Genomic DNA, 57671 nt, shown 5'->3' with positions numbered 1-57671 from the left:
GCTTTGTACGGTACTACATCCGCCATAACGTACATAGAAACGGACAAAATCACCTGTTTTTAGATTAAGTTCGCGTTTGTACCATGCTGCAGCTTCACTGCTGATTTGGATATTCATCTGTTTCTCCTTTCAAAATACCTATGATGATATTATATATGATAGGCGGAACAAATATCGATGATGTTGCCTGACATTCTTTAGATAGGTAGTTGAATGAAGCCATTTAAAAAAAAGAAAATTAACACTAGTGCATGTGCAATAATAGATGGCAGGATGCTTTTATATTTGGTTGTTAATACGCCGAATGCGCAGCCAAGTGAGAGATTTAACAGAAAAACTGCTGGAGAGAATCCAAATATAGTTGTGTTTAACGAAAAGGCAACACTTGTAAACAGTATGGCAGCCGTTTCACTGGTAATCATCATGAACTGTGCTAATAGAATCCCCCGCCACATCACTTCCTGAAGGAAGGCATGAATAAACGCAAATAAGAAAAGTGAGAGAACAAGGTGGAAATCCATTTTAACATCGCGGGTAATAATTACTGTAACAATGCTTACAGAAATGAGTAAAACCATGATATAAAAATACGTTTTATTTATTTGAATCTTTCTGTTGAGTTGTGGTTTTTTAAAAAACAAACTTATTTTTTTATTGAACTGTTTGATTACATAGCAGATTGAAAGAATAGGAATAATGAACAAAAGCTGATTTATGATGACTCTTAGAAATGGATTTATGTCAAAACCTTCTATAAATTTATCAAAATAAAAGAGAATCAAATTTCCGCCAAAGAAAGAAATGATCACCCATGCAAAGAGACGATTCTCTTCCTTTAGGAAAGCAAGGTACAATAATAAGGCAAGCAGAATCAAAAAGAATGGACTATAATAACTTCTCGTAAAAAGATAGATTAAGACGATAAACAAAAATGATAAAAACAAACCTTGATTATTATTTTGTCTCATATTGAAACATCCTTCCTGCATAACCGATAAAAAGGCTCCGAATTAACGGAGCCACTGGGTCATATGTTCTTGAATTTCCTGATATTTAGCTGGTGCATTTTGAAGTCCAAAGGAACCAGCATTTTGTAGTGGAACTACTCGATAATTTTTATTTCTTTGGCTAGAAACAAAGGTAGGATAAAAAGCTGGGTTTGATAATTCAATCGTCTTTCCTGTTTCAGTAACATGTTTGGTTATTTCAACTGTTGCCATGCCGCCAATATCCTTATAGTCCCTAACTTGTCCAGAAATAAAGTTACCTAATGAGTAGATAACAAAGGACTTTCGCCCATCTTCAGTTTGGATCCATTCCATTGGCTGCAGTACGTGTGGGTGGGAACCAAAGATTATGTCTACTCCTTCATTCGCAAGGAAGTTAGCCAAGTCTTTTTGCTCACTTGTCGGAATTCGTTGATATTCATTTCCCCAATGAATACTCATAACTACTACATCAGCTTCTTTTTTAGCCCGCCCAATTTCGTCACTCATGAGATCACGATTAATTAGATTAACAAGGAAGTCTTTTCCATCTGGAATTGGGATTCCATTTGTACCGTAGGAATACGATAGAAAGGCTAATTTAATGCCATTTTTATGAATGATTCTTAGCTTTTGACGATCCTCTTGATTTAAAAAACTTCCGACATGAGGAAGTCCGATACTATTTAAATAATCTGTTGCCGAAAGAATTCCTCTTTCTCCTTTGTCTAACGTATGATTGTTCGCCAGAGAAACGATATCTACCCCGGTATTGACGAGTGCATCTGCGACTTCGTGAGGACTATTAAACGTGGGATAACTTGAAACACCAATGCCAGCTCCACCTAGCATGCTTTCTTGGTTCGCGGTTAGGACATCCGGTGATTCTAATATGCTTTTAACATTGTCGAAGATAGGATTGAAATTGTACTGCGTACCATTAAAGGCATCCTGATAAACGGTATCATGAATCAGAATGTCGCCGATAGCGCCAATGGTCAATTTTTCAGTCAATGTCCTGGCCATCACGGGTTGATATCTCGAAGCATGCTCCTTTGTAGGATGTACTTTTGCTGCTGCAGTCTGATTATTATGTTGTTGAATGATGAGCACCGAAGCAAGAAGAATACATGCAGTAATGATGAATATGGACGTAATAATTGCTTTCTTTTTCATACTTTCTCCTTAAACAATCTGGATTTGAGGCAAAATGGTTTAAACTAGTCTACCAATACTATAATATATTTATGTGCTAATTTTCGACTTTTTCCCGCATTTTTTGAAAAAATTTAAGGACGTGTTATGTTATGTTCAAAATAACTGAGAGTGCTTGCAGTATATTAGCAGGAGTAATCGAGAGAGAAAAGCAAACGCCTGATGAAGAACTATTAGTCCGGTTGAGCATGGGTGTAGGCTGAGGCGGTCCAAAACTAAATCTGTCTCTGGAAGAGCGGAAAATTACGGGGGATCAGCTATTTGAGTTTGGAGAGGTCAAGATCCTGATTCATGAACAGGATTATGTACACTTTAACCATACAAGGCTAGATTATAGTAGTAATGAAAAAGGTGAATTTGCATTTAAATTAATCAACATATAAAAACGGAGTTCCTTTAGCGGGAATTCCGTTTTTATGATAATTTAGTCTGCCATATTTTCAAAAAAGTCAATTAGCTCGTCAAAATTCTTGGTAACTTTGGTTGGAAATGTTTCAGGCTGGTCATCTATTAAGCATTGATAAAATTCAACAACAAATTCTTGATCTTCTGCTGGTGAGACTTCTGTTGAAAAAATATAAGTTTGATTAAGGTTAGACATGGTAATCCCCTCCATTGTGTTCCTATACCTTTATTTTACTTTACAATAGGGTAAGAAAATGACTGGGATTATGAATGTTTAATGAAAAATGGCTTAAAGGAATCCTATTCCTTAAAGCCATTTTATTTTTGGTTCTGTTTTATTCATAATTCGCCTAATATTAGCGCGATGTCGATAAATGACAAATGAAGCCAAAAGTGTTACTGCAATCAGTAGGGGGATATCCCCCTCAATGCAAGCATAAATCACTGCAAAAATACCAGCGAGCATCGATGATAAAGATACATATTTGGTAAAGTAAAGACTTGCGAAAAAGACCAAAAATACCGTTAAGAACATCAGCGGGGCACAAAACAATAAAACGCCTCCAGATGTCGCTACTGCTTTACCGCCTTTAAATCCAGCAAAAATGGGATACGTGTGACCGATAACTGCAAAAACTCCAGCAAGTAATGGATTAATATCAATTCCGAAAATTACAGGTAAGGAAGCCGCTAATGTCCCTTTTAGGATATCAGCAAGTGTTACTGCTAAACCAGCTTTGACTCCTAAGGTTCGAAATGTATTCGTTCCCCCTAAATTTCCACTTCCATGTTGACGTATGTCTGTTTTATAAAAAACTTTTCCAACGATTAAACCTGATGGAATCGAGCCAAGCAAGTAGGCTAAGATCAGGACTATAATAATTTGAACCATCAATGATTTCTCCTTCTATAAATAATGCATGTCCTTTATTTTACCATGTAATGGTGAAAAGTCACTACCACTGCTTTTAACTAATTCTAAAAGTGCTAAAAAAATTCCTTCAAAATTTTTGGTTGATACCGTACGATAGAGGTGAGGAGGAAGAAAAATGTCACAAATTGAATACCATAAAAAGAAATCATTATCACCTAAATGGATTTTAGGAGGATTGATGATTGCAATTTTAATGATTGCGTCTTCTATTCTTTTTTTATTATATCCGTTTGCCTCTAAGGAAAGAGCTACTTATTTTACCGATAAAAATCCGATCCTTTTTGAAGGATTGCAGCAGGGAAATGCCCTGATTGAAGGGGATTCTATTTTCCTCCCACTTTCATTTATGCAAGAACACATAGATGACACGATTATTTTTGATGAAAAGTCCAAGTCTATCATTATTACAACATCTGAAAAGGTAATCCAAATGCCTACAGACTCCTTAACGTTCTTTGTTAATCAAAAGCCAGTGGAGCTGCAGGTATCACCGTTAATTACAAAAGAAGGTCAAATATTTGTAGCAATCGACCCGCTGCTAACCTACTATCCCATTCAATATAAGATTTTAGAGGATACAGGAGCCATTTGGATTCAAAAAAACGGGGACCGGTATTTTCAAGGGGAAATAACAGTGGAAGAAGTTCATCAAGAAAAAATGAGATTGAGAACAGAGCCATCCTTAAAGGCACCTTACACAGCAGAAATATCTAAAAAGGAATCCGTAATGATTGAGGCGGAGGAAGAGGATTTTTATTTTGTGAGAAAAGAGAATGGACTGAGTGGATACATTAACAAAAAATATGTTAAGAAAAACAAAGAGGTAACAATTTCGATTTCACAGCAAAGCAAAACAGTAGCTGTTCCAAAAATAAATGGACCTATTCAATTGACCTGGGAAGCCGTTTATACCAAAAATCCAGATCATACCCAAATACCACAAATGATGGGTGTGAATGTCGTATCACCAACTTGGTTCTCTTTGACCGGTATTGATGGATCCATAAAAAACCTAGCATCCTTAGATTATAGTAAATGGGCACAGTCTAAGGGGTTTCAAGTATGGGGGTTATTTTCAAATTCTTTTGACCCAGTCCTGACGTATGAGGCGTTAAAAGACTTTGAAACTCGTCAAAAAATAATCGTCCAATTGCTTCATTTCAGTCAAATGTATCAATTACAAGGGATTAACTTCGATATTGAAAATGTAAAGCAGGAACATGGTTCGCTTGTCACTCAATTGATGAGGGAAGCAACACCCTACTTACATGAAGCAGGATTAGTCGTTTCGATGGACATTACCTTTTATGCAGGTGAAAACAATAATTGGTCTTCTTTTTACGAAAGAAATAAGCTTGCTGGGATTGTGGATTATCTAATTATCATGGCTTATGATGAACATTCAGGCTCATCCCCTGTTGCTGGCAGTGTTTCGAGTCTTCCATGGGTAGAGAAGAACCTACAAAACTTGTTAAAAGAGGTTCCAAAAGAGAAGCTCATACTCGGGGTTCCCTTATATACAAGGCTTTGGAAAGAACAGCAAAAGGAAGATGGAACGATAGAGGTTTCCTCTCAGGCCTTGTCCATGGCTAAAATGAAAGAATGGATTGCTGAAAGAGGTATACAACCAGTTTATGATGAAGATAGTGGTCAAAACTACATTGAATTTTATTCTGAGGAAGAGCAGGCAGCGTATAAGGTATGGATTGAAGATGAACTTTCATTAAATAAACGTGCCAACCTTGCTACTACTTACCAACTAGCTGGAGTTGCTTCATGGTCCCGACTATTCGGCGATCAGACAGCTTGGACCGCTATAAATATGGATCCTAATAAAGCAGTATCACAGAAATAGATCAGCATTGCTGGTCTATTTTTTTATGTTGAGCGTTCAATTACATATTCTGTCTAAGTTGAGAACAATTTGAGTCTATTTTATTACAAATATATGTAGAATTTTCAAACCATTTTGAAGTCGATTGAAAGCATTGGTAACTGGAAATATAATTTAACTAATTCTTAAATTTTCATTAAAACCGACCAATTCGAGAGTGTTACAGGTCCTTTTGCTATATATTCTAAGTACAAATATAAGAGGTGAAAAATCATGGTCACAACTGTACCACACTATCAACCTTATCCATACCGGGATGTGAAGGTCTTATATGTAGAAGAAGAAATTTTTTCACGTGAAAAACTATTACGTGTGCTTAATCGCCGGTTTTCAGATGTCCATGTTGCGATTGACGGTGAAGAGGGTTTTCAACAATATAAGCAGCTTCAACCTGATATCATCATCGTGGATATAAACATGAGCCAAATGAACGGTTTAGAAATGATTGAAAGAATTCGGAATCTCAATGAAAAAGTGCAAATAATTGTTACGACCGCAAATAATGATCATGAAATCTTTATCCAATCAATTGAAAATAACGTCAATCATTTCATTCTAAAACCTATTGATTTTGAGAAGTTTTTATTAGCCATTCATAAATCTGTACATCAGATTCAACTAGAAAAAGAATTATCCAAACAAAACAATTTAACTAAGGCAATTTTAGATACACAGGATAATTTACTATTCGTAGTTGAACAAGGTGATATAGTTGAATTTAATCTGGCTTTTTCCTCCTTTACTGGCCTTGATAAAAGCCAGGGGTTACATAAAGCTATTACGGTTTCTGAATTCTTTGTTGAAGGCCCGAATTACTTTTATCCCAAGAATAGAGCAAAATGGATCGACGAATTTCTTGATAACGGAAGAAAATATGCAAAGGTCAAATGGAGGGGACAAAAAGAGAGCAAAGGAATTTTTTTCATGAAGGCAGCTCACTTTCCAGGAGAGAAGCAAACCTTGTTTGTTTGTTCAGAAATCACTGTTTTAGAGGAAGAAAATAAGCAAAATGATTTATTAGCCATGATGGACCCATTAACCAAAAGTATTAATCGTCAAAGATTTGAGGAGATTTTATCGTGTGAAATAAGACGTTCTAAACGCTATGACCACCCTTTTTCGATTATTCTCTTTGACATCGACCATTTTAATCATATAAATCAGTGTTTTGGACATCAAAAAGGGGATGAAGTCCTATGTACTATTTCCACAATCGTCCAACAGAGAATACGAGAGAGTGATATTTTTGCCCGCTGGGGAGGGGATGAACTTATACTATTAACACCAGAAACATATAGTCGGGGAGCAGTTGTACTGGCAGAATCCATCCGTACCATAATTGATAGTTTTGCTTTCCCCCAAATTGGTTCAGTAACCTGCAGTTTTGGTATAGCTGAATTTTCAGCAGGTAAGAAGAAAACAGAACTTGTGACGGAGGCTAGAGAAGCACTATCTAAATCTAAACAAAATCGAAGAAACTGTGTAACAGTTTTTAACAGTTAAGAAGGTGGTCAATCGTGGTAGATGTTAATTTATGGATCATCTTAGTTATTAGTATGCTTATTCTTTTTATTTTAAGATATATGTTTAAGGGGAAAAAGCTCATGAAAAAACTTAAGGAAAGTGAAGCAAGCTACCGAGAGTTGGCAGAAAAATATGAGGGAGTAATCAATTCCTTAGAGGATAGAGTGAATGAAGAAGTAGAGAAAAATAGACAAAAGGATCTTTTCCTTATACAGCATTCTTGGCTTGCAGCTAAGGGTGAATTGATTGACAGCATTGGCCACCAATGGCGGCAGCCGCTTAATCATTTATCACTCTTAATTCAAGATGTACAAGAAGCTCTCCAATTTGGGGAAATAAATGAACAATATATTTATACTTTTACAAAAGAGAGTATGAGTCAAATTCATCATATGTCACGAACAATCCATGATTACCGGAAATTTTATCAACCAAATATAGAGAAATGTGCCTTTTCTGTTGCCGATTCGGTTGAAGATGCACTTTCGATTTTTTCCTCCAATCTGAAGGATCATCATATCCATGTAAATTTTAACTATCGGGGACAACCTATGGCATTTGGATATCCCAATGAATACAGTCAAGTGGTGCTAAATATCTTAATGAATGCAAAAGACGCATTTGTTACCAACGAAGTTAAAAATCGAAGGCTTGATATTTTGATTTGCACAAAAGGTAGTTTTGTCATTGTGGAGGTTACTGATAATGGTGGCGGCATTGAACCTGCATTACTATCAAAAGTGTTTGACCCATATTTCACAACGAAGCGGCACGGGACGGGTATTGGACTATATTTGACCAAAATGATTATAGAGAATATGAATGGTCGTGTTCAGGTTGAAAATACTGACCATGGTGCACGATTCACTCTTTCTGTTCCTAAAGTTGTTTTAGAAAACCAAACTTCACTCATAAGTGTTTAACCCATCAAAAAAGCTTCCGACCTCTGGGAGCTATATTTTTTTGAAAACCATTCGATTATGATATAGTTAAAGAAAGTAGTAAAATAAGGAAATAAAGGAAGTGTTATTTCATGGCAGTTGAAAATCCATCTTTAGAAGAAATTGGAGCTATTTTAAAAAAATCTAAACGTATCGCTGTTGTCGGTTTAAGTGACAAACCAGACAGAACCTCTTATATGGTTTCAGAGGTTATGCAAAAAGCTGGATATGAAATCATTCCCGTTAATCCAGCGGTTGATGAAGTACTTGGTGTGAAAGCAGTTGCCTCGCTAAAGGATATCAAGGGTCATATTGATATCGTCAATGTTTTCCGTCGTTCTGAGCAATTATTTGATGTGGCGAAAGAATTTGATGAAATCGATGCGGATGTTTTTTGGGCACAGCAGGGCTTAGTAAATGAGGAAGCATATACGTTTTTGAAGGACAAAGGATATACTGTTATTATGGACCTTTGTATAAAAGTTGCTCACGCTTTAACAAAATAATAATATAGTGAAAAAAGCTGCTAATTGTTGGCAGTTTTTTTTCATTTTTTTACTAAAAATAGTGTTACAAAAGTTTGTTGTTTCAAATTAGGCATTTGCCAAATCGAAATAAATCGCTAAAATAAAGCATAGATGCCGCAAACATGTGGTACAATTAAAGCGGCAAACATTCGTTCTAAATATAGGAAATAACTTTTACACGAATGATTAATATACTTATAAGATAGCAAACAGAAGGTGTTTTTTCTTTTTGTAGGGAATGAAAGGGGTATTTTAGTGGCAAGTAATCAGAAAGCTTTTGAATATAATGATGATGCCATACAGGTACTAGAGGGACTGGAGGCCGTCAGAAAGCGACCAGGAATGTACATCGGGAGCACTGATACACGCGGATTACACCATCTTGTATTTGAGATTGTAGACAACTCTGTCGATGAGGCTCTAGGCGGATTTGGAAACCAAATCATTGTTAAAATCCACAAAGATAATTCGATAAGCGTTATGGATAAAGGACGAGGAATGCCGACTGGCATGCATAAAACGGGGAAACCAACTCCTGAAGTCATTTTAACTGTCCTCCATGCCGGGGGTAAATTTGGTCAAGGCGGTTATAAAACCAGCGGTGGTTTACATGGTGTTGGTGCCTCCGTCGTTAATGCTTTATCTGAATGGTTAACGGTAACAATAAAAAGAGATGGCTTTGTTTATGAACAACGCTTTGAAAACGGGGGTAAGCCGGCTACCACATTAGAGAAGATTGGCAAAACCAATCAAACGGGTACAACCATTCACTTTAAACCAGATCCAACCATCTTTTCTAACACCACCACATATAATTTTGAGACATTATGTGAGAGGTTAAGAGAATCTGCGTTCCTTTTAAAAGGATTAAAGATTGAAATCATCGATGACCGTAATAATATTCATGAGGTTTTTCACTATGAAAACGGGATTGAAGCCTTTGTTTCGTACCTAAATGAGGATAAAGAAGTCCTTCATCCGGTCGTCAGCTTTGAAGGAAGCCAGAATGGGATTGAAGTTGAATTCGCGTTCCAATTTAATGATGGCTATTCAGAAAGCATGCTTTCGTTTGTAAACAATGTCCGTACGAGAGATGGCGGAACGCATGAAGTTGGGTCAAGAACAGCGATGACTCGTGTTTTCAATGAATACGCACGTAAGGTTTCCCTTTTAAAAGAAAAGGAAAAGAATCTTGAAGGGGCCGATATCCGTGAGGGCTTAACTGCGATTATCTCGGTACGGATACCAGAGGATTTATTGCAGTTTGAAGGTCAAACAAAGGGGAAATTAGGAACGAGTGAAGCAAGATCGGCGGTTGACGCGGTCGTTTCTGAACATCTGACCTACTTTCTTGAAGAGAACCCTAATATTAGCTCGCTATTGATTAAAAAATCCATTAAAGCTTATCAGGCTCGAGAAGCAGCTCGGAAAGCACGTGAGGACGCAAGAAGCGGTAAAAAACGAAAGCGCTCAGATGCTCTTCTTTCCGGAAAGCTTACACCTGCACAATCGAGAAATCCGCAAAGGAATGAGATTTATTTGGTTGAGGGTGACTCTGCAGGAGGTTCTGCAAAACAAGGACGTGACCGACGTTTTCAGGCAGTCCTTCCGTTGCGTGGTAAGGTTATTAATACTGAAAAAGCGAAGCTAGCTGATATTTTTAAGAATGAAGAAATCAATACGATTATTCATACCATTGGGGCTGGAGTCGGTTCTGATTTTAATGTGGAAGACGTCAATTACGATAAAGTTATTATTATGACTGATGCCGATACAGACGGAGCACATATTCAAGTGTTACTTTTAACGTTTTTCTTTCGTTATATGAAGCCGCTTATTGAGGCTGGTAAAGTGTTTATCGCATTGCCGCCTTTATATAAAGTTAGTAAGGGTTCTGGTAAAAAGGAAATCATTGAGTATGCCTGGAGTGATGATGAACTGCAGGGGGCCATTAATAAGATCGGTAGAGGCTATATTATTCAACGGTATAAAGGTCTTGGTGAGATGAATGCAGACCAGCTATGGGATACTACGATGAATCCAGAAACACGAACATTAATTCGTGTTAAAATAGATGACGCAGCAAGAGCTGAACGACGGATTACCACCTTAATGGGTGATAAAGTTGAACCGCGCAGAAAATGGATTGAAAGCAATGTAGCGTTTGGTTTAGAGGAAGATGACACCATCCTAGAAAATGAAAATATTACGATTGCCGGGGAGGTATCTGAAGAATGAGCACAAATGAGAAATTCCGTGACTTACCTCTAGAGGATGTAATCGGCGATCGTTTTGGAAGATATAGTAAGTATATTATTCAAGAACGTGCCCTTCCAGATGCAAGGGACGGATTAAAACCAGTACAACGAAGAATCCTCTATGCGATGCATGTTGAGGGTAATACCTTTGAGAAAGGTTTCAGAAAAGCGGCAAAAACGGTTGGTAATGTAATTGGTAACTATCACCCGCATGGCGATTCCTCTGTATATGAAGCGATGGTGCGGATGAGTCAGGACTGGAAGGTCAGAAATGTCCTGATACAAATGCATGGAAACAACGGAAGTGTCGATGGAGATCCTCCCGCAGCGATGCGTTATACGGAAGCACGATTATCGGCCATCTCCGCTGAATTACTCCGTGATATTGAAAAACAAACAGTAGATTTTATTCCTAACTTCGATGATACAGCAAAGGAACCCACCGTTTTACCATCGATGTTCCCTAACTTACTTGTAAACGGCTCAACCGGGATATCAGCAGGGTATGCAACGGATATTCCGCCACACCATCTTGGTGAGGTTATCGATGGTGTTATCCTGAGAATGGACCACCCTGACTCATCGGTTGATGATATCATGACCGTTATAAAGGGGCCAGATTTTCCTACTGGGGGTATTATCCAAGGAATAGATGGGATTAAAAAGGCCTATGAAACTGGTAAAGGGAAAATCATTGTTCGCAGTAAAGCAGAAATAGAGGAAGTCCGTGGAGGCAAACAGCAGATTGTCGTAACGGAAATCCCCTACGAAATCAATAAAGCAAATCTTGTTAAAAAAATCGATGAATTCCGCTTTGACCGAAAAATAGAAGGAATGTCAGAGGTCCGCGATGAAACTGACAGAACAGGACTAAGAATTGTTATAGAATTAAAGAAAGATGCCGATGCACATGGGGTCCTAAATTACCTATATAAAAATAGTGATTTACAAGTAACCTATAACTTTAATATGGTTGCAATTAGTCAAAAACGACCTAAATTATTAGGAATTCGTGAATTACTTGATGCGTATATTGGACATCAAAAGGAAGTTATTATCAGAAGAACGCAATATGAGCTAAACAAAGCGAAGGAACGTCAGCATATTGTTGAAGGGTTAATGAAGGCACTATCAATATTAGATGAAGTTATTACCACCATCCGTGCCTCCAAAGATAAACGCGATGCAAAGGACAATTTAATTGCAAAATTTGCGTTTACCGAAGCCCAAGCAGAAGCGATTGTTTCCTTACAGCTCTATCGCTTAACCAATACAGATATCACTGCTCTACAGAATGAAGCAGAAGAATTATCTTCAAAAATAGAAGAGTGGACTTCCATTTTATTAAGTGAAAAGAAGCTAATTTCTACTATAAAAAAAGAATTAAAAGATGTAAAAAAACGGTTTGCTGATGCGCGTCGCTCAAAAATTGAGGCTGAGATTGAGGAACTGAAAATTAATCTTGATGTAACCGTTCCAAATGAAGATGTCATTGTAACAGTTACAAAAGAAGGGTATGTCAAACGGACAAGCCAGCGTTCCTTTGCCGCTTCCAATGGTCAAGATCTTGCAATGAAGGAGTCAGATCGTTTGCTAGCGAAGTTAGATATGAATACGAAGGATGTCCTTCTCTTGTTTACCAATAAAGGGAATTACTTATTCTGTCCTGTTCATGAGCTGCCGGATATCCGCTGGAAAGATCTCGGACAACATGTCGCGAATATCATTCCAATTGAATTCAATGAGGAAATTATTAAGGTCATTCCAGTGAAAGATTTTGAACAAGATGCCTATCTAATTTTTGTAACGAAAAATGGGATGGTTAAGAAAACAGACCTAAAGCAATACAAAGCACAACGTTATTCGAAGCCATTAGTTGGTGTTAATCTGAAGGAAGATGATCAGGTTATTGATGTTCATTTAACCGATGGTACAAAAGAGCTATTCCTAATCTCGAATTACGGCTATGCATTATGGTTCCATGAAGAAGAAATAAGCATTGTCGGTGTTCGTGCAGCCGGGGTAAAAGGGATCAATTTAAAAGACGGCGATGTTGTTGTCGGTGGAAAGATTATTGCTCCAGATAGTAAAGAAACTGTTGTGATAGCCACTCAACGCGGTTCCGTCAAGCGGATGAAACTAAAAGAATTTGAAAAAGCAACACGTGCTAAGCGTGGAGTTGTTATTTTACGAGAGCTTAAAGCAAATCCACATCGTATCGTTGGTTTTGTTCTAGCACATGACGAAGATCTTGTAGTTATTCAAAGTGAAAAAGGACAGACGGAAACATTAGTAACAGCAGATATTCGATTAAATGACCGTTATTCGAACGGCTCCTTCGTTCTAGACGAAGAGGTAAATGGTAAAGTAACGAATATTTGGATGGTAGAAGGTCCAGCTAAATCTGATGAATCATAATATCGTTTAAGACTCCCTAAAATGTTGGGAGTCTTTTTCATGTTTTTGCCAAAATTGGTGCATACTACATGTATCAGATTTTGGAGGGGAAAAGGATGAAAAAAGAATTACTACTAGTTGCTTCTGCATTTTTTCTCATGTCTGTTACGGCTATAACGGGGGTTCATGCTTTCGAAGAAAAAGCCAAAACTGTCACAATTTCCAAACAAGAAAGTGATGTCACTGGAGATGGTATCAACGAGAGTATCCAGTTAAAAGGCGTTCTTTATGATGGTGAAGACGATTATTTGAAAGATATTTATATTAATATTTCCACAGATGATGATAAACAGTACACAATGCCTCTGGAAAGCGGTTCCAAGGCTTCTCTGAAATTGGTTGATTTAAACAAAGACGGAGTAAAGGATTTATTTGCAAATGTATTCACAGGGGGAAGTGGAGGGATCACGCTCAATTATTTATATTCGTTTAAGGATTTTATCAGCAAAGAGTTAGCAGTTCCTGACCCATTAGAAATAGACAGTCAATTTGAAGATGGATATAAAGCGAGGATAAAGATAGATCTTACAGGTAATAGTTATTTATTTGATTTAAACGACCGAAAAAAATATTACAAAAAATTAGGATTATACTATAAAGGGAAGTTAAATGAACCAATGGAATTAACGGTGAATTCGTTTCACTCACTTAAACCAGTTAAATTAAAAAGCGGTGAGTTTATCTTAAAAGGGGCACAAAGGATCACTGGAATTGCCAATGCTGATACCATTGCTTTTGTGGAGTCATCTTGGAATTTTGGTGGAGGTAAATGGAATCTAAATAGCGCAAGCGTTCATACTAACATACAAAGTAAGTAGAGAAGGGTAGGGGGGGAAAACAAATTCGATAGCGTTGTGAATCATACACAAAAACACGGGGAAACCTGTGTTTTTTCTTTGTAACGATTGGTGAGTAGAGTTGATTTGTTTATAATCATCTAGTTTACATAATGTATTTATAGTAGATTAAAGTCTGAAAAACGAATTCTGTCTCAAATCAAAAGTATACTTAAGATAGTGAGACAGAATAAAAATTTTAACTTTGTTCCTTTGGCATATCCATTTTATCAACCGCAATTTTTAAATCATCGTTCTTAATATGCGTGTAAATCATTGTAGTTTGAATCGAAGAATGACCTAATTGTCTTCGTAATTTTGGTACATCGTTAATCTCCGCATGATACCTGGTAGCAAACGAGTGTCTTAATTTATGTACGGATAATGACGGTTTTCCGAATGCCGTTGCATACTTTTCAACTAATTTTTCAACAGCTCTGGCTGTCAATCTGCGAGTTTTTCCTTTCGGACCCACTTGGGCAGAAATAAACAAGGCTTTATTACTTTTTTCAACCTTATATTTCGATGTTCTTATTGAAAGATAGTCTTGAAGATCTGCCATTGCAACTTGGCTAAAATAGACGAATTGCTCTTTATTTCCTTTTCTAATGACTCTAACACAGTACTTTTTATAATCAATATCATCTAATTCAATTCCGACTAACTCAGAAAGACGAAGACCGGAACCTAAAATTAGTGATACAATGGCTGTATCACGCTCTTTATTTAGCTCGTGGAAATTATAAAGTTTTTTGTTTTCTTTGATTAATTCACCGTAATCATTTGCCACAAACAAACGAAACTTTTCGTATTCATCACCAAGAAGAATTTTGCCTTCCATTTTAGCAGCTTTTGTTTCCATGCTGTCTTTCACTTCATTAAATTCAATTTTAGCTAATACATTACGGTTCAAATAAGGCAGTAAATCAGGTGTTTCAGCAATGTTTTGCAGATAATTAAATAGGGACTTTAAAGCTGACAATTTCCGATTAACAGTTAATGGTTTATTATTTAATTCGTAATGTAGGAAGTTTAAAAAACTTTCAATCTCAATAACAGTCATTTTCTCTAAACGTTCTAATGGGATATCTTTAGCAGCTCCAGTAAATAATTGCTCACGGATTATCCAATTAAAAAAGATCTTGTAATCATGGCAGTAATTAAATAAGGAAGCAGTCGAAAGCTTTCTTAATTTATGATTGATATATTCATCGACATACCAGGGCAATTCAGAAAGAAGAGATTGTAACTTTTTGAAATTTTCTTGTTTTGATTCATTTACCATAAAATCACCTCACTTCTATATTTTACTAAATGACCTATAATTTCGTCAAATTTATATTTTACGTAATTATGTAATAGTTATAAAATAATTAAATTTTTTGCGAGTTCTAGTCTTTTGTTTACGATAATCGACTCTTCCCTTCTGTTATAATAAAATGATGATGATTTTAAAGGAGTTTTTCTTAATGAACAATAAAGAAGTAGAAGAAAAAATTATTCAACACTACCAAGGCGAGGAAAAAATGATGATCCTTGTCTTTGCTCAATGGTGTGTCAATCATGATTTAAATCCAGAGGAATTGTATTTACGTGCCTACCCTAATCAGGTCTCAAACATGGCTTTAAAAGAAGCAATGGAATTAGTAGTACCTAAAGATGAAGCTGGAGAAATTGGTGACGAAACACTTCTTGGTGTCTTATCTTTGTTTGGAAACGATGATCTTGCATTTGTTGTGACTGAGGAAATAGCTAAAATTAAATAAGTTCCCAAGCAAACAATGTATAATAAACGGTTTTAAAACAAAAATAATAACAGGGCTTGTAGCTCAACTGTAGAGCAACCAACAGTTTTAAACGTAAACTGCTGCGTATTTTGTGGGTTAAAGTCCCACCAAGCCCTTTTACTATTTCTCCCCCATTTTCACTTTCTTCGAGTCTGCTCCTACCTTCCGATTTGGACTTGTATACAATTAAATAAATATTTCTCTGCGATTAGCTTATTTCTATTTCTTCATCATACTTGTAGACTCTCATTGATGATCCATTCAAAATTATCTCATTTACCAAAAAAGCATCTCCTTTTTATCCATAGAATTATGGTATTATTATATCAGTTAACATTTTGAGGAGTGAAATCATGAGCGTACATAAGGATTTAATGAAACATGCAGAAAATCAGAATAAAAGTTATCAGCAATTTTTGGCTTGGGATCAGCAGCGTGAACAATATATTGAAGAAGCCATAGAATTATGTAAACAAGGTAAACCTTTTTCAACAGATAAAATTAATGAAGTAACCAATAAAATGAATAAAATTAACTTGAGAATCATACCAATCAAGAAAAATGTTACAGTTGAAATGGTAGAGGAATATGTAAACTCTAAAAAATAAAATCCACCCAAATGGTGGATTTTTTGATTACTACTTCACGGTGCTCATAAATTCTATCATCTTATTGATTAGCTCAGTTGGATTCTCATACATGCTCATATGTCCAGAATCTTTGATTAAGACAGGTTTAATATTCGATTTGCTAACTGAAAATGTCTTATCAGAAGGGATAATTTGATCCTTTTCGCCAGCAATTAATAGGACTGGAATCTCTGCCTTCTCCAAAACACTATTACGATCCGGACGGTTTTTCATCGCTATAAGTGTTTTCATGACACCTTGTGATGAGGTGGTATATCCTATTTCTTTAGCTGTTGTGATATCATTTTGATTTTTCTCTATGTTGTCAGGTGAGAAAAGTTTTGGTATCAGCCCATCGATAAAAACCGAAATCCCTTCCTTTTTAACTTTTTCTACACCTGCCTCTCTTCCCTTCTTCGCTTCTTCTGAATCCGGGTAAGCAGTCGAATGAATCAGTGATAATCCGTTTACCAATTGACTAAACTTCTCTGCAAAAGCCAGAGTAATATATCCCCCTAGAGAATGGCCAAACATTGTTACTTGCGGTACATTCAAATAATCTAATACATCCTTAATATGATCTGCGATGTCTTCAATCGTAACTGGCCCCTCAAGGTTAGCGGATTCACCATGACCTGGAAGGTCTAGAGCAATCACGCGATAATGTTCCGATAACTTAGTAATTACATTATCCCAATAACCATTGCTGCCACAAAAACCGTGAAGAAGGACAATTGGGCTTCCTTTTCCTATTTCGTTGTAAGAGACAGTGATCCCATTCAAATTAATAATACTTTTTCCCATGTTTTCTCCTCCAAAACTTTTATTTATATATGCTTTAATACCCTTTTTTACTATACTTTACTCTTTTTTCACATTAAATATCAATTGTATACCTCATTTTGTTTGGTTAAGTGACTCTTATATTGCTTATACTATAGTTTGTTTAATGAATTTGGAAATGGGGTTGAATAAAGAATGGAATTTGAAGATAGAAATTCTACTGAAGCTGCTCTTCATGAGTATAAAGCTGGTTTAGGTGTTTTTACTCAGAAGATGCCAGAGTTTGCAGAACACTTTAATGCATTTACAGAAGAGTGCTTTAAAGAAGGTGCTTTATCACAGCGTGAAAAGCAGTTGGTTGCTTTAGGAATTAGTCTTTATTCACAAGATGAATATTGTATCATCTATCATACAAAAGGCTGCCTCGATCAAGGGTGTTCGGAACAGGAAATCCTTGAAGCTGTGGGAGTAACCGCGGCATTTGGCGGCGGTGCAGCAATGAGTCAAGCGGTTACACTTGTTCAAGAATGTATCCAGGATTTAAATCAGCTAAAACAGTAAATAATCAACAACAAATCCACCCATACAATTCTTGGGTGGATTTTTTTAGTGCTTCATTTCCCAAACTTTGTTACTAAGTAATGGACAAAATCATCGTCTTTTACTAGCCAAACCTCATAATTTCTTTTCAAAAAGCTCTCCCCTTCTTCAAAACTATTAAAGGATTGCTCCATTCTTGAATTATTTCGTTTAATTACCCATTTCTCTTCATTTACCGGATATAGAAGGAACATGCCTTCCTTTCTATCCTTATATAAAGTCCCAAACGGTGCACGTTTAAGATTGTAGCGATTTCGTCTCGCGTCCCCCGGAATCGGTTCTAAATGAAAGGTCTCCGTTACAAATTTCATATATGCTTCTTCGGTTAAAGAGCATCCTGATGCCTTCGCATGCCCACCGCCTCCGTATTGTCCTGCAACTGCGGAAACATCCACATGATCATGAATCGTTCGAAAACCCATTCGTTTACCGCCAATATTTAGAATCGCTATGTAATCAAGATGAGGGTATTCCTTACCAAGCTCATTTCCAAGTTCAGAATGATACGATTCCGCATAAACTACACCTGCAAAAAGTCCATCTATCTGTGTCTGAACAAGCTCCCTCCTTTTCCTGCGGATATAGCGATCAATTTTATCTTCTTCCATATCCAGTATTCTTTTTTCGAACTCATCAAAGTGAAAATGGTCGCTTGTTTGAAGCCGGGAGATCATTTTTTCTTCAAACTCATCAATGGAAACAAGGAAAAATAAAGCGTTCAGTCTTTGAGCTTCTTGATTATCATTTTTTTCCCACTCCCAAGTATCATATTGTCTAACAAGCTCAACAAATTCTGTAATCGGGTCTGTAGGCTCTATCAGTTGGTGAGAAATAAGATATTTATAAAATAGTGATGTAGCCGAAGTTAATTTTCCTCCTTCATCCTCAACGACCACATGCCCCCATTCATAATCATTAAAATGTAAAGCTGTCTTATGATGGTCAATCAGTTGTACTTTCCCCCCATTATCATAAAACTCTTTAAGACTTTGTTCATTTTTTTCATTTACAGACAAATCTGTGATAAATAAAAATGTATTGCGATCATCATTTTCTAAAAACCATTCAACCTCGCGATTTAAGCCAGAAATAGAATTGTAACGAACTTTCACAACATCTCCAAAAGCTAGTTTTGCTAGAATTCCACACCCCACACCATCTAGATCATTGTGAGACAACAATTTATACATGTTCTTCACCTCTTGAAATAGTATGGTATGAAATCGGCAAAATTATAGGAATGATTACAAAATCCGCTAATTCCCTATGTAAGTTGACAAATTCTTTAATTAAAACTATCATTGACTAAGTAGTCATTTTATTATTTTGACCAATTAGTCAATTTTACTAAATAATGTTTCATAAACAGAGGTGATTATCTATGACAGAAAAGGAAAAAGCCATTATTGCATCAGGGATGAAGCTTTTTGCGGGCAAAGGGTTTTCTTCAACATCGATTCAGGAAATTGCTGCTGAAAGTGGTATTTCAAAAGGAGCATTCTATCTACATTTTAAGTCTAAGGATGACCTATTATTTTCAATTCTTGAGTACATCTTTGATACTGTACAATCGAGTATATCATCGGTAGAAAATCTGGATATGCCACCTCGAGAAAAGTTCATCAAGCAAATATCTGCCTTTTTTGGTACGTTTATAGGTCATAAAGAATTTTTGATTATGCTTTCTAAAGAGCAAGCCATTCCACGAAATGAAGAAATTAAGAAGCTTTTTTTCAAAAAACGATTTGAGAGTCATCTCTTTTATCGTCAAGGAATGATATCCATATATGGAAAAGACCTTGAGCCTCAATCAATCGATTTAGCATTGATTCTGGAAGGACTATTTCAATCCTATATTGGTTTATTGATACTTGATCCTGTGGAGTTTGAAATTGAGGAGCTCTCACACTTTCTTATGAGAAGAATGGATAGTATTGTGAAAGAGATCTCTTTTGATCAACCCTTTTTAACAGAGGAAAAGATTGAAAAAGTCATAAAGAAATCGGAAGACTTATTTGAAAACAATAACATAAACGATATCATGCAAAAAATGAGAAAAGAATTCGAACAACTAGAACTGGAAAACAAAGAAGCAATAGAAATTTCCATTGAGGTCTTGGAAGAGGAAATAAACAGGGAAAAACCACGTATTCCCGTAATAAAAGGAATGCTATCAAATTTTGAGGAAATTCAATCATTTGATTATTTTCGGAAAGCAATCGCCGCCTATTTTGGTATAGAATAAAACTCGGCACTTTTGTAAATTAACCGAGTTTTTTTGTTTTATTTCTTCTCTATAAAGGTAAAGATATCATCTTTCTGCTTGTTAAAAGCACTTCTTCCTAACTCGCTAAGGACATCCATGTACCTCACTTCATCAAACGGAACTTCCTCCCCTAACTCTTCATTAATTCGAAGATATTGGTCCTTTAGAAGAAGCTGACAATGATAAGATATGGATTCTGAAGATAAATGAAGGGCTAAATCGAGAAGTTTTGGTGTCACCTTCATGGAGGGAAAATGAAATGGCAGCCATTTGTTTATCCCCCAATACTTTTCCTTTTCAGTTGTAAAATCAATATTTTGCAAGCCGGTTCCCAGCGATAAAATATGAATTTCATCCATCCCTTTTTGGAAATAATGAATAGCTTCCGTTAAACCAACTAATGATGGATTATTTGCCCAAAGCCCACCATCAATTGATAAGTATTCATCCCCTATTTTGTTGGGAGGGAAATAGACAGGTGCTGAGCAAGAGGAAAGAACTGCATCCCAAAGTTTTATCGATAAATCACCATTTTCCGGGTGGCCAAAGTTGGAGCGGTGTATAAATGGTTTTCCATGCGTAATGTCAACAGCCGGAATTAGCAGAGGTTTTTGGATATCCGTCATTTCTAGCTCACCGAAAGACTTTTTTAATAGATGCCGTAGCGATCGATCACTATAGACACTCTTAAAAAGCCCGACCTTTGCTTGTCTTTTGAATATTTTTTCACCGTAAAGCATGTAACTTTCATGAACTTCCTTCATACTTTTATTCAATGAAACGGAAGCAGCGATGATGGCTCCAGTACTTGTCCCTGCAACAATATCAAATAATTCCCCAACAGAATGACCCACTTCTTCTTCTAATGCTTGTAAAATGGCGATTGAAAAAATACCTCGAATCCCACCGCCATCTATACAGAGTAATTTCATTCCATTTCACCTAATTTTACCTTTTTCTTAAGTGTGCCCTTCATGAGTTGCACTTATCACGTGTATGCTATTATATTTGTTCTTCTAGATGCTCCTCCATAAAAATACCGCCCATCGTTTATAAGTATATTCAATAGGCGGCAGGTCGTTTATCAGTATCATTTAGTTATACACATTAGGAATTGGTTAACAAGAGCCCTCTCTCGATTAATACTGGATATTCTTCGTGTAAAGGCTTAATATCTTCGAGTTGTTTTTTTAGCAATACCTGCTTATCCTGCAAAAAATTACGTTTGACTAGGAGCTCCATTACCTCAATCCGTAATAGCCAATCGTCCTGGAAATCATTTGTTAATTCATCAATCACATCTACCAACTCTGCTTTCGTATCCTTACCCGTAGTTTCACGGATATTTCTAACTTTTCCATATAACTTTTCTAGTTTACTTAGTGCCCGTTTAACAAGCGGTTTGGTCTCGACTTCTTCTAAGTCTGCATAAAATTGTTCAGAATCTGCAGCACCGGCAAAAACCGAAGCGATACTTTCTCCAATCGCCAAATCGTAAGTACCCCATTCGGGTTCGAATAAAGTTTGTTCTTTTAATGAAACTGTACAATCTTTGAAAGAGATGAGCAGGAGTTTTCCATCTTTTCTTATCAATTGAACTACGATGCCCTCTACCTGAACTCCACTTTGATATTTTAAGGTACATGCTTTCCCTATCTCGATCCCATTTTCTTTAAGTTCTTTATCTGTAAGCACATGTAATGTTTGCTTCATATTTTTAATTTTTCCAATCGGGGCTCCAAAGCCGTCTTGGTGTGTGGTTTTCCCATGCCCGTTCAATTCTGTATTGTCATATGCCAAGGCTGAAGGACCTTCAGTTTGAATGTAAGTGGCTTCTCCTTTTTCATCCATTAAGATTCGTCGTAAAGTTCCTGTAAGCTGAAGGCCTGAATTATATTGAAGGGTGGCGGTATGATTGGAGCGAAGAGCTTTGTCTAAACCTTGTGTACCTCCAACTTTAAAGGCCATGGTTTTCGAAAACTCGTTTACTGCATCTATTAATTGCTCAAAGCTGTTACATACAAAAAGCTGTGGCTGCGGTTTGGTAATATCAAAACCAGTACGGATAACATTTTGTAGCTCAAAGGGATATTTCTTAACGGAGGCTGTTAGGCTGCTTCTGCCTTCTGCGACAGAAGACAGCAAACCTGCTCCATATATTTGCGGTTTTTCAACCGTTCCAATAAGACCATACTCGACTGTCCACCAATATAGACGTGAAATTTGTTCCGCTTCAGATAGTTCAGTTACGGCAGCTTGCTTTTCTTCAAAATTAACTTTGGCTGCCTCGATTTCAGCTTTTGTCGCTTTCCCGCTTTCTAATAAATTGGAATAGGTTCGAACCGCTTCAAATAAGTCATGTTCTTCACTTGTAGCCAATGCTTTGGAGCCGATTTGACCAAATAACTTTACATACTCTGAGAATTTCTCTTCGCATAAAATGGGTGCATGACCGGCAGCTTCATGGATAATATCAGGAGCAGGCGTATATTGAATGTTTTCTAGTTTACGAATATCAGAGGCAATCGGCAGGATACCATGTGCTTGAAAATCGAAAAAAATAACCCCTGGGATAAAGCCATCAATATTTGCAGCTCCCCATCCATAAGGCTCTAATGCTTTGTTCATGTCAGTGACATTAGGTATTCTTTCGACGAATATACCAGAAGATTTTAACCCGCCAACATATGCTTGATGGGCAGTATCCTTCAAATAGTTATGGTTTTGTCTCATTACATAACGCCAAACGGCATGATCAATCGGTGTGTATTTTTCATATTTCTGGTCGACCACATATTTTTGTAAGTGTCTTGGAATCTTCTTTGCTTCCCCCATATAGAAATCTCTCCCTTTAGAAGAAAATTAACTTTTCATTTGATTATAAAATTCATCATACTTCGCGGCTAATTCAAAATCCAAAGCTGTTAAACCTCTTGCATTCCATGATGAAATTCTCAATGTTACAACCTTATAGTCAATCGAAATAAAAGGATGATGGTTAGCCTGCTCAGATAGATTTGCCACTTGTTGAACAAAATCAATTCCTTTCAGGTATTCTCGAAAACGATACTTTCGTTCTATCCATTTCTCTTCGGTTAATTTCCAATTCGGAACGGAGGATAACATTTGATGAACTTCTGAAGGCATTAATTTTTCCATTTGCTTCTCTCCTTTATACTGATAAAGCGCTTTTAACATAATTTTCAGCCATCAATAAATATTATTCAATTACAATAAAAAAAACACTGTCATATATCTATTGTTAAATAAAGAAAAAAATCTACCTGTTGTCAGATAGATTTTTTTCTTTATCGAATAGAGGGATCAAAGGTAACGTTGATTTGAACAATTTCTGAGCGTGTCCCTATTCGTAGCGGCAGTCCCCAGACACCATAGCCTGAAGAGACAATCGATTGAAGCTTGCCTTTCTTTAAATAGCCCCAATCATTTTCAAAAATCATATTCGTAATCAAATTACCTGGTGCAACCTGCCCGCGATGTGTGTGTCCTGATAGAATCAGATCCACCCCATTCTTTTCGGCGATATCTAAATCATAGGGCTGATGCTCAAGGAGAATTACAGGTTTCTTACCATCTACCTGTTTCATTAATGTCGAGAGCTCTGCTCTTTCTACGTCCTGATATCCCCGGTCTTTTCTCCCCACCAGGGTAATACCTTCGGGAAGGTTCAATACTTCATCATCTAAAACCCTCATACCGCTGTTATTAAAAGTCTTAACAAGATCGGCATCATCACGGTCATGATTCCCTAAAGAAGCATAGACAGGTGATTGGATTTGTTTTAGGATCTCTGGAATTCCCTGTTCAAGAAAAGGCGTTATATCATCGTCAATAATATCCCCAGGGAACAAGACAAGATCAGGTTTTTCACCATTTATGTACTCTACCAGTTTTTTTGCCTGCCCTTTGCCAGATAAATCACCGAAATGCATATCCGAAGCCATGATAATTTTTAAACTTTGCTTCCCTTCTACCTGCTTCGGAATATGAATTTGATAGGTTTTGGCTTCAGGGCTGTAGGCATTAAATATTCCGAAAAAGAATGAACAAATAATCACAACTAAAAGAGTATATCCGGTTCTTTTTACAAACTTTTCTTTCTGGATTTTTGTAAATCTTCTTAAAAAAACCGCTATATTAGCCACTGGCAGGAGCAATATTAAAAAGTAAAATAACGAAATCCAGATGGCACCCATCCAACTGAAAAATAAACTCTCATCCAGCCAGCGTGAGAAAATAAAAGAATAAGCAAAAATAACCAATACAACCCAGAAAATTATTTTGATACTCTTGCGGTCACCACTAATGTGTTTCAACCAAACCCAAATATTATAACCGATATAAAAAATCATTAAATTATATAGTAAGATAATCCCTATTCCAACAGCCCACACAGATGTGAATCTCCTTTACTTTAGAAGTCTTACTATTATTAGACAGTATTTGAGCTTTTTTAACAACAATTTGAGCTAGTAATTTTCCATTTTTTCGCAAGGCGGATATTACCATCTCTCTACTTTCTCATTTATTGATATAATTTTAAAGTGAGAGAATAATAGGGAGGAAACCAGCCTATGAAAAAACGCAATATCCTCCTTGCCCTGGTAATCTTATTTACCTTTACAGGGGGAATTTTTACCGGAGTATTATATTCAAAAAATAATACAGAAAAAGCGCCAAAACCACTGAAAATAGAAGAATCACCAAAATCGGTTAAAAATCTTGAAGAAAAAGAAATACCTGAAGAAAGTTTGGAGGAATCGAAAGTGTTAGTAGGCTATGTTCAGGATTTCCGTGACCCGAATGTAGTAGATTATTCCAAGTTAACCCACCTAATTTTCTCCTTCGCTCATCCGACAGCAGATGGAGGTATTTTGCTAAATGGCGATTCCGCCATAAATAATTTGCGAACAATGGTTAAAAAAGCTGAAGAACATGATACAAAAGTAATCTTAGCCGTAGGCGGCTGGTTTCATATTAATGGCGGGGAATCCTATGAGCCATTTAAAGCAGCCATAAGCAATTCTGACTCTAGAACACGACTCGTAAATGAGCTTACTAGTATTGTCGACCGTGAAAACCTTGATGGTATTGATATCGATTTTGAGCACCCTCGATCAAAAGCAGACGCAGCTAACTTGGCTGCTTTTACTAGCGAGCTAAGCACTCAGCTTCATCCTAAGGGAAAAGAGCTATCTGTAGCTGTTTATGCGAAAATTCATGCGGTGACAGGCACCGAAATGGGCTTTGTCGTTTATGAGCCATCCATGTTTCAGCATGTCGATCATGTCAATATTATGGCCTATGATGGTCAATGGGATGGCGGCTATAATGCAGCTAATCTATCTCCTTATCCTTTTACGGAAAAAATAGTAAACTATTGGGCAACTCTTTTTGATGAAAATAACCTGCCAAAAGAAAAGCTTGTTTTAGGTGTCCCTTTTTATGCACAGCCTGAAGACCCTGCCATAAAACAGGTTTCCTATGCTGCCATCATAAACAAGGATCCTGCTAATGCTGCGAATGACACCGTTAGTATGAACGGAACGACCTACCATTACAACGGTGTAAATACCATGCAAAAGAAAACCAACTTAGCTTTAAATCATGGCTTTGGCGGAATGATGTTGTGGGAAGCCGGTCATGACAGCACAGGTGATCAAAGTTTAACTTCTGTGATATACAATGAACTAGTTAAATCAAACGATGTTGTAGCAAATAAATAACAAAAGGCTGTACACTTAAATTAAAGTGTACAGCCTTTTAATTATGCTTGTAGATTCATTAATCTTTCATTTACTTGCGCTGAAGTTAACCCGTGCTCAGCCACAAAGCGATTTCTTGGATGTGTTCGGCATTCATGTGAACAGCTGCGGAGGTGGCGATGTTCGTTCTCTTCAGAGCAAAGAATTTTCTTGTTACATTCAGGATTTGCACAGTTTACATAACGCTCACATGGTTCACCTGTAAAATAATCCTTCCCTACCACCACATGCTCTTTGCGATTAACAGGTACACTGATACGCTCATCAAATACATAAAGCTGACCATCCCATAAATCCCCTTGAACTTCAGGGTCTTTTCCGTAGGTCACAATACCGCCTTCTAATTGTGAAACATCTTCGAACCCTTCATTAAGGAGCCAGCCTGAGAATTTTTCACAGCGAATGCCGCCTGTACAATAGGTAAGAATCTTTTTACCTTCGAATTCTTGCTTATTTTCTCTAATCCAGTCAGGTAAATCACGGAAATTCAAAATATCGGGGCGAACAGAGCCTCTAAAATGTCCCAAGTCATATTCATAGTCATTCCGTGCATCAATCACAACGGTATCATCTCTTTGCATAGCTTCAAAAAATTCTTTCGGTTTTAAATGCTTTCCTGTTGTAACATTAGGATTAACATCGTCTTCTAGGCTTAAATTTACCAGCTCTGGTCTTAAACGAACGCGCATTTTTTTGAAAGCATGTTCGGTTGCTTCATCAATTTTAAAAACAGTACCGGCGAACAGCGGGTGTTCGTTCATGTACTCCATATATGCATCCGTTTGTTCAGGTGTACCTGAAACAGTACCATTAATTCCTTCAGACGCAATAATAATCCGGCCTTTTAAACCTAATTCATTACAAAACTGAAGATGTTCTTGTTGTACTTCTTCAGGATTCTCTATCGTGACATATTTATAATACAATAACACTCTATAATCTTGACTCATAATTACCACCTTATTAACTTTTATACATACTTTATATTAATAACCGAATCATTATATCAAAAATCACAAATACATTTCAATTAATAAGAACTAATATAAAAATAACACTAACGCTGAGTTAGTGTTATTTTTAACTATCATCCAAATTGCCATACGCTATGACTTAGGTTTCCATATCTGTAGCTGCGATGTAATAATGCCGCTTTTCGATTATTATCTGCTGCACCCATTGCGTAAAATAAAGGTACAAAGTGTTCGTTTCCAAACCTCGGTACTGCATTTTCAGCATTAGGAGCAAGGGAATCGTACTTAAATAATGAATCAGTATCCCATGTATGAAGATGATGTGCGATCCAATCATCAAACTCGAGTGCCCATTGATGAACTGCACCATCGTCGCCCCAGCTCACAGCTCTTAAGTTATGAACAGTTCCCCCGCTGCCAATAATTAAGACATCGTTAGCACGTAAAGCTGCAAGGGATTTTCCTATTTTATATTGTTCTTCTGGAGAAAGAGCAGAGTTAACCGACATCGAGATGACCGGAACATCTGCATTTGGGTAAAGCATACGAAGTACCACCCATGCACCATGATCTAATCCACGTTTCGTTTCCACTTCAAACGGAATACCATTTTCTTTAAACAATTCCTTTATTTCTTTAGAAATTTCCATATCACCTTGTGCAGGATATTTAATGGTATAAAGTTCTGGGTCGAATCCACCAAAATCATAAATCGTGTCATATTGATCTACTTCGCTTACTTTTTGTGCTCGAGATTCCCAATGGGCCGAAAACAAGATAATCGCTTTGGGACGTGGAAAAGTCTGACCCAGTTGATTTAAAAATTGAGTATACTCATTGTTTTCGATGGCTAGTAATGGTGCACCATGTGCGATAAAGAGTGATGGCATCATTGTACTTACCCCTCCTGTTATAGTGATTGTGTTTGGTTATTTTGTCCCTTAAAGAAAACTTTATCTAAAGCAAACATCTTACTATCGTTGATAGCAATAAATAATGCCATAACAAGTAGTGCTAAATCTAATTCCCAACCAGCACCTTGTTGACCATTACCTAAAAAGCCGACTGCTAATTTCCCTTTGACAATTGCTCCAAGCATTAATAAAACCAATAATGCTGATACAATTCTGCTTCCTAAACCAACAATTAAAGCAATTCCGCCAACCATTTCTAACAATGCAACACCATAAGCAAGAGCACCTGGTAATCCAATGGCTTCAAACCAGCCAACGATATTTTCAATTCCACCTTGGAATTTCACTAACCCATGGACAAAAAATGTAACCCCTAATACTAAACGTAAAATTAATGTACTTACTTCTATCTTTTTCATCATTTTCTTCCTCTCCATTAATAAATTATTTTTCTAAATCCTGTAATAACCAGTTTGTAAAATCTTGCAGATTCCTTAAAGAAACACTATGTCCTTCTTGATAGGTTTTAAAAATCACTTTAGCACCTAATTGGCCAAAATATCCGTTATTGGCAACTCCCCATTCAAAAGGAAGAACTTGATCCATTTCCCCATGTGAAATAAATACTGAAACTTCATCTACAGGTTTTAGACTGTATTCTTCTTTTACAAAGGCAGGAATGTAACCACTTAAAGCCACAATACCTTTTATTTTATTTCCTAATGTTAACCCAAGAGTCATCGCTAAAATCGCTCCTTGGCTAAAACCTAACAAGTATAGATGAGATCTATCTAGCGGATACTGTTCGCAAGCATAGTCAATAAAGCTTGTGAGCTTATTAACTCCTTCATCGAAGACTTCTCGATGTGGTTTGCCGTAGCCTTCAATCGTGAAAAAGGCAAATCCAGGCGGCTGAGAGAGATGACCACGAATACTGAAAATGTAAAACTGTTCATCTAAACCATCTACTAAGGACAGCATGTTTTGTTCATTACTGCCTATTCCATGCATGACAAACAGTGTAGGATATTTTTTATCAGGGTCAAACTCTTTAGGACGGCGAAGTTCATAAACCATCGGTGCATTCATCCTTATCATCCTTTCTTAAAAGTAAATAAAGATTCATATAAAAAAACTCAATTCGTAAAATTATATTGTTTTTAAATATGAACATTTGTTGCTTATAGGATAACAACATCCCTTATAGATTGTCAATGGTATTTTTGCTAATATATAAATATGTTCTATATTAGGAAACCATAAAGGGTGATTAAACTGGATATCGGTGCTAAAATTCGTGCAATTAGAAATCGAAAAAAAATCACAATCGCGCAAATGTGTGAAGGGACAGGTCTTTCAAAAGGTTTTATCAGCAATGTAGAAAACAATAACACCTCACCATCCATTAATACGCTGCAAACCATCGCCAGCTATTTAGAGATTCCTCTACCTTACTTATTATTAGAAAAAAAACAACATTTACGCGTTGTACGAAAAGATAAAAGAACCATGACGACTTTAAATCAGTTGAAAATTGAGCATATTTCTTCTATGGGTGGGTTAAGTTTAAGAAGTGTGGAGTTCCCTCCAGGCGCCTCTATAGGCGACGCACATGCACATGAAGGGGAAGAATGTCATTTAGTGCTAGAGGGGAAAGTGCTGGCAGAGCAAGGGGAAGATTCTGAAATCTTAGAACAAGGTGACTCTTTTAGCTGGAATGCAAGTGTTCCTCATACAGTAAAGAATGTTGGAGATTGCAAAGCCGTTGTATTAATTGCTGTTTATACAGACCGTGGGCAATGATTTTTGAAAAATTAAAGAAGGGTGTCCATAATGGATACCCTTCTTCCTATATGCCCTCATAATACCATGTTCCATCCTGGAGGTATTTTTTACATTGATTGTTTAAAAATAAATACTCCAAATGGGCCAATGTTTCTCCTACAGCAAATCGTGTTTCGTGGACATTCAACTTTTTAAATAGCTGTTGTTTTACTTCAAAGATGGTCGCCGGCTGTTTAATGTAGCTATAAGTCTGCTCTAATCGTTCATGATGGTGTACCACTAATTCTTCGATTCGTTGATTGGCATTTCTAAACGGCATTCCATGCGAAGGAATGACATAATCAACGTCCAATTGTTTAATTTTCTCTAATGAAGTAAAAAATGCTTGTAACGGATTACGATTACCTCGGAACCAGTATGAAATATTAGGAGAAATTCTTGGTAAAATATGATCGGTTGAAAATAAAATACTTTTCTCTTTGTTAAATAATGTGATTAACCCATCTGAATGCCCCGGTGTAAAAATAACCTCATATTCGTATTTTCCAAATACTATTTTCATACCTTCTGCAAGATAATGTTGAACGATTGGGTATGGTTTTACCTGCGGGTTAAAGCTTCGTTCATCTGTTGTTAAAGCCTGAGATAAATTATCAGGGAGTCCGCATGTGTCATAGTTCTTATTCACAATCGCTATGGATTCAGGCTCCCAATAGGTTAACCCAGCCTTTGCATCAATCTCCGACATCCATGCCTCCGCACTTGTGAGCTGCTGGAGTGACCCTGCATAGCCAAAATGGTCGGGATGATAATGAGTTAGAATGATGTCCATGACATCATGTTTCTCAATGATGGGGCTCCAAATGTCCCTGGATACTTCATTATTTAATCCTGCATCTATAATCGTCCATCCTCTTTCCCCTTCCGCTAAAAAGCAATTAACATGATTTAATCGAAAAGGCAGTGGGATGGTTACTTGAGTCACACCTATCTCATTAAGCAATTCGCGTTGCTCCTCTCTCTAGTAATCTTTTAAAAAAGAATAAGCAGCAAAATAATTCATTTTTGCTGCTCATTCCCCTCATTCGTGCTTATTCACTGATTCTTTCGATAATCGTTCCGTTGGCCATTCCGCCGCCTTCACAAATAGCCTGCAGCCCATAACGACCGCCAGTTCTTTCTAATTCATGCATCATTGAAATCATCAATTTTGCTCCTGTGGCACCCAAAGGATGTCCTTGTGCAATGGCTCCGCCATTAGGATTCAATTTCTTAGGATCAGCCTTAATTTCTTCTAACCAGGCCAGTGGTACAGGCGCAAACGCTTCGTTCACTTCATATGTGTCAATATCATCAATTGTTAGACCTGCTTTGGCTAAAACCTGTCTTGTTGCTTCAATTGGACCTGTCAACATCAAGGTTGGGTCTGATCCTGTTACCGAACGGGCAACAATCCTGAATCGTGGTTTAAGGCCTAGTTCCTCTGCTTTTTCACGGGACATTAATAGAACTGCAGCAGCACCGTCACTCATTTGACTTGCATTTCCTGCATGGATTTTTCCATCTTCCTTAAAGACTGTCTTTAGGGTAGCCAATTTTTCAATGGTAGAACCTTTACGCGGTCCTTCATCCTGTCTCACGACAACTGTACTTCCATCCTCTAGGGTTACTTCTATTGGCATGATTTCTCTATCGAATCTGCCTTCTTCTTGAGCAATTAGGGCTCGATTGTGGCTTTCTACTGAAAATTCATCTAATTGGGTGCGCGTAAACCCCCATTCATCAGCAATTCTTTCTGCAGATAAACCTTGATGAATGATTTCATAACGAGAAGTAAGCTCTTCACTTAATTTTGAATTTTGACTAGTCGAACCCAGTGGGACCCGTGTCATACTCTCAACGCCGCCTGCGATGACAATATCCATATCCCCGCTGAGAATGGCTTGCGATGCAAAATGGATGGCCTGTTGACCAGAACCGCATTGACGATCTAATGTCGTACCTGGAACATGTATAGGGAAATCCGCTATCAAGGCTGCCGTACGGGCAATGTTCGTACCTTGTTCTTCTACCTGCGAAACACATCCCAAGATTACGTCTTGCACGATTCCCGGAGAAATCCCAGCACGATTTACTAATTCTTTTAGTACTTTTGCAGCTAAATCATCTGGGCGCACGGTACTCAACAACCCTTTTCTTTTTCCCACTGGTGTACGAACAGCCTCTACAATTACAACTTCACGCATATTATCTTCCTCCAATTAATAGTTAATTTTAAAATAAATGTCAGATTTATCTTGGCGGCATACGAATGGCACCATCTAAACGGATGGTTTCTCCATTCAACATGACATTTTCAATGATAGATTGGGTTAATTGTGCATATTCAGAAGGACGTCCAAGTCTGGATGGAAATGGAACCTGTGATTCTAACGCTGCCTTTGCTTGCTCAGATAATGATGCGAATAAAGGTGTTTCAATGATCCCTGGAGCAATAGTCATCACGCGAATTCCTGATTTAGCAAGGTCACGAGCGATTGGCAGAGTCATTCCTACGACACCGCCTTTTGAGGCACTGTAGGCAGCCTGGCCCATTTGTCCATCAAATGCTGCAACCGATGCTGTATTGATGATAACCCCTCTTTCACCTTCTTGATTCGGCTGATTATTCACCATTTGGGCTGCAGCAAGGCGTATCACGTTAAACGTGCCGATTAAATTGATTTCAATCACTTTTTTAAAACTATCAAAACTATGGGCACTACTATTCCTGCCTACTGTTTTTTCCGCAACTGCAATACCTGCACAATTCACTACCGTATTGATGCTTCCGAATCGAGAAATGGCTGAATCAATGGCATGTTGTACATCTTCCTCACTGGTTACGTTCGTTTTGTAGAAAACTGCATTCTAACCTAATTCTTCTACTAGACTAGTACCTCTTTCTTCAGAGAGGTCAAGAATGGCTGCTTTCCCGCCATTCTTGACGATATTTCGGACGGTTGCTTCTCCAAGCCCAGAAGCACCTCCAGTTACCAAAGCAATAGATTCTTGTATTCTCATTGTCATTCCCCTTTTTACGATTTAATCCTTAGTTTAAATAATAGCAATTTTCTTAAAATTTTACAATTGATTTATTTTTTGAACTTTAGTTTAAATTTTTCTTTTACCTCTGTTGATTTTTCACAAAGGTTACCCTATATTTAGACAAAGAGTATAAAAATAACTTTTAGTTCAAATATAGTCTGATAGTTTGATGAGGTTAGGGGGTTAGACACATGTCATCTTTTAGAGCGCAGAAAATGGCAAAAAAAAAGCAGGAAATTCTTCGTTCCGCTGCTGCCGTTCTTATTGAAAAAGGCTACCAAGGAACAACAATGGAAGAAATCGCTGCTAAGCTGCTTATGACAAAAGGGTCGATGTATTATTATTTTAAGAATAAGGACGACCTACTACATCAATGCCATTTGATGATTATGGAGCTCTGCCTTGAAGGTATTGAGACAGTTTTCAATAGTGATTGTACTCCTATTGAAAAGCTTAGAAACGCAATTAAAGAACATATATTACTTGCTACAAGTGAGAAATCTATGTTCATGGCATTAGCGAAACCAAATCATAATTTTTCGGATGAACAACTCAAGGAAGTCCTCGAGCTAAGAAAAATTTATTCTCAATATTTTGATAGAATTATTAATGAGGGCATTGAAAAACAAGTTTTTGAAAATGTTGATGTGAAAATGGCGCGACTAATCATTTTAGGTGCTCTCAACTGGATTCAAGAATGGTATGATCAGGATGGTCCTCAAAGCGCAGAAGAAATATCAGATGCCTACGCTCGTTATTTGTTAAAAATGATAATAAAAGAGAAATAAAATAAGCCCTCCTTGTCTTCCAAGGAAGGCTTATTTTATCCTATTTTTTCTTCATTATCTGAATTTAGCAGCGCCCTTTTGCTGGTAGTGACCGGTGTAAGGTTAGATCTCTTTAATAAATAGTTTAAGTGATCCAGTGGCATTGACCCATGACCCTTACCATCTTCAAGTGTAAATTGAATCGTGATCCCATTATTAGTGGTTACCGTTAACGATTCTGCTGAGTTAAAATTCCCCTTGATACTTTGAGAAATTTGATATTTCATTCCTGATTCAATTTGCATTTGCTGTCTCCTTCAATAGTATTTAATCATAGTATTCTCCGATTATTTTTATTCATTCAAAATTATTCCAATTTGGTCTAAAGGAAATTATAGTGATTAAAATAAGATGTGGTAAAATATGCTTATCTGTGAGGAGGTGGGAGAATGGAAAGTTTTAGTGATTTACTTAAAAGGCAGCGAGATTTCTTTCAATCTGGCAAAACCAAGGATGTATCATACAGAATAGAAGCATTAACAACGCTAGGAAACATGGTCCGCTCGAATGAAACGGAGCTGATGGCGGCACTAAAGAAGGATCTCAATAAAAGTGATTTTGATTCCTATATTAGTGAAATGGGAATATTGCTAGAAGAAATCCGTTTTACTCTCAAACATATTAAAGATTGGACGCAGCCACGAAGAGTAAAGACTGCCTTCACTCAAATGGGATCCAAAGGCTATATCTATTCTGAACCATATGGGGTGGCATTAATTATTTCACCATGGAATTATCCCTTACAATTAGCCATTGCTCCACTAATTGGTGCGATTGCTGCGGGAAATTGTGCCATCCTTAAACCATCTGAACTAACACCAGAAACATCTAAGCTCATTGCGGATCTTATCACTAAAACATTCCCTGCCGAATACATTTCCGTCGTCCAAGGGGATGCCGAAACTACTCAATCCTTATTAAAAGAAAAATTCGATTATATCTTTTTTACCGGAAGTGTCGCTGTAGGAAAAGTAATTATGGAAGCTGCAGCAAAGCATTTAACTCCTGTTACTCTCGAATTGGGAGGAAAAAGTCCTTGTATTGTCCATCATGATGCGAATATCAAATTAGCAGCAAAGCGGATTGCTTGGGGCAAGTTTATCAATGCTGGACAAACATGTGTGGCACCTGATTATTTATATGTTCATCGAGATGTTAAGGATGAATTCATAAGGATGTTCATAGAAAGTATCAAGGAAATATATGAGGAAATCGTTAAAAACGGAGAATTTACAAGGATTGTAAGTGAAAAGCATTTTAATCGTGTTACTGGCTTTCTTACGAGCGGCGAAATCCTACATGGCGGTAATTATTCTATCGATACTTTAACGCTTGAGCCAACTGTAATTGGCGGAGTTAATTGGGACGACCCCGTTATGCAAGAGGAAATTTTTGGTCCTATTCTCCCTATCCTTGATTATGATGATATACAAACGATGGTTGGTAAAATAAACGAACAGCCCAAACCATTGGCTCTTTATATTTTCTCTGAAAGCAAAGAGTTTCAAGCAACTATCCTAAATTCTATTTCTTTTGGGGGCGGTTGTATAAACGATACCGTCATGCACCTTAGTTCTCCTTACCTTCCATTTGGCGGTGTAGGTGAAAGCGGCATTGGCGCCTATCATGGCAGGGGCAGCTTCGATGTCTTCTCCCACCAGAAGAGTATATTAAAGCAAACAACTACGTTTGATTTACCTTTTAGATATCCTAATCGGAAAGATGCTTTAAAACAAATCAAACTTTTTATTAAATGAAAAAATAGCCTTGCAGAATGTTCCCTGCAAGGCTTTTAAATTTTAGATTTTTTTAAGACTTCTCTTTTATCTTTTAACACATCTAATATTGGGTGAAAAAGCTAAAATAAAGCAAGATTAACAGGATCTTCTAAAATTGTCGTAAATTATTCAAAAAATTAGCAGGAAAATGTCGAGAAATAAAGGAATATATAAGTAGACCAAAAGAAGGAGGAAAATGAATGAGGAAGATATTACCATTACTTTTTACTAGTTTACTTGTTTTCTTAATATTTGTAGGTCAAGGTAACTCAGTGCAAGCAGCAGACGATTGTGAATGTGATATCACTATTCTTACTGGATCTGAAAAGAATAAAATTGTGTCGGGGTTACTAAAAAGTGATGAGTTAAAAAATGCTAGAAAAGAAATTCGTAACATGGGACATAAATGGCATGGCGTAAACGATATTGAAGTGATAAGAAATAATACTTGGAATGGTGTAATAATAATTAGTATTCCCGTTTTTACCCTAGATGGAACAGAAATGACTGCAGGCTTTATAAGTGGGAAATTTATAGGTGTTTTTCCATCAGACTCACATGGTGAATAACTTTTTTAAAATAAAGCTGGCGGATGCCAGCTTTATTTTAATCCACTATTCTTCTTCCTCATCCATTATCTCTTCAAAAGCAGCAGACACTTTATCAAATTCCTCATCACTTTCGATTGCTGTTAAGTCTCCTTCTTCATCCACTTTCAAAAAGAAAATGTCAATGTCATCTTCGGTTTCCTCTTGAATATCTTCAACAAATCCCACTGCCACATAATTGGTACCTTCTATATTGATGGAAGCCAGTACTTCAACTTCCTGCTCTTGTTCTGTCTCGTCACTAATAGTAAAAATTTCGCCTACTTCAATATTAGCCATGTTACATTCCCCTCTCATTGGAATAGTCTTTTCATTCAAACAGTATTTCTAAAAAGTCTAGAAATCATGCTTACTAACATCTTATTTTTGCTCAATCACTTTTATAAATTCACGTAAATAGTCTGGAAGATCCGGCGGGCGTCTGCTCGAGACAAGGTGTCCGTCGACGACAACTGGTTCATCAAACCAGGTTGCACCGGCATTTTCCATATCATCTTTAATTCCAGGTGTACTGGTTACCTTCTTACCCTGCAAAATCTTTGCTGAAATTAATACCCAGCCAGCATGGCAGATTTGTCCAATTGGCTTTTTGTTTTCTTCAAAATACTGAACAAGTGAAATAACTTCAGGGAAGCGTCTAATCTTGTCTGGTGCCCATCCACCCGGCACCAAAATGGCATCGTAATCTTCCCCATTAATATCACCATAAGCGTAATCAGATTTTGCTGGCACGCCATATTTCCCTATGTACTCTTCCTCCGCCTTTTCACCTACTAAATGAACAATAGCCCCTTCTTCTCTTAATCTGAGAATTGGATACCATAGCTCTAGGTCTTCAAAATCATGATGAACGAGACTAACGACTTTCTTACCTTTTAAACGCATCTACATTCAACCTCCTTCATGCTATTATGGCATACAAAAAGCAATCCCACAAAAAAGACACTACCCTTGATTTTTATAGGCAGTGTTTTATGATTATTATATCCAGCCAAAAAATCTCACCGTTTGGGTAATGATTAGTGGAACGATAATAGCAATAACAGTTGGAATGAGGAAGGCTAGGAAGGTCCATTTTTTACTTTTTGTTTCCTTATAAATATTTAGCAGCGTTGTTCCGCACGGATAATGAAGCAGAGAAAATAACATCATATTTAGTGCTGTCAGCCAGGTCCATCCATGGTCGAGGAAGATTTGCTTTAAATCAACCAAGCTATCTACCTCTGTTAAGGAACCTGTCGATAAATAACCCATTAACAGAATTGGAAGGACAATTTCATTCGCTGGCAAGCCTAAAATAAATGCCATCATGATAAAGCCATCAAGACCGAGCAGTTTTCCAAACGGATCTAAAAACTCAACGGCATACATCAATATACTTGTATCACCAATAAATATGTTCGCAAAAACCCATGTTAGGATCGCAGCCGGTGCTGCAACTTTCACCGCACGCATTAAAACAGACCATGATTTTGTTAACGACGAGCGAACCACAGTATCAAAAATCTTTGGTTTCCGGTATGGCGGAAGTTCTAATGTATAGTGGGTAGGGATCCCTTTTAACGCTGTTTTCGAAAGCACCCAGGAGACAAAAAAAGTAACGATTATTCCAAACATAACGATCCCGACAATCACACCAGTTGTTACAAGTGATTTTAGCCCGCCTGTAAAATTTGCCGCCATGAATAAGGATGCTAATACAATTAATGTTCCCCAGCGGCCATTACACGGAACAAAATTGTTTGTCAAAATCGCAAGCATTCGCTCTCTTGGTGATTCGATAATTCTTGTTGAAATAACTGCTGCAGCATTGCAGCCAAAGCCCATTGCCATCGTTAACGATTGCTTCCCGTGCGCACCCACTCTTTTAAATAAACGATCCATATTAAAAGCAACCCGAGGTAGATACCCATAGTTTTCTAATAGGGCAAACGTTGGAAAAAAGATCGCCATTGGTGGAAGCATGACGCTAATAACCCATGTTGTACCTCGATATAAACCGAGAACAAGAACACCATGAACCCACTCAGGAGTATTTAGAAATCCAAAAAAAGCTGTTAAATATTTCTCCAGCGAACCAAAAAACTCTGCAAGCATGGAAGAAGGTATATTGGCGCCGGCAATCGTTAAATAAAATAAAACACCCAACATCGTAAGCATAATCGGAAATCCAAAAATAGGCGAAGTGAATATTGCATCAAGTTTTTCGGTCCTTGTGTCCCTTTTCGATTTTGTATACTTGATTCCTTCACTACAAAGGCGATGACTTTTTTCATAGAGCTGATGAACAATATCATCCCGAAGCTTAGCACTTGATAGCTGTTGCGCTTCCTCATATAACTGTTGAATACTCATTGTGCTGCCTCCTTTGTCCAAATCGCTGATTAATTTCATTCAGTAATTTTTCATCTCCATCCAGTAATCGTAACGAAACCCACCGTGTGGACAATTGATTTCCAACAAGCTCAAATACTTTTGGTTCAATTTTCTTTATTTGTTCCTCAATATCATCCGGATAGGTCATTTGAACAGGTTCACATTCTATTGCACCGGTCACGATGCGATCAATCGTATCTAGCAGCATTGGAAACCCTTTTTTGTTTCGTGCCGATATTTTAATGACTGGAACTCCTAACCGATTTGTTAAGATACGTTCATTAATGGTAATCCCTTGTTTTTCTGCAACATCAATTAAGTTAATGCAAATAATCACATTTTTTGTCATTTCTAAAACCTGTAAAGCTAAATTGAAATTCCGCTCCAACGAGGTCGCATCCAGGACAACAACGGTTACATCTGGTTTTTCAAAAACAATATAATTTCGTGCAACCTCTTCATCACTTGAATTGGAAAATAATGAATAGGTGCCTGGAAGGTCAATTAAATTAAACGTTTTATCCTTATACTGAACATTTCCTTGTGCTAGTGATACAGTTTTTCCTGCCCAGTTTCCTGTATGCTGTCTTAAACCCGTTAAGGCATTAAACAATGTACTCTTTCCTGTATTCGGGTTTCCCGCCAAGGCAATTCGATAACTATTCCCCATCTGTTATCAACATCCCTTCAATTTGTGAGCTTTCCTCTTTTCTTAACGCAATCGTGGTTTGACTGACCCGAAAGGCAATTGGGTCGCCTAAAGGACTTTTTCTAACTACTTCGACAATCGCACCGGTTACAAATCCCAAATCTAATAATCTTCTTCTCATCACACCGTCCAGATTTAAAGAAGTAATCCGTATTAAATTCCCCTTTTCTCCATTTACGAGTTTCATTGTTTTTAGTATACTCATATATCTTTCCCCTTTGTTAAAGTTTTTCCCTCGCGCAACTTTTTCTTAATTATATGATATTAAGTCAATTTTGGGAACATTTTTTCAAAAAAAAAAAATTAGCTGCCTACAAAAGGCAGCTAATTAAAATCAAAGCTTTGACTTCTTCACCCTACATCAACACTTCCCGTAAGAGTATTCCGAGAGTAATTCCTATAAACATAGAGGATAATGTACCTAACAGAAAATACTCCGCCCAATCCCGATCATCCATTTGTTTGAATCGTGCAATCGATTTTGCGGCGACAATAAAACCAATCGCTGGATACGCACTATAATACGTTAACACTAAAACTAACAATCTCTCAATATAGCCAATTATCTTCCCCCGGGTGAGATCATGTTTGCTAAAAATTGTATAGTTATATTCCTCTGTCAGTCCTCTTTTTCCATTCATTTTATTCGCAAAATGATCCTCTTGTCGTTCATTTTTAAACACGAATTTACCTTCAAAGGTTAAAAGCTGGTTAGGAAACGAACCCAGTAGAATTTTTATCATATGCCCGCCTACACTTGTTGCAAGAATAACAATGATTAGGATAAACAAAACTGAGTTTATCGTGCTTAATCCCCCATCTATTTGGATAAGTTTATGTATGATGGTGATATCAATTCCCAAAAAGAGCTGGCAGACAAAAAGAATGGCTACAAGATGAAGCAGTTGATCTAATAAGAAAAAGCCAAGACGTTTAAGGTTTTCTTCATTATTAATTTTAATCGTATCAATAAGTTTAATTTTTAGCAGGTCGATAAAAAAATGGCTACCAACGATAAACAGCAAGGAAACAATAATATTTGTAAAATCACTCAAATCTTCAAAATAAAACAGTAAAAAACCTGTTAGAACTAGACCATTCATCAGGAAATGATGTCCGATATGCTTTTTAATATTTTTTATTTTATCTTTTACCATTTCATCAGTCTGCAAATAAAAATCAGCAATCAAATGGGCAAGAATTAGGCTTAATAGAAGCATGGATACTCCTCTCTACTTGGTAATTACTATATCTATATTTTCTTTCAATTGCTTTCTAATTGAATCCATTAAAGATTCACTTGCAGTTTTTCCCTGGTTATTTAAATAAGATTTTTCCTGAAATGAATTTAGGATGGTAATTATTTGACCAAAAACTGTTAATATTTCTTCAGCTTTCCCTTTTTTATAATGGCTTGAAATCGTTGGTGCTGTTTTACCAAGCAGTTTACCTATTGCTTTTTGCTGTTGCAAAATCAGGTAATAGGTACAAACCTTCTCCTGAATTGGTGTTTGCTCACTTATCATGGTCATCTGCAACCGTAATAATGAATTGAATAATACCTCAAACTCACTACGGAATTGATTGTATGGAAATGTATGATTTTCATAAAATTGATCAAGCTCAAATTTAAACGGAGTTCTTACTTGTTCCTGTTTTAATAAATCATTGGCATATCTTGCTTGCTTAATTAATGGATGAATCCACTTCTCAATGTCCACTTCCTGTAATTCTGTGGCAATATCCCCAAAGGACAAACCAAAATAAGGAGTATGGTCTTTGAACCTCCAAATTCGGCTAATAAAAAAAGCAAGTATATAGGCTGTTGAATAGCCATTACCAACGAAGATAATTTCATCGCCTGCTCTATGCTTCACCTTGCAATGCCCAATCTCCTTCGTCCAAACATTTATCCAGTTTACCAATTCATCTAAGTAATTCGTTAATTTTTCACCCATGTCCGCTGATGAAGAGTTACTGACATCAAGAATAAAAATTGAAATAGGATAGTTCATAATTTACTCCTTCGTAATAAAAATTAGATTATATAGTCTAATTTTATTTATTTTAGAGTAAATAGTCAAACTTTCATCCAAATTGATTACTTTACCTAATTTTAAATCTCAGTAAAACCTCGCCATTCTGCTGGAAGGAGGTTTTGATAGTGCCTTTGTAAAAATCTGTCGTCAACAAGCACGATAGTACCTTGGTCCTCTTCAGACCGAATTAACCGTCCCCCAGCTTGTAATACCTTATTCATACCTGGATATATATAGGCGTAATCATAGCCGTTTTTCCCCTTCTTATTAAAATGATCCTTAATCAGATTTCGTTCATAGCACAGCTGCGGAAGCCCTACTCCTATTACAACCACTCCATTTAAGCGGTCACCCTTTAAATCTACTCCCTCTGAAAAAACCCCGCCAAGAACAGCAAAACCGATCAGTGTTTCCGTTAGATTCGGTTTAAACTGTTCCAAGAAAGCTTCCCTCTCCTCTTCAGACATTCCTGCACCCTGATGCAAGGTACTAATCTCTGGGTATTCTTTTACAAACTGTTCATAAACCGTAAGTAAATAGTGGTAGGATGGAAAAAAGATTAAATAGTTCCCTGGTCGATTTTTAACCAAGGAATGTATCATCGAAACGATTTTCTCCTTCGTTCTTTCGCGATCACGATACCTGGTTGACAGTGGCTTGATAAAAATATCTGTCTGCTCCTCTCTAAATGGAGAGGGTATAGACAGTAAGTAATCCTCCGCTTTACCACCGAGAATATCTTGGTAATAGGGTAGTGGTGAAAGTGTGGCTGAAAAAAACACCTTTGAGCGATATCCTTTTCCTATTTTCAGCAGCAGTTTAGATGGGTCAATGCAAAACAGTTTTAAGGTAACATCGTTTCGGTCTTGTTCCCCATAGATCACATAGTGGTCATCTAGGAAATCAACTATTTTTAAAAAGGCATTAACCTTGAAATACAATTCCAAAAGATTTAGAGAGCCTTCCTTTTGCAGAACAGGTTCGGCAGCCTCCATAAATTGATTCAAGAGCAGTACCAATTTATCCTCAAGCTGCTCCAAGGTAAATTCAGTCTGCTCACCATTGATTTTTTTCAAAGAAATAAACCAAGAATTAATTTTATTAACGCTATCATAAATCGCTTTATTTACATTCTTAAACTCCTTTTTTATTTGGAGAAAAAGATTTTTATTTAAGGAAGCCGAAAACATTTCTCTTCCGCGATCGACAAGATTATGTGCTTCATCCACTAGCAACAGAGTGGACTTTTTCTGCTCCTCGAACATGCGTTTTAATGATACACGCGGGTCAAAAATATAATTGTAATCACAAATGATAGTATCCGCGACATAAGCAAGATCAAGAGAAAATTCAAAAGGACAAACAGTATGTTTACGAGCATAGTTTTCAATAACATTACGATTCATTGAACTTTCATTTGCCACGATATCTATAATCGCCTCATTTATTCGATCGTAGTATCCATCGGCAAATTCACAATAATCCTTTTGACATTTCGTTTCATCCTTAAAACAAACCTTGTCCTTAGCCGTAATCGTAACCGATTTCATACAAAGCCCGCAGGAACGCATTCGTCCTACTGCCTCTTCTGCCGTTGTCCTCGTAATGGTTTTAGCAGTAAGATAAAAAATCCGGTTTAGGTATCCTTCACCAAGTGCTTTCACAGCCGGGAAAAGGGTAGAAATCGTTTTACCAATACCGGTTGGTGCTTTTACAAACAAACTTTTTTCCTCTGATATCGTCTTATAGACAGCACCTGCTAGTTTCCTTTGACCAGCACGGTATGAATCGAATGGGAAAACCAGGTGTTTACTGCTTTCATTTCGCTCTTTCCGATGATCATATAGTAATTTTGCGTAGGGATAATAGTTCTCTACTACTTCATTTACAAAAACCTCTAGTTCCCCTAGGGTAAAACTTTTCTTAATATATTTTTTCTCATCACTTTCAACTTGTACATAGGTCAATTGGACAAAAATTTCCTGTAACTGTTGATCTTTAGCATAGATGTATGCGTACATTTTTGCCTGTGCCCAATGGACTAGTCGGCCATCACCTTCGAGCTGATCTAACGGCAGGGAGGTAGATTTTATTTCATCAATCGTCACCTCTCCCTCCCGAAATAATAAACCATCGCATCTTCCATCAATCGTAAAAATCAGGTCTTTAAAAGCATGGTCAGTTCGAAGATAGACTTCCTTTTGATCAGACTCTTGATAAGTTTTTTGGATTTTTTGGTGAATTCTCGTTCCATCTAAAAGCGTGGACTGTGACCGAAACCTGGAATCAATACTTCCACTGCTAAAAACATGTTCCACCAACGTTCTAACCGCAATTTGAATGGTATTTGACAAGAATATCACCTGCTTTTTCCGCATAGAATGTATGTTTGTATTTTATTATAACAGATACCTCGGCATTATGGGGACACTCACTCATGGTACTCCATAAAAAAATGAGAACAAGAAAATGTCTTGTTCTCACTTTTTTATGATATTAAGATCGAATCTGTCCTGAACCTTGTACAATTGCTTTGGAGGTGGTTATCGCCTTCAGACCCATCGGTCCACGTGCATGCAATTTCTGTGTACTAATACCAATTTCAGCACCATAGCCAAATTGCTCCCCGTCAGTAAAACGAGTTGAGGCGTTATGGTAAACAACCGCTGCATCAACTGCTTGAAAGAATACCCGAACCTTTTCGTTATTCTCACTGATAATGGCTTCAGAATGCTTAGTTCCGTATTTGTCAATATGTTCTATTGCTTCATTCACATCATTCACCAATTTTACCGACATAATTGGTGCTAGAAATTCGGAGTGCCAATCTTTTTCAGAAGCTATTTTTATAAAGGAATACTCCAAAGCCAATAATTCATCGCCTCTTAGTTCAACTCCATGATCCTGTAGTGCATGCAGTACCTCAGTTACATATGGCCAATTCTTATGAATCAGCAGGGTTTCTGCGGCATTACATACAGATGGTCGATGCAATTTTGCATTCAAGGCAATATCAATAGCCATTTGCTTTTGCGCTGTTTCATCTATGAATACATGACAATTACCAACGCCTGTCTCAAGAACGGGTACGGTTGCATTTTCAATTACAGACTGAATTAAACCTGCACCGCCGCGGGGAATCAGTACATCGAGAAATTGATTCAATTTAAACATTTGAGAAGCCGTTTCCCTGCTCGTATCCTCGAGAAGCTGTACGGCATCCGCTGGTATTTTACTATCAGCCAGCGCCTCACGCATCACGTGAACAAGTGCTTTATTGGAATGTAAAGCGGAGGTACTACCTCTTAACAGAACAGCATTACCAGCTTTCAAACAAAGACTTCCAGCATCAACGGTTACATTCGGACGAGCCTCATACACCATGCCAATGACACCGAGGGGAACGCGAACAGTATGAATTTTCAAGCCATTCGGGCGCTCCCATGCTTCGATAATTTCACCAATGGGATCATCAAGTTTGATCAACTGGCGAATACCCTCAACAATCTGTTCGATCCTCTCTTCAGTTAGCAATAACCGATCCAACAATGATGGAGTAAATCCATTTTCTTCTCCTGCTCGAATATCCTTGGCATTTTCAAATAAAATGAACTCTTTTTCATTTAATAAACGGTCTGCCATCATCGCTAAGGCTTGATTTTTCTCCTCTGTTGATAGAATACCAATCACCTTTGATGCTGATTTTAGTTTTTGGGCTTTTTCTAGTAATTCACTCATACTCAACTTCACTCCTCTGGCAGACTGACCCAGTTATTACGATGAATCACTTCTGCACGTTTATTGATTGAAAAACTTTTCGTCTTCTCACCAGGTAAACCTTTAACCATTTGTAGATTCTTTGAAGAATAATATATTTGTCCTTTACCGATCAATTCGCCTCTTTGGTTGTGAACCTCAACAACATCCATCGCATTAAAATCTCCAATTACCTTCGTAACACCAACTGGCAGCAGACTTTTTCCGTTTGTGAGAATCGCATCTTCTGCCCCATCATCAATTTCAATTACACCGGCAGTTTGCGAATGAAACGCAATCCATTGCTTTTTCTTTTGCATCTGGGTTTGGAATGCACCACCAATATAGGTTCCATCCCCTTTACCCTCTAAAATAGTAGAAAGCTTCTCTCTTCCTTGACCGGTTCCAACAAAGACACTTACACCGAATGAAAGAGCTTTTTTCGCTGCCAAGAGCTTTGATTTCATTCCCCCTGTGCCTACGGAAGATCCACTATCTCCTGCAGCTTCAAGGAACTCATCGGTAACTCTCGGGATAAAATCCACCTTCTTTGCGTCCTTTATTACTTTTGGATTTCCGTTATATAACCCATTTATATCTGTCAAAATTATTAACGCATTGGCATGGAGAAAACCACCCACGAGGGCTGACAACATATCGTTGTCACCAAAGGTCAATTCCTCAATTGACACTGAATCGTTTTCATTAATGATGGGAATAACGCCCCTTTGAAGCAGCTCAGATATCGTATTGTAAAGATTGTGAAACCGTTCAAGGCTATAAAAATCCTCCCTCGTTAATAATATTTGGGCGGGAACAATAGCAAACTCTTTAAATGCTAATATATAATGCTGCATCAATAATCCCTGTCCTACTGCTGCAGCTGCCTGCTTTCCTGCGACACTTTTAGGTCTAGCTGGGTAACCGAGCGCACCAAATCCTGCCGCTACTGCACCGGAAGAAATCAGTATGACATCATGACCTTGTTGTTTTAAACAGGCAAGTGCCTCTATATGATCCCGAATTTTCTCTTCAGATATGGCCCCTGAAGCTGTGGTTAACGAGCTGCTCCCAATTTTCACAACCACGAGTTGCTTTTTCATAGTGCTCTTACCCTCTCTTTTAAAAAAATAAAAAAACGACTCTTCTGTCCTAAAAAAGGACGGAAAAATCGTTTCCGCGGTACCACCTTCATTGATGCTATTAGCATCCTCTTGAATCCGTAACGTGGGTATACGGCTTATGTTTGCATAAGCGGCTTAATGGGGCAGGTTCAATCTTATTCCCGTGAGAAACCTTCCAGCCTTTGGGTTTCATTCTCTAACACGTTCCCAAGTTTACTAATCCCATACCATTTTCAATTTGTAATTTTATTTATTATCTATAGAAATGGATGAATTGTCAAGCTTGTTATTTGAAAATTTAAATTTTATTTTCACTTATATCATTCATTTGTTAAAAACTGTCCGATCAAATATTCACATACTTTTTCAGAATCTAATCTTGCCGCAATATAGGGAGGTTGAATTCCTTTACCCCTTTCTAATGGATGACCAAGCCACAATATATGCTGGTCGATGATTATAAATGGGATATTCCATCCTTCATCTTGTATATGGTCTGGTTGTAATTCCGGCCAGGATTTCTCTGAAACAACCGTTAAGCTGACAAATGAATTCCGGTTTACCAAAGCATGTCCCCATGGCTCAGATAAAACAATATGCTCTGGCAAGGATATAATAATAGTAGATTTAGCATGTTCTATATCCTTAAAAACCTGCTCTACTTTTAGGGCATGTATCCACTGTAATCTTGAAAGCTGATTTTTTATCCATTTCCCAATATCTTTCGTCCTTACCGTTAGTTGATTTTTTTCTTGATGTTCCACTAGCTGTCTTAGTGTCTTCCTATTATATACATGCTTACGGATAAAGGCTTGGTTACAGACATGAATGAATTTCCCCTTTGTCCTTGTAATTGCAACATTAATAAGCCGTTCACTATCTTTTCCAGTTACTAACATCCCTGCACGTTCCTGAGGATCGCCATCGACTGTATCGAATATCATAACGTCCCTCTCACTGCCTTGGAAACGGTGAACGGTAGCAGAGACGATATCTGCACTAGACCGTTCTTTTTCATATAAGTCCTGCAGGAGGAGATCCATTAAATTTGCTTGTGCCCGGTAAGGAGTAACATATCCAATTGATCTGGCGCCGCCTAGATAGGATTCATGAATTAATTGAAAAGAAATCAGCGCCTGCCAAAGATTTGACCTTGAGTTTGACGTTTTTTCATTCAAACAAAATGCGCCCAAATAGCTTGTATCTAAAAGAATCGCAGCACATCCTGGAAAAGGAGCTTGTTCTACTATGTCTTTCCTACTAATTCGTACACTCTCATGGTCTCCAACTAACGAATGATAAATGTATTTGTTGGTAAAGGCGGAAATATCGGGGTGCATCCTTCGTTGTTCCTTTAATAAAAATAAATGTGGATGAAGTTTTCCCGACTCAACCCAATCGGCAACACCTGCTCGATGAAATATATCCTCTTTCAACCACTTAGTAACGAGTGAGTCTCTTGAAGAGGCAATGGGCGGTAATTGTTTAAAATCACCACAAATAATGACTCTTTTTCCAAGAGAAGCTGCAAATGCCGCCTGTGGTACATACGCCATACTTGCTTCATCTAGAATGACTACATCATATTCCTTCCCGTAAATTGCGGGATCACTAGCTGCTTTGGCAAGCGTTGACCCGACCACAAATGCATCCTTTACAAACTCAATTTCCTTTTGACGGATTTTTTCAAGTACTCTAGCAATCTTTTTCTCAAGCTCCAATAGTTGATTGGAGTCCCTTCTACTAAAGGAACGGGCTAGATCCAGTTTTAGTTTTTTTCTTTCTTCTATTAAAATGTCCTTATTTTCAACAAGACTCGGTTCCTGTTTTTGTAATAGCTGACTAGTTGTAAGGGCTTCTTGGGTTCCGTCTCCCACCCCTGTATTAAATCCGTAACGCAGTACATCTCCTTCACGAAAGCGTTCTTTCTTTTTAATAAAAGCCGAAATTTCACTGATTAATACATCGACCGCTTGATTGCTATGTGAAAGAATGAGAACTGTTTTTTCTTGAAAATATTTATTAGCAGCAACACGTGCAAGTGTATAGGTTTTCCCTGTCCCAGGCGGTCCCCATACAAAGGTAACAGGATTGTACTTTGACCGTAACACCACTTCATGAACATTGCTTTTTATCTTTTCTTCCGGGTGCTTAGCCGTCATAGATGGGTTCATTAATCGATTGACTCTTATTCGTTTTTGCTTACTTTTACTAATCTCCTCAAACCGTTCAATAAGCTGTTCAAGGAGCTCCCAAGGATCATGATAAATAAAGGCTTCAGGGATTAAATCACCTAATGATTGCTCTAATTGAATAATCATTCCTTTCCCCTCAGATGAAAGGGCACGTCCTCCCTGCTTGATACCACCCCAAACGAGAGTAATCGAAGAACCAATAGGAATTTTTAATGAAAAAGCAGTGTCAAAATAATAGGTAAACGACCCATCATTGGTTAGTATCCTGCCATTTGTTACTCTATATTTGTTACTGCCATATTTTTTTAAGTACATAATTTCGTTTTGAAGTGCCTGCTGCCACTCTTTAATATACATAACTGTCTTCGTCATTTTTTTCATCCTTCTAAAAATAGCTTCTTATGTAATAGAACCAATGGGTCAATCTACTATAACATCATTTATGAAAAAAAATAAATCTAAAAAGATTCCTGTCATCCACTATCACAAAATTTCGACAACTATTTTATTTAGCAATCATTTTTCTTCATTATAACATTATACAAAGGAAAACTTTGTTCCTTATTGAGTCTTTTGACCCATAGAAGGCAATTTATTTGTCAGAAATATAAATATATACTCGATAAAAAAAAGGCAGCCTCCAATGGGGTAATAAAGGAATTTTCAACCCAGATAATGAATAGTTATTTAGTACCAGACACACTGGTTGAAATCAATAAAAATGCGAAAATTTCGAGAACGGTTTGTGACTTTGGACCAGTTATCCCTGGAGTTAGACTCGAAATACAGTGGGTATACATAGGTCATTTGCATGGAAAACCTTTTCTCCAGACTATATAAGGAGGTAAAAATGAAACGAAGAGATTTTGTTAAGTATGCAGGAGGCGGTTTGGCTGCATTAGTAGTTGGAAGTGTCTTGCCGGCATGGGTTTCAAATAACCAGCTCCTTGCAGTCAAACAAGTTCAAGAACTCAAATTTACTATTACTGATGCTATTAAGGACATGGTTTCACACAACTCCATCAACAAGGCCCAATGCTACTTCTGGTTGTACAAAGAGGAAAATTTCCCTGCAGAAATTCCTGGGCCACATATTTTTACAACTGAGGGAAGCATCATTAAAGTTACCATAACGAATGGGTTGGATGAACCCCATTCATTTTTTATACCAGGGATGGTAAATAGTGGTCCTATCGCACCAGGAGCGACAAAGCAGATACAATTTGTTACTTCAAAAGCTGGGACCTATTTATATTACGACAACCTAAATGCACCAGTAAACAGAGTGATGGGTCTTCATGGCGCTTTAATTGTTATGCCAAAAGAAGCAGTTCCAGGGCATAAATTTACTCCTTATTCGAACCCTACCCCTGCAGTCCAGCAGCTATTTGATGATTTTGGAACGACTACTCAATTTCCAGGGTTATCTTGGGAACAAGGAGACCCAACAACACATACACCAGCTTTCAGGCAATATGTGTGGCTGCTCCATCCTGCTAGTTCCCGACTGTTTGCCGAAGTTGGAAACTATCCGCCTGGAAGAGATTATCCTGCTGCACAATTTATTACTGCCTATCAAAGGGATAGTTTTCGGTCAGATGGACTAAACCGTAAACCAGACTTCTTTACGATTAATGGGCAGTCTGGCTGGTTTGCCGCTCATAATCCTACTATAACCCCACATCATAGGGTGGGAGAACCGGTAGTTATAAGAATTCTTAATGCAGGGATATCATTGCATTCTTTGCATATTCACGCCAACCATGTTTATGCAACCGCAAAAAATGGCGTGGTCTCGGATAATCCGATGTGGATGGATACCTTAACCGTTAAACCTCTAGACGTTATTGAATGGGTAGTTCCTTTTACTAGGCCGCCAGATGTTCCAAATGAACGTGGAATTGGGCTTGCAGACAACCCGTTAATTTCGATTGCAAACCCTGCTATTTCCGGCTCTGTGCCTCATCCAGTCTGGCCGCCGACAGAAGAACTGGGAACATATATGCCAAAACAAGGAACTAAGGCAGGAAAAGTAGATATCTCTGTTCAATTATCTCCTATTTGTTACCCGATGCATGACCACTCCGAGTCAAGCCAAGGGGCACAAGGCGGGAATTACGGATTAGGGATGATGAGCGGTATTCACTTCATCGGCGACCGGAACACTCCTGGGGGAGTAACAACCTTTCCGAATGCCTCAACCATTCATGGCCCTGAAGAAACAGGTCCGGCAGCTGGTCCCGATGTTTATCATGAAGGTCATTAATATTGGCTGTTTTCGTAATGATTGTTGTTAAAATCTTAAAGCCGATTTTATCGTGGAAATAGTTATTTTGCGCTTTAGATTTTAGTTTGCTGGCTCTTTTCTTAGTAAATTGATTCAAATTTCTGCGGAAACTTAGCACAATCAATAAATTTTGTTCAAATAAGCAACAAAGTTTAAGAAAAGAGCCTTAATATTCAATCCTATTAAAAGTTTTTGAAACAAAGGAGAAATGATATGTCATTTTCAAATCCTAGTCATCATATACCTCGAAGGTCGGTAGAAGGACACGAAGGAACATGGGTTAAAATCTTTGATCCACCAAAAGAAAGTCCTCCGACCCCAGAGCTCTTGGAACCGACAAATCCTGTTCCAGCATTTGTTGCAGCAACAGTACCGGGAGCTTCCAATTTAGTTCCCTATACTATTAGGCCACACCTAATGCACGGTACAGAACTTAGGATGTGGGATGGAAGAGAACTTAATTTCTTTCTAATAGGGGATAATGATATTCCAGAGGCGCATGATGGCACCTTTCCTGGCCCAACAATCAGAGTACCACGAGGGGTGGTCTTCCATGCGAAAGTCGAAGGACATGGCCAGGCTCCTCATACGGTCCATTGGCATGGTATCGAACCGACTGCCATGAATGATGGGGTCGGACACGGTTCAATGGAAATAGGCGATTATACTTATCAATGGCAGCCTAATCATATCGGAAGCTATTTTTATCATTGCCACCGGAACACGATCCAACACTTTGATTTTGGACTTTACGGTTTTTTAATTGTAGAACCGCCAGATGCTTATGACTCAAGAGATGGTAAGAATGTAGGCGGCTATCCGCGCCGAACTGCGGCAAACTTAAGCAAATATCCTCAGTTTAAGGGGTTTGTCGGAGGTAATCTTGAGAGCGGTGACCCTCATGCGATGACTGTACCTTATGATGTTGAGGCACTCTGGGTTATTGATGACATTGATTCTGTTTGGCGTGACCAAGCTGAACATGCTCACCAGACCTTTCCTGAACACGGTGACCGCCCAGGTATAAACGACGAGTTTCATACCAATGACAGAGGTAAGCAAGAGTTCTTTGCTTTTCATGATTACAACCCCGATTACTTTGTCGTCACTGGCGTAAATTTCCCTGGACGCTTAGGAAGCACTGTTTCAATTCGTCCTAATATAACAATACCGCCAGCTTTAAATAGTGGTGTTTCAGGTATGCAAGTATCGGTGAATGCAAGAAGAAATCAAACAATCCTTATAAGGTTATTATGTGCAGCTTATACAAAAATTAAGGTTACCTTCCCGGTTGATGTGGTTGTTATCGCCGTTGATGGCAGATCTCTTGGTGTTCCACCTTTTGGTAGTTATAATCAACCATACACAGTACCTGCCGGAACACCGATTGAAATGTCAACCGCACAACGTGCGGATGTTTTGATACGATCGGAACGCCCTATTAGCTCATTTGCTCAAGTTGAATACCGACATCATTTAAGCGATGCATTTCTCCTAAATGGAAGAATCCCAATTGTTTTTAAATAAGTGAACAAAAAGGTCCTAGGTGCACGTAACACCTAGGACCTTTTTGTTCACTTATTTGATTTTTTTTATTGAATCACTAACGGTCTTGATTATGAATTTAATATCTTCTTGTTCAATATTTAATGGTGGTGATAACGTTAATATGTTGTTATACCCCGCAACAGTGGCACCGTTTTTACCAATTAAAAGCCCTTCCTGCTTACAGGCTGCAATCACTTGATTGACTAATGACACATCTAAAGGTTCCTTTGTCTGTTTATCTTTTACTAATTCAATTCCAATTAATAACCCCTTGCCGCGAACATCACCAACAAATGGATGGTCCTGGAGAAGAACGGTCAATTCCTTAACCACCTGGTTCCCCAAATCTCGGGACCGGTCAAACAGGTTTTCTTTTTCCATAATTTCTAGATTCTTTAACGCCAAGGCGCAGGCTGCTGGGTTACCGCCAAAAGTATTCACATGTCTGAAGTAATCGTACTCTTCCGTTCCTTTAAATGCTTCATAAATTTCTTTACGGACAGCGGTTGCTGAAAGAGGTAAATAAGCACTTGTAATTCCTTTTGCCATTGTAATGATATCAGGCTTAACATCATAGTTCATAAAACCAAAAGGCTTCCCGATACGTCCGAATCCACATATAACCTCATCCACAATCAGCAATGCTCCATGTTTTTCACAAACCTCTTTGGCTGCCTTCATATAGCCTTCCGGTGGAACCAATATGCCTCCGCCGGTAATAATAGGTTCCATGATCATCGCCGCTATCGTTTCGCTCAGCTCCCATGTCATGGTTCGATCAATTTCCTTAACGGATGACAATTCCATCGGATTGGTTACATTTGTATCATCCCGATAGGAATCAGGCGGAGAAACGTGAATAAAGCCCGGCGCTAGTGGTTCGTATTTATACTTTCTTTGTGCTTGCCCTGTTGCAGCAAGTGCCGCCATAGAATTCCCATGATATCCTCGATAGCGTGAGAGAATCTTATAACGATTATATTCTCCTTTTTGTTGATGATACTGTCGAACAATTTTAAAGGCTGTTTCATTGGCCTCTGATCCACTGTTCGAGAAGAAAATAACGTATTCGTCACCCAACATTTCATTTAGTTTCTCTGCAAGCTTAATAGCTGGAATGTGGCTTTGGGTAAGTGGAAAATAAGCCATTTCCTTAAGCTGTTCAAAGGCCGCTTCGGCGAGCTCCTGTCTGCCGTAACCGACATTCACGCACCATAAACCTGCCATACCATCTAAATATCGCTTTCCATCAGCGTCAGTTACCCACGAACCCTCTGCCTTTGTGGCAACGATGGTGGCATTAGGATTATACGGCTTCATCGAATGCCATACATATTTATCATCTTGGGCTAATAATTTATCATGCTGACGACCTGTCTGAACCATTCTCATCCCTCCTTTTCTATGCTTCAAAGCGAGAAGTGATCATCTTTTTACGTGTATAGAAGTTTAAGCCATCTTTTCCATTCACGTGTAAATCACCATAAAAGGAATCTTTCCAGCCCGAAAATGGAAAGAAGGCCATTGTGGCTGGAACACCCACGTTTATACCTAACATTCCAGCATCCGCTTCTTCTCGGAATTGCCTTATAGCCTTTGCATTATTTGTATAAATGGTGGCACCATTTCCATACCTTGATTTCCGAATAAACTCCAATCCTTCATCTAAATTTTTTGCACGCAGCAAGCTTAAAACGGGGCCAAAAATTTCTTCCTTAGCAATGGTCATTTCTGGAGTAACATGGTCGAAAATGGTAGGTCCTAAGAAATTCCCTTCTGTATGTTCACTTATTTCTCCACGTCCATCGCGAAGTAAGTCGGCACCCTCGGTGATTCCTTTTTCAATATAATCTAGCACCTTATCACGGTGTTCCTTTCGAATAACGGGAGTTAATAACACCTCATCATCCATACCGTTTCCGATTACCAACTCATCAGCCTTTTTCGATAATGCCTGAACGAATGGTTCATTGTCACCTACCACCACAACTGCGCTGCAAGCCATACAGCGCTGTCCTGCTGAACCAAACGTTGAACTGATAATATGTTGGACCGCTTTATTTATATCCGCATCAGGCATCACGATATGATGATTTTTCGCTCCAGAAAGCGCTTGAACTCTTTTTCCTTTCCCCGCAGCCCGTTCGTATACATACTTTGCTACCGGCTGGGAGCCAACAAAGGAGATGGCGGCAATGTCTTCATGATCAAGTAATCCATTTACGACATCATGAGCACCATGGACCACATTTAATACTCCAGAAGGAGCACCCGCTTCAGAGAACAACTCTGCAAGTCTATTAGCCAAAATGGGCGTACGTTCGGAAGGCTTTAATACAAAGGTATTTCCACATGCAATCGCTAATGGAAACATCCACAGTGGAACCATCATTGGGAAGTTAAAAGGTGTTATTCCTCCGACAACTCCCAAAGGATAGCGGAACATTTCAGAATCAATCTCTTCTGCAATACCTGATAAGGTTTCACCCATCATCAAAGTAGGTACACCCGAAGCAAATTCTACACACTCAATCCCACGCTGAACTTCGCCGTAAGCCTCTTTGTATGCTTTCCCATTTTCTTGGACAATTAGTCTAGCTAATTCTTCGTGATTATCTGTTAATAGACTATGATACTTAAAGAGTACTCTTGCCCGTTTCGGTACCGGGACTTTTCTCCACTTGGTAAACGCCTCTTTTGCCGCTTCTACAGCTCCATTTACATCTTCTTTTGTAGAAACAGGAACTTTCTTAAGTAATTCATTTGTTGCTGGATTTGGTACATTCAGTGTTTGACTGCTGGTCGAACTTACCCAAACGCCATTAATATAATTTTGTAGAATGGTAGTATCTTTTTTTATCAAGCTCATCGAATCCCTCCCTACTTTATCCCTAAATTTTGTTTTATTAGTAAATTAGAAAAATACTTCCTTGCATTGGCGGTGCCTATCAATAAAGTTGCTGTTTCTTTATTCCTTGGGTGGTAAAACTCAACAGAAGCTCCGTTTAAGTGTTCATGTACAGCATTAATCCGAAAACCCTTCTGAATGAGAAAATCTAGTTTATCTCTTTCATTAAGATATTGTTGATAATCTGACATCGTATCCTCCTGCATTTGAGATTTTTTCATTAGACTTGCTGGCGCTTCCGCAAGCACGGCCTCGTATTCATCTGTAATGATGGGTTCCAATTGTCCCAAAAGGCGATCTCATATACACTGGAAATGACAATCCATGTTCAATTCCAATATCAGCTATTAAGGATATAAAAAATCCGATGGCAAGTGAGCCAATAATCGTGGCAAGAATAACGAGAGGTAAAGAACGGCTTTGAACACCTGCACCACCAATGGCAAAGGTTGCGAGTACCACTTCCATCCCGACCCACATAAATGAATATCCTAACTTAGTGATTTTCCTGTCTTTTTGTTGAATTGGTAATAAATCGGAAGACTTTAAGTGGATTTTTTTCATATGAACACTCCTATTCGGTTTAAGATACAGGAATTTAAAAATTCAAATTCACATCACCGACAACATCAGAGGTTTAAAAAGAGGCAATTGCTTGCTCCAGCAAGCAATTGCAGGAGTCGTTCAACAATGAATGGAGAAAATATTATTCTAGCTAATGTTGTTAAATGGATAAGGTTTGATTAATGTTTAATGGTGTATTTACACTGTATTTGGCTCTCTTCAAATATTGACCAGCACCCGGTTTACCAACAAACTGCTTATCACGAATAACAAATTCACCTCGAGATAAAACGGAAACAGGCTCACCTGTTACTTTCATTCCTTCAAAGGCATTGTAATCGACAGCCATATGATGTGTTTCGACAGAAATCACTCGCTCTGCCTGAGGATCAAAAATGACAATATCGGCATCAGAACCAACTGCAATCGTCCCTTTTTTCGGGAATAAACCAAATAATTTTGCAGCGCGAGTAGATGTTAGGTCGACAAACTGATTAAGACTAATTCGTCCTTTTCTCACCCCCTCAGAGAATAAAATGGAAAGGCGATCTTCAATAATAGGGCCACCGTTTGGTATCTTGGTAAAATCATCTCTTCCTAAATCCTTCTGTCCTTTAAAATCAAAGGAGCATTGATCAGAACCGAGAGTTTGCAGCTGACCACTCTTTAAGGCATTCCATAAAACTTCCTGATTCCATTTTTCTCTTAACGGCGGCGACCAAACATATTTTGCACCTTCGAAATTTGGTCTTTCTAAATAACTTTGATCTAACACTAAATATTGAGGACAGGTTTCTCCCCACACATTAAAACCCTTGCTGCGTGCTTCAGCAATTTTTTCTACTGCATCAGCACAAGAAACGTGAACCACATATAATTGTGAGTTTGCCAGCCCTGTCAATTTGGCTGCCCTGCCTGTCGCCTCCCCCTCTAATTCTGGTGGTCTAGTTAAGGCGTGATAGATTGGATCTCTGTTTCCTTCTTCAACTGCCTTTTTCGTTAAATAATCAATGACATCACCATTTTCTGCATGAACCATGACAAGAGCACCGTGTTCTTTTGCCGATATCAACGTTCGGAAAAGTGTTTCATCATCTGCCTGAAATACGTTTTTGTATGCCATAAACACTTTGAAAGAGGTAATCCCTTCCTCATTAATCACGTAAGGAAGTTCATTCAATACATTCTCATTGATTTCCGCAATCATTAAATGGAAGCCATAGTCAATTACTGCTTTTTCTTTTGACTTAGCATGCCAGGTTTGGATGGAATTTTTTAATGGTTCGCCCTTATTTGTTAGGCAAAAATCAATCACAGTTGTCGTTCCTCCAAAGGCAGCTGCAATCGTTCCTGTTTCGAAATCATCTTTTGTTACAGTACCTCCAAAAGGCATATCTAAATGGGTATGAGGGTCAATGCCTCCAGGGAAAACTAGGCAGCCATTGGCGTCAATTACCTCGGCACCCTGTGCAGGAAGGTTGGTACCTATTTGAGAAATTTTACCGTCTTCAATTAATATTTCTGCCGTAAAGGTATCAGCAGCTGTTATAATCGTGCCATTTTTAATCAGTTTTTTCATAAGATTTCTCCCTTCTCATTTGTTTACATCAATTTTACATTCTGCAGCAACATTCAAAGCTGCCTGTCTTTCGTTCCAGGTCATCGGCGGCAGTTCATTCGCCGCTTCGACCATGTCGATGGCTCCGTCGACTGGGCAGACAATGGAACAAAGATTACATCCAACACAATCCTCTTCCCGAACTTTAAGATAGCCCTTACCGTTTTCGTCAGTTAGCATTTCAATGCATTGGTGGGAAGTATCCTCACAGGCAATATGGCACTTATTACAATTGATACATACATCCGTATTAATTTTTGCCACAATATTGTAATTGAGATCCAAATCACCCCAATCCGCATATCTCGGGACCGTTTTACCTATGATTTCGGAAACAGATTTTATACCTTTGCCATCTAAATAATGGTTCAGTCCTTCTATCATGTCTTCCACAATACGGAACCCGTGGTGCATGGCTGCTGTACAAATTTGAACACCTGAAGCCCCCATTAACATGAATTCAACTGCATCCTGCCAACTAGAGATTCCACCAATTCCCGAAATTGGGACATTAATATTGGCATGTCGGGCACATTCTGCCACCATATTCAATGCAATCGGCTTTACCGCAGGTCCACAATAGCCGCCATGCGCACCCTTCCCGGCAACATGAGGAATGGTATTCCAAGTATCAAGGTCTACACCCATCAAACTATTAATCGTATTAATCATACTGATTGCATCTGCCCCGCCATTGCATGCGGCCTCAGCAGTGGCGGTGATGTCGGTAATATTTGGTGTTAGTT

Annotated in this window: 53 protein-coding genes and 3 pseudogenes (2 of these 56 only partly in view); 19 read left to right on the top strand and 37 right to left on the bottom strand. The window is 37.9% G+C overall.

The annotated features are described in order from the left end of the window. From J2Y03_RS16585 to plsY, 5 genes are all read right to left on the bottom strand, one after another. On the bottom strand, positions 1-117 hold the beginning of the coding sequence (locus J2Y03_RS16585; protein WP_310195872.1) for a HesB/YadR/YfhF family protein. It extends 177 nt beyond the left edge of the window; the window shows 117 of its 294 coding nt (coding positions 1-117); the start codon lies at positions 115-117; its stop codon lies beyond the left edge, outside the window. Between the two features lie 80 nt (positions 118-197). Next, positions 198-968, bottom strand: coding sequence for a CPBP family intramembrane glutamic endopeptidase (locus tag J2Y03_RS16580; protein WP_310195871.1), 771 nt, complete (start codon positions 966-968; stop codon positions 198-200). Between the two features lie 42 nt (positions 969-1010). Continuing rightward, positions 1011-2162 carry a CapA family protein gene (locus J2Y03_RS16575; protein WP_310195869.1) on the bottom strand — a complete coding sequence of 384 codons (1152 nt, stop codon included), beginning with the start codon at positions 2160-2162 and terminating at the stop codon, positions 1011-1013. A gap of 463 nt (positions 2163-2625) precedes the next feature. Next, entirely contained in the window at positions 2626-2802 is a 177-nt protein-coding gene (locus J2Y03_RS16570) for a hypothetical protein (protein WP_310195868.1), read from the bottom strand. Between the two features lie 111 nt (positions 2803-2913). Beyond that, positions 2914-3498, bottom strand: a complete 585-nt coding sequence (plsY, locus tag J2Y03_RS16565) for a glycerol-3-phosphate 1-O-acyltransferase PlsY (protein WP_310195866.1) — start codon at positions 3496-3498, stop codon at positions 2914-2916. Positions 3499-3655: 157 nt separating this feature from the next. On the opposite strand from plsY, the gene J2Y03_RS16560 reads away from it, so the two are divergent. The 7 genes from J2Y03_RS16560 to J2Y03_RS16530 all read left to right on the top strand — a co-directional run bounded on the left by J2Y03_RS16560 (position 3656) and on the right by J2Y03_RS16530 (position 13959). Further along, positions 3656-5395, top strand: coding sequence for a glycosyl hydrolase family 18 protein (locus J2Y03_RS16560; RefSeq protein WP_310195865.1), 1740 nt, complete (start codon positions 3656-3658; stop codon positions 5393-5395). A gap of 252 nt (positions 5396-5647) precedes the next feature. Further along, positions 5648-6937 carry a diguanylate cyclase gene (locus J2Y03_RS16555; RefSeq protein ID WP_310195864.1) on the top strand — a complete coding sequence of 430 codons (1290 nt, stop codon included), beginning with the start codon at positions 5648-5650 and terminating at the stop codon, positions 6935-6937. A gap of 101 nt (positions 6938-7038) precedes the next feature. Next, positions 7039-7881, top strand: coding sequence for a sensor histidine kinase (locus tag J2Y03_RS16550; protein WP_310195862.1), 843 nt, complete (start codon positions 7039-7041; stop codon positions 7879-7881). A gap of 110 nt (positions 7882-7991) precedes the next feature. Continuing rightward, complete coding sequence (locus tag J2Y03_RS16545; RefSeq protein WP_310195860.1) at positions 7992-8405, top strand: CoA-binding protein; 414 nt, start codon at positions 7992-7994, stop codon at positions 8403-8405. A 276-nt stretch (positions 8406-8681) separates the two neighbouring features. Then, on the top strand, positions 8682-10664 hold the full coding sequence (gene parE / locus J2Y03_RS16540; RefSeq protein ID WP_310195859.1) for a DNA topoisomerase IV subunit B: 1983 nt from the start codon (positions 8682-8684) through the stop codon (positions 10662-10664). Continuing rightward, positions 10661-13102, top strand: a complete 2442-nt coding sequence (gene parC / locus J2Y03_RS16535) for a DNA topoisomerase IV subunit A (protein ID WP_310195858.1) — start codon at positions 10661-10663, stop codon at positions 13100-13102. The genes parE and parC overlap by 4 nt, the downstream gene beginning before the upstream one ends. A 95-nt stretch (positions 13103-13197) precedes the next feature. Next, positions 13198-13959: a hypothetical protein gene (locus tag J2Y03_RS16530; RefSeq protein WP_310195856.1), complete on the top strand. Its 762-nt coding sequence runs from the start codon at positions 13198-13200 to the stop codon at positions 13957-13959. Positions 13960-14176: 217 nt separating this feature from the next. Here J2Y03_RS16530 and xerS read toward each other — a convergent pair whose 3' ends face one another. Continuing rightward, positions 14177-15262: a tyrosine recombinase XerS gene (gene xerS / locus J2Y03_RS16525; RefSeq protein WP_310195855.1), complete on the bottom strand. Its 1086-nt coding sequence runs from the start codon at positions 15260-15262 to the stop codon at positions 14177-14179. A gap of 184 nt (positions 15263-15446) precedes the next feature. On the opposite strand from xerS, the gene J2Y03_RS16520 reads away from it, so the two are divergent. The 3 genes and pseudogenes from J2Y03_RS16520 (at position 15447) to J2Y03_RS16510 (ending at position 16372) form a co-directional block, all read left to right on the top strand. Further along, positions 15447-15743, top strand: a complete 297-nt coding sequence (locus J2Y03_RS16520; RefSeq protein ID WP_310195852.1) for a hypothetical protein — start codon at positions 15447-15449, stop codon at positions 15741-15743. 52 nt (positions 15744-15795) lie between these two features. Then, positions 15796-15880, top strand: a pseudogene (locus J2Y03_RS16515). A gap of 237 nt (positions 15881-16117) precedes the next feature. Next, positions 16118-16372 (top strand): DUF2533 family protein, encoded by a 255-nt coding sequence (locus J2Y03_RS16510; RefSeq protein WP_132086636.1) that lies wholly within the window; start codon positions 16118-16120, stop codon positions 16370-16372. Between the two features lie 30 nt (positions 16373-16402). Here the strand turns inward: J2Y03_RS16510 and J2Y03_RS16505 are convergent, their stop codons facing one another. Further along, a complete protein-coding gene (locus tag J2Y03_RS16505) occupies positions 16403-17197 on the bottom strand; it encodes an alpha/beta fold hydrolase (RefSeq protein ID WP_310195850.1) in 795 nt (264 codons plus the stop codon). A gap of 174 nt (positions 17198-17371) precedes the next feature. On the opposite strand from J2Y03_RS16505, the gene J2Y03_RS16500 reads away from it, so the two are divergent. Next, complete coding sequence (locus J2Y03_RS16500; RefSeq protein WP_310195848.1) at positions 17372-17737, top strand: carboxymuconolactone decarboxylase family protein; 366 nt, start codon at positions 17372-17374, stop codon at positions 17735-17737. Between the two features lie 53 nt (positions 17738-17790). Here the strand turns inward: J2Y03_RS16500 and J2Y03_RS16495 are convergent, their stop codons facing one another. After that, positions 17791-18966 carry a DHH family phosphoesterase gene (locus tag J2Y03_RS16495; RefSeq protein ID WP_310195846.1) on the bottom strand — a complete coding sequence of 392 codons (1176 nt, stop codon included), beginning with the start codon at positions 18964-18966 and terminating at the stop codon, positions 17791-17793. Between the two features lie 191 nt (positions 18967-19157). Here J2Y03_RS16495 and J2Y03_RS16490 point away from each other — a divergent pair, with 191 nt between their 5' ends. Continuing rightward, complete coding sequence (locus J2Y03_RS16490) at positions 19158-20021, top strand: TetR/AcrR family transcriptional regulator (protein ID WP_310195844.1); 864 nt, start codon at positions 19158-19160, stop codon at positions 20019-20021. A 38-nt stretch (positions 20022-20059) separates the two neighbouring features. On the opposite strand, the gene J2Y03_RS16485 is transcribed toward J2Y03_RS16490, so the two are convergent. The 4 genes from J2Y03_RS16485 to J2Y03_RS16470 all read right to left on the bottom strand — a co-directional run bounded on the left by J2Y03_RS16485 (position 20060) and on the right by J2Y03_RS16470 (position 24457). Beyond that, complete coding sequence (locus J2Y03_RS16485) at positions 20060-20974, bottom strand: CBASS cGAMP-activated phospholipase (protein ID WP_310195842.1); 915 nt, start codon at positions 20972-20974, stop codon at positions 20060-20062. Between the two features lie 175 nt (positions 20975-21149). Then, complete coding sequence (locus tag J2Y03_RS16480; RefSeq protein ID WP_310195839.1) at positions 21150-22877, bottom strand: aromatic amino acid hydroxylase; 1728 nt, start codon at positions 22875-22877, stop codon at positions 21150-21152. Positions 22878-22904: 27 nt separating this feature from the next. Continuing rightward, complete coding sequence (locus J2Y03_RS16475) at positions 22905-23201, bottom strand: 4a-hydroxytetrahydrobiopterin dehydratase (protein ID WP_310195838.1); 297 nt, start codon at positions 23199-23201, stop codon at positions 22905-22907. A gap of 149 nt (positions 23202-23350) precedes the next feature. Beyond that, a complete protein-coding gene (locus J2Y03_RS16470; protein ID WP_310195836.1) occupies positions 23351-24457 on the bottom strand; it encodes a metallophosphoesterase in 1107 nt (368 codons plus the stop codon). 180 nt (positions 24458-24637) lie between these two features. Between J2Y03_RS16470 and J2Y03_RS16465 the strand changes: the two genes are divergently transcribed. Then, complete coding sequence (locus J2Y03_RS16465) at positions 24638-25789, top strand: glycoside hydrolase family 18 protein (RefSeq protein ID WP_310195832.1); 1152 nt, start codon at positions 24638-24640, stop codon at positions 25787-25789. A 41-nt stretch (positions 25790-25830) separates the two neighbouring features. On the opposite strand, the gene trhO is transcribed toward J2Y03_RS16465, so the two are convergent. From trhO to J2Y03_RS16445, 4 genes are all read right to left on the bottom strand, one after another. Continuing rightward, on the bottom strand, positions 25831-26778 hold the full coding sequence (trhO, locus tag J2Y03_RS16460) for an oxygen-dependent tRNA uridine(34) hydroxylase TrhO (RefSeq protein ID WP_310195831.1): 948 nt from the start codon (positions 26776-26778) through the stop codon (positions 25831-25833). Positions 26779-26915: 137 nt separating this feature from the next. Further along, entirely contained in the window at positions 26916-27695 is a 780-nt protein-coding gene (locus J2Y03_RS16455; protein WP_310195829.1) for a DODA-type extradiol aromatic ring-opening family dioxygenase, read from the bottom strand. 17 nt (positions 27696-27712) lie between these two features. Next, positions 27713-28138: a DoxX family protein gene (locus J2Y03_RS16450; protein WP_310195827.1), complete on the bottom strand. Its 426-nt coding sequence runs from the start codon at positions 28136-28138 to the stop codon at positions 27713-27715. A gap of 22 nt (positions 28139-28160) precedes the next feature. Further along, positions 28161-28805: an alpha/beta hydrolase gene (locus tag J2Y03_RS16445; protein ID WP_310195825.1), complete on the bottom strand. Its 645-nt coding sequence runs from the start codon at positions 28803-28805 to the stop codon at positions 28161-28163. 186 nt (positions 28806-28991) lie between these two features. On the opposite strand from J2Y03_RS16445, the gene J2Y03_RS16440 reads away from it, so the two are divergent. Further along, positions 28992-29519 (top strand): helix-turn-helix domain-containing protein, encoded by a 528-nt coding sequence (locus J2Y03_RS16440; RefSeq protein WP_310195965.1) that lies wholly within the window; start codon positions 28992-28994, stop codon positions 29517-29519. Positions 29520-29565: 46 nt separating this feature from the next. On the opposite strand, the gene J2Y03_RS16435 is transcribed toward J2Y03_RS16440, so the two are convergent. The 3 genes and pseudogenes from J2Y03_RS16435 to J2Y03_RS16425 form a co-directional block, all read right to left on the bottom strand. Further along, positions 29566-30504, bottom strand: coding sequence for an MBL fold metallo-hydrolase (locus J2Y03_RS16435; RefSeq protein ID WP_310195823.1), 939 nt, complete (start codon positions 30502-30504; stop codon positions 29566-29568). Positions 30505-30592: 88 nt separating this feature from the next. Next, entirely contained in the window at positions 30593-31747 is a 1155-nt protein-coding gene (locus J2Y03_RS16430; RefSeq protein WP_310195821.1) for a thiolase family protein, read from the bottom strand. Positions 31748-31793: 46 nt separating this feature from the next. Beyond that, positions 31794-32564, bottom strand: a pseudogene (locus tag J2Y03_RS16425) (3-hydroxyacyl-CoA dehydrogenase). Positions 32565-32779: 215 nt separating this feature from the next. On the opposite strand from J2Y03_RS16425, the gene J2Y03_RS16420 reads away from it, so the two are divergent. After that, positions 32780-33376, top strand: coding sequence for a TetR/AcrR family transcriptional regulator (locus tag J2Y03_RS16420; RefSeq protein ID WP_310195820.1), 597 nt, complete (start codon positions 32780-32782; stop codon positions 33374-33376). Positions 33377-33411: 35 nt separating this feature from the next. Here the strand turns inward: J2Y03_RS16420 and J2Y03_RS16415 are convergent, their stop codons facing one another. Then, the gene (locus J2Y03_RS16415; RefSeq protein WP_310195818.1) at positions 33412-33660 is read right to left on the bottom strand and encodes a hypothetical protein; all 249 of its coding nucleotides are present in this window, start codon (positions 33658-33660) and stop codon (positions 33412-33414) included. A gap of 144 nt (positions 33661-33804) precedes the next feature. On the opposite strand from J2Y03_RS16415, the gene J2Y03_RS16410 reads away from it, so the two are divergent. Then, the gene (locus J2Y03_RS16410) at positions 33805-35172 is read left to right on the top strand and encodes an aldehyde dehydrogenase (protein ID WP_310195816.1); all 1368 of its coding nucleotides are present in this window, start codon (positions 33805-33807) and stop codon (positions 35170-35172) included. A gap of 221 nt (positions 35173-35393) precedes the next feature. Next, positions 35394-35762 (top strand): hypothetical protein, encoded by a 369-nt coding sequence (locus J2Y03_RS16405; protein WP_310195815.1) that lies wholly within the window; start codon positions 35394-35396, stop codon positions 35760-35762. A gap of 45 nt (positions 35763-35807) precedes the next feature. On the opposite strand, the gene J2Y03_RS16400 is transcribed toward J2Y03_RS16405, so the two are convergent. The 11 genes from J2Y03_RS16400 to J2Y03_RS16350 all read right to left on the bottom strand — a co-directional run bounded on the left by J2Y03_RS16400 (position 35808) and on the right by J2Y03_RS16350 (position 48372). Next, positions 35808-36080 (bottom strand): DUF1292 domain-containing protein, encoded by a 273-nt coding sequence (locus J2Y03_RS16400; RefSeq protein ID WP_310195813.1) that lies wholly within the window; start codon positions 36078-36080, stop codon positions 35808-35810. 81 nt (positions 36081-36161) lie between these two features. Then, positions 36162-36686 carry a type 1 glutamine amidotransferase domain-containing protein gene (locus tag J2Y03_RS16395; protein ID WP_310195811.1) on the bottom strand — a complete coding sequence of 175 codons (525 nt, stop codon included), beginning with the start codon at positions 36684-36686 and terminating at the stop codon, positions 36162-36164. Positions 36687-36782: 96 nt separating this feature from the next. Next, entirely contained in the window at positions 36783-38195 is a 1413-nt protein-coding gene (locus J2Y03_RS16390; RefSeq protein ID WP_396954216.1) for a nucleoside recognition domain-containing protein, read from the bottom strand. Next, on the bottom strand, positions 38134-38847 hold the full coding sequence (locus J2Y03_RS16385) for a FeoB small GTPase domain-containing protein (RefSeq protein WP_310195808.1): 714 nt from the start codon (positions 38845-38847) through the stop codon (positions 38134-38136). Before J2Y03_RS16385 ends, J2Y03_RS16390 begins: the two co-directional genes overlap by 62 nt. Further along, a complete protein-coding gene (locus J2Y03_RS16380) occupies positions 38837-39091 on the bottom strand; it encodes a FeoA family protein (protein ID WP_132086684.1) in 255 nt (84 codons plus the stop codon). The genes J2Y03_RS16385 and J2Y03_RS16380 overlap by 11 nt, the downstream gene beginning before the upstream one ends. Positions 39092-39242: 151 nt before the next feature. Then, on the bottom strand, positions 39243-40106 hold the full coding sequence (locus J2Y03_RS16375) for a DUF3307 domain-containing protein (protein ID WP_310195806.1): 864 nt from the start codon (positions 40104-40106) through the stop codon (positions 39243-39245). A 12-nt stretch (positions 40107-40118) separates the two neighbouring features. Continuing rightward, a complete protein-coding gene (locus J2Y03_RS16370; RefSeq protein ID WP_310195804.1) occupies positions 40119-40901 on the bottom strand; it encodes a hypothetical protein in 783 nt (260 codons plus the stop codon). Positions 40902-41002: 101 nt separating this feature from the next. After that, positions 41003-43279, bottom strand: coding sequence for an ATP-dependent DNA helicase (locus J2Y03_RS16365; protein ID WP_310195802.1), 2277 nt, complete (start codon positions 43277-43279; stop codon positions 41003-41005). A gap of 142 nt (positions 43280-43421) precedes the next feature. After that, on the bottom strand, positions 43422-44663 hold the full coding sequence (locus J2Y03_RS16360) for a glutamate-5-semialdehyde dehydrogenase (RefSeq protein ID WP_310195800.1): 1242 nt from the start codon (positions 44661-44663) through the stop codon (positions 43422-43424). Positions 44664-44671: 8 nt separating this feature from the next. Then, entirely contained in the window at positions 44672-45784 is a 1113-nt protein-coding gene (gene proB / locus J2Y03_RS16355; protein ID WP_310195798.1) for a glutamate 5-kinase, read from the bottom strand. Positions 45785-46125: 341 nt separating this feature from the next. Further along, positions 46126-48372, bottom strand: coding sequence for an AAA domain-containing protein (locus tag J2Y03_RS16350; protein ID WP_310195796.1), 2247 nt, complete (start codon positions 48370-48372; stop codon positions 46126-46128). Positions 48373-48850: 478 nt separating this feature from the next. Between J2Y03_RS16350 and J2Y03_RS16345 the strand changes: the two genes are divergently transcribed. Together J2Y03_RS16345 and J2Y03_RS16340 are read left to right on the top strand one after the other, a co-directional pair. Then, positions 48851-50266 carry a multicopper oxidase domain-containing protein gene (locus tag J2Y03_RS16345; protein WP_310195794.1) on the top strand — a complete coding sequence of 472 codons (1416 nt, stop codon included), beginning with the start codon at positions 48851-48853 and terminating at the stop codon, positions 50264-50266. Between the two features lie 234 nt (positions 50267-50500). Next, a complete protein-coding gene (locus tag J2Y03_RS16340) occupies positions 50501-51814 on the top strand; it encodes a multicopper oxidase domain-containing protein (RefSeq protein ID WP_310195792.1) in 1314 nt (437 codons plus the stop codon). 51 nt (positions 51815-51865) lie between these two features. On the opposite strand, the gene J2Y03_RS16335 is transcribed toward J2Y03_RS16340, so the two are convergent. The 6 genes and pseudogenes from J2Y03_RS16335 to preA form a co-directional block, all read right to left on the bottom strand. Then, complete coding sequence (locus J2Y03_RS16335) at positions 51866-53221, bottom strand: aspartate aminotransferase family protein (protein ID WP_310195790.1); 1356 nt, start codon at positions 53219-53221, stop codon at positions 51866-51868. A 16-nt stretch (positions 53222-53237) separates the two neighbouring features. After that, entirely contained in the window at positions 53238-54704 is a 1467-nt protein-coding gene (locus J2Y03_RS16330; RefSeq protein ID WP_310195788.1) for a CoA-acylating methylmalonate-semialdehyde dehydrogenase, read from the bottom strand. An 11-nt stretch (positions 54705-54715) separates the two neighbouring features. Next, a complete protein-coding gene (locus tag J2Y03_RS16325) occupies positions 54716-55033 on the bottom strand; it encodes a hypothetical protein (protein ID WP_310195786.1) in 318 nt (105 codons plus the stop codon). Continuing rightward, a pseudogene (locus tag J2Y03_RS16320) lies at positions 55014-55307 on the bottom strand (cytosine permease); the annotation flags it as partial. The gene J2Y03_RS16325 and the pseudogene J2Y03_RS16320, both read right to left, overlap by 20 nt. Positions 55308-55467: 160 nt before the next feature. Beyond that, the gene (gene hydA / locus J2Y03_RS16315) at positions 55468-56886 is read right to left on the bottom strand and encodes a dihydropyrimidinase (protein WP_310195784.1); all 1419 of its coding nucleotides are present in this window, start codon (positions 56884-56886) and stop codon (positions 55468-55470) included. Positions 56887-56901: 15 nt separating this feature from the next. Next, a protein-coding gene (preA, locus tag J2Y03_RS16310) for an NAD-dependent dihydropyrimidine dehydrogenase subunit PreA (protein WP_310195783.1) crosses the window boundary here: on the bottom strand, positions 56902-57671 show its 3' portion. Its footprint extends 517 nt past the window's final position; the window shows 770 of its 1287 coding nt (coding positions 518-1287); its start codon lies off the right edge, out of view; it ends in the stop codon at positions 56902-56904.

The sequence above is a fragment of the Neobacillus niacini genome (genome assembly GCF_031457145.1).
GTDB lineage: Bacteria > Bacillota > Bacilli > Bacillales > Cytobacillaceae > Neobacillus > Neobacillus niacini_J.
The sequence above is the reverse complement of the archived record's forward strand: the minus strand, read 5'-3'. Positions and strand labels throughout refer to the sequence as shown.

Coding starts and splice junctions, on each gene's coding strand:
- J2Y03_RS16500 (WP_310195848.1), top strand. CDS start 17,372: ATGGAATTTGAAGATAGAAATTCTACTGAAGCTGCTCTTCATGAGTAT.
- J2Y03_RS16390 (WP_396954216.1), bottom strand. CDS start 38,195: ATGAAATTAATCAGCGATTTGGACAAAGGAGGCAGCACAATGAGTATT.
- hydA (WP_310195784.1), bottom strand. CDS start 56,886: ATGAAAAAACTGATTAAAAATGGCACGATTATAACAGCTGCTGATACC.
- J2Y03_RS16330 (WP_310195788.1), bottom strand. CDS start 54,704: ATGAGCTTGATAAAAAAAGATACTACCATTCTACAAAATTATATTAAT.
- J2Y03_RS16375 (WP_310195806.1), bottom strand. CDS start 40,106: ATGCTTCTATTAAGCCTAATTCTTGCCCATTTGATTGCTGATTTTTAT.
- J2Y03_RS16370 (WP_310195804.1), bottom strand. CDS start 40,901: ATGAACTATCCTATTTCAATTTTTATTCTTGATGTCAGTAACTCTTCA.
- J2Y03_RS16555 (WP_310195864.1), top strand. CDS start 5,648: ATGGTCACAACTGTACCACACTATCAACCTTATCCATACCGGGATGTG.
- J2Y03_RS16550 (WP_310195862.1), top strand. CDS start 7,039: ATGAAAAAACTTAAGGAAAGTGAAGCAAGCTACCGAGAGTTGGCAGAA.
- J2Y03_RS16455 (WP_310195829.1), bottom strand. CDS start 27,695: ATGATGCCATCACTCTTTATCGCACATGGTGCACCATTACTAGCCATC.
- J2Y03_RS16340 (WP_310195792.1), top strand. CDS start 50,501: ATGTCATTTTCAAATCCTAGTCATCATATACCTCGAAGGTCGGTAGAA.
- J2Y03_RS16570 (WP_310195868.1), bottom strand. CDS start 2,802: ATGTCTAACCTTAATCAAACTTATATTTTTTCAACAGAAGTCTCACCA.
- J2Y03_RS16490 (WP_310195844.1), top strand. CDS start 19,158: ATGACAGAAAAGGAAAAAGCCATTATTGCATCAGGGATGAAGCTTTTT.
- J2Y03_RS16465 (WP_310195832.1), top strand. CDS start 24,638: ATGAAAAAACGCAATATCCTCCTTGCCCTGGTAATCTTATTTACCTTT.
- J2Y03_RS16530 (WP_310195856.1), top strand. CDS start 13,198: ATGAAAAAAGAATTACTACTAGTTGCTTCTGCATTTTTTCTCATGTCT.
- J2Y03_RS16450 (WP_310195827.1), bottom strand. CDS start 28,138: ATGATGAAAAAGATAGAAGTAAGTACATTAATTTTACGTTTAGTATTA.
- J2Y03_RS16415 (WP_310195818.1), bottom strand. CDS start 33,660: ATGCAAATTGAATCAGGAATGAAATATCAAATTTCTCAAAGTATCAAG.
- J2Y03_RS16480 (WP_310195839.1), bottom strand. CDS start 22,877: ATGGGGGAAGCAAAGAAGATTCCAAGACACTTACAAAAATATGTGGTC.
- J2Y03_RS16505 (WP_310195850.1), bottom strand. CDS start 17,197: ATGGGAAAAAGTATTATTAATTTGAATGGGATCACTGTCTCTTACAAC.
- J2Y03_RS16420 (WP_310195820.1), top strand. CDS start 32,780: ATGTCATCTTTTAGAGCGCAGAAAATGGCAAAAAAAAAGCAGGAAATT.
- J2Y03_RS16495 (WP_310195846.1), bottom strand. CDS start 18,966: ATGTATAAATTGTTGTCTCACAATGATCTAGATGGTGTGGGGTGTGGA.
- J2Y03_RS16405 (WP_310195815.1), top strand. CDS start 35,394: ATGAGGAAGATATTACCATTACTTTTTACTAGTTTACTTGTTTTCTTA.
- J2Y03_RS16545 (WP_310195860.1), top strand. CDS start 7,992: ATGGCAGTTGAAAATCCATCTTTAGAAGAAATTGGAGCTATTTTAAAA.
- J2Y03_RS16560 (WP_310195865.1), top strand. CDS start 3,656: ATGTCACAAATTGAATACCATAAAAAGAAATCATTATCACCTAAATGG.
- trhO (WP_310195831.1), bottom strand. CDS start 26,778: ATGAGTCAAGATTATAGAGTGTTATTGTATTATAAATATGTCACGATA.
- J2Y03_RS16395 (WP_310195811.1), bottom strand. CDS start 36,686: ATGCGTTTAAAAGGTAAGAAAGTCGTTAGTCTCGTTCATCATGATTTT.
- J2Y03_RS16445 (WP_310195825.1), bottom strand. CDS start 28,805: ATGAATGCACCGATGGTTTATGAACTTCGCCGTCCTAAAGAGTTTGAC.
- plsY (WP_310195866.1), bottom strand. CDS start 3,498: ATGGTTCAAATTATTATAGTCCTGATCTTAGCCTACTTGCTTGGCTCG.
- xerS (WP_310195855.1), bottom strand. CDS start 15,262: ATGGTAAATGAATCAAAACAAGAAAATTTCAAAAAGTTACAATCTCTT.
- J2Y03_RS16360 (WP_310195800.1), bottom strand. CDS start 44,663: ATGAGTGAATTACTAGAAAAAGCCCAAAAACTAAAATCAGCATCAAAG.
- J2Y03_RS16520 (WP_310195852.1), top strand. CDS start 15,447: ATGAACAATAAAGAAGTAGAAGAAAAAATTATTCAACACTACCAAGGC.
- J2Y03_RS16575 (WP_310195869.1), bottom strand. CDS start 2,162: ATGAAAAAGAAAGCAATTATTACGTCCATATTCATCATTACTGCATGT.
- J2Y03_RS16475 (WP_310195838.1), bottom strand. CDS start 23,201: ATGGAAAAATTAATGCCTTCAGAAGTTCATCAAATGTTATCCTCCGTT.
- J2Y03_RS16485 (WP_310195842.1), bottom strand. CDS start 20,974: ATGAAATTACTCTGTATAGATGGCGGTGGGATTCGAGGTATTTTTTCA.
- parC (WP_310195858.1), top strand. CDS start 10,661: ATGAGCACAAATGAGAAATTCCGTGACTTACCTCTAGAGGATGTAATC.
- J2Y03_RS16345 (WP_310195794.1), top strand. CDS start 48,851: ATGAAACGAAGAGATTTTGTTAAGTATGCAGGAGGCGGTTTGGCTGCA.
- proB (WP_310195798.1), bottom strand. CDS start 45,784: ATGAAAAAGCAACTCGTGGTTGTGAAAATTGGGAGCAGCTCGTTAACC.
- J2Y03_RS16385 (WP_310195808.1), bottom strand. CDS start 38,847: ATGGGGAATAGTTATCGAATTGCCTTGGCGGGAAACCCGAATACAGGA.
- J2Y03_RS16410 (WP_310195816.1), top strand. CDS start 33,805: ATGGAAAGTTTTAGTGATTTACTTAAAAGGCAGCGAGATTTCTTTCAA.
- J2Y03_RS16400 (WP_310195813.1), bottom strand. CDS start 36,080: ATGGCTAATATTGAAGTAGGCGAAATTTTTACTATTAGTGACGAGACA.
- J2Y03_RS16350 (WP_310195796.1), bottom strand. CDS start 48,372: ATGACGAAGACAGTTATGTATATTAAAGAGTGGCAGCAGGCACTTCAA.
- J2Y03_RS16580 (WP_310195871.1), bottom strand. CDS start 968: ATGAGACAAAATAATAATCAAGGTTTGTTTTTATCATTTTTGTTTATC.
- J2Y03_RS16380 (WP_132086684.1), bottom strand. CDS start 39,091: ATGAGTATACTAAAAACAATGAAACTCGTAAATGGAGAAAAGGGGAAT.
- J2Y03_RS16335 (WP_310195790.1), bottom strand. CDS start 53,221: ATGGTTCAGACAGGTCGTCAGCATGATAAATTATTAGCCCAAGATGAT.
- J2Y03_RS16430 (WP_310195821.1), bottom strand. CDS start 31,747: ATGCGTGAAGTTGTAATTGTAGAGGCTGTTCGTACACCAGTGGGAAAA.
- J2Y03_RS16510 (WP_132086636.1), top strand. CDS start 16,118: ATGAGCGTACATAAGGATTTAATGAAACATGCAGAAAATCAGAATAAA.